The 56,781-nt window shown below is 63.4% G+C and carries 51 protein-coding genes (1 of these 51 only partly in view); 12 read left to right on the top strand and 39 right to left on the bottom strand.

The annotated features are described in order from the left end of the window. The 3 genes from ABE528_RS19170 to ABE528_RS19160 form a co-directional block, all read left to right on the top strand. Positions 1–270 carry the final stretch of an ABC transporter permease gene (locus ABE528_RS19170; protein ID WP_152958616.1) on the top strand. The gene continues 750 nt to the left of window position 1, outside the view, so only the last 270 of its 1,020 coding nucleotides appear in the window; its start codon lies beyond the left edge, outside the window; its stop codon occupies positions 268–270. A gap of 1 nt (position 271) precedes the next feature. Then, positions 272–1,873, top strand: a complete 1,602-nt coding sequence (locus tag ABE528_RS19165) for an ABC transporter ATP-binding protein (protein WP_346653787.1) — start codon at positions 272–274, stop codon at positions 1,871–1,873. 634 nt (positions 1,874–2,507) lie between these two features. Then, entirely contained in the window at positions 2,508–5,438 is a 2,931-nt protein-coding gene (locus tag ABE528_RS19160) for an aminotransferase (protein ID WP_346653786.1), read from the top strand. A gap of 3 nt (positions 5,439–5,441) precedes the next feature. On the opposite strand, the gene ABE528_RS19155 is transcribed toward ABE528_RS19160, so the two are convergent. Further along, complete coding sequence (locus tag ABE528_RS19155; RefSeq protein WP_346653785.1) at positions 5,442–6,701, bottom strand: FAD-dependent oxidoreductase; 1,260 nt, start codon at positions 6,699–6,701, stop codon at positions 5,442–5,444. Positions 6,702–6,754: 53 nt separating this feature from the next. Here ABE528_RS19155 and ABE528_RS19150 point away from each other — a divergent pair, with 53 nt between their 5' ends. Beyond that, a complete protein-coding gene (locus ABE528_RS19150) occupies positions 6,755–7,660 on the top strand; it encodes a LysR family transcriptional regulator (protein WP_152957220.1) in 906 nt (301 codons plus the stop codon). Positions 7,661–7,663: 3 nt separating this feature from the next. Here the strand turns inward: ABE528_RS19150 and ABE528_RS19145 are convergent, their stop codons facing one another. The 14 genes from ABE528_RS19145 to ABE528_RS19080 all read right to left on the bottom strand — a co-directional run bounded on the left by ABE528_RS19145 (position 7,664) and on the right by ABE528_RS19080 (position 21,689). Further along, entirely contained in the window at positions 7,664–8,359 is a 696-nt protein-coding gene (locus ABE528_RS19145) for a response regulator (RefSeq protein ID WP_152957219.1), read from the bottom strand. Continuing rightward, positions 8,356–11,010 carry a sensor histidine kinase KdpD gene (locus ABE528_RS19140; protein WP_346653784.1) on the bottom strand — a complete coding sequence of 885 codons (2,655 nt, stop codon included), beginning with the start codon at positions 11,008–11,010 and terminating at the stop codon, positions 8,356–8,358. Before ABE528_RS19140 ends, ABE528_RS19145 begins: the two co-directional genes overlap by 4 nt. Before the next feature lie 59 nt (positions 11,011–11,069). Further along, positions 11,070–11,615 (bottom strand): potassium-transporting ATPase subunit KdpC, encoded by a 546-nt coding sequence (gene kdpC / locus ABE528_RS19135; RefSeq protein ID WP_346653783.1) that lies wholly within the window; start codon positions 11,613–11,615, stop codon positions 11,070–11,072. A gap of 10 nt (positions 11,616–11,625) precedes the next feature. Then, positions 11,626–13,680 (bottom strand): potassium-transporting ATPase subunit KdpB, encoded by a 2,055-nt coding sequence (kdpB, locus tag ABE528_RS19130; protein ID WP_152957216.1) that lies wholly within the window; start codon positions 13,678–13,680, stop codon positions 11,626–11,628. 10 nt (positions 13,681–13,690) lie between these two features. Beyond that, positions 13,691–15,385, bottom strand: coding sequence for a potassium-transporting ATPase subunit KdpA (gene kdpA, locus ABE528_RS19125; RefSeq protein WP_346653782.1), 1,695 nt, complete (start codon positions 15,383–15,385; stop codon positions 13,691–13,693). A 9-nt stretch (positions 15,386–15,394) separates the two neighbouring features. Further along, positions 15,395–15,484 carry a K(+)-transporting ATPase subunit F gene (kdpF, locus tag ABE528_RS19120; RefSeq protein ID WP_033696222.1) on the bottom strand — a complete coding sequence of 30 codons (90 nt, stop codon included), beginning with the start codon at positions 15,482–15,484 and terminating at the stop codon, positions 15,395–15,397. Positions 15,485–15,658: 174 nt separating this feature from the next. Next, positions 15,659–16,711, bottom strand: coding sequence for an AI-2E family transporter (locus ABE528_RS19115; protein ID WP_346653781.1), 1,053 nt, complete (start codon positions 16,709–16,711; stop codon positions 15,659–15,661). Between the two features lie 12 nt (positions 16,712–16,723). After that, the gene (locus ABE528_RS19110) at positions 16,724–17,518 is read right to left on the bottom strand and encodes a DUF4892 domain-containing protein (protein WP_346653780.1); all 795 of its coding nucleotides are present in this window, start codon (positions 17,516–17,518) and stop codon (positions 16,724–16,726) included. 109 nt (positions 17,519–17,627) lie between these two features. After that, a complete protein-coding gene (locus tag ABE528_RS19105) occupies positions 17,628–18,482 on the bottom strand; it encodes an alpha/beta hydrolase (protein ID WP_152957212.1) in 855 nt (284 codons plus the stop codon). Beyond that, positions 18,479–19,267, bottom strand: a complete 789-nt coding sequence (locus ABE528_RS19100; RefSeq protein ID WP_346653779.1) for an alpha/beta hydrolase — start codon at positions 19,265–19,267, stop codon at positions 18,479–18,481. Before ABE528_RS19100 ends, ABE528_RS19105 begins: the two co-directional genes overlap by 4 nt. A 93-nt stretch (positions 19,268–19,360) precedes the next feature. Then, positions 19,361–19,735 carry a hypothetical protein gene (locus ABE528_RS19095; protein ID WP_152957210.1) on the bottom strand — a complete coding sequence of 125 codons (375 nt, stop codon included), beginning with the start codon at positions 19,733–19,735 and terminating at the stop codon, positions 19,361–19,363. A gap of 110 nt (positions 19,736–19,845) precedes the next feature. After that, positions 19,846–20,304, bottom strand: a complete 459-nt coding sequence (gene sixA, locus ABE528_RS19090) for a phosphohistidine phosphatase SixA (protein WP_346653778.1) — start codon at positions 20,302–20,304, stop codon at positions 19,846–19,848. Then, complete coding sequence (locus ABE528_RS19085; protein ID WP_152957209.1) at positions 20,301–20,648, bottom strand: DUF4389 domain-containing protein; 348 nt, start codon at positions 20,646–20,648, stop codon at positions 20,301–20,303. Before ABE528_RS19085 ends, sixA begins: the two co-directional genes overlap by 4 nt. Positions 20,649–20,663: 15 nt before the next feature. Beyond that, a complete protein-coding gene (locus ABE528_RS19080) occupies positions 20,664–21,689 on the bottom strand; it encodes an NAD(P)H-dependent glycerol-3-phosphate dehydrogenase (RefSeq protein WP_079228990.1) in 1,026 nt (341 codons plus the stop codon). A gap of 131 nt (positions 21,690–21,820) precedes the next feature. On the opposite strand from ABE528_RS19080, the gene ABE528_RS19075 reads away from it, so the two are divergent. The 5 genes from ABE528_RS19075 to fabB all read left to right on the top strand — a co-directional run bounded on the left by ABE528_RS19075 (position 21,821) and on the right by fabB (position 28,746). Continuing rightward, positions 21,821–23,968 carry a TonB-dependent receptor gene (locus ABE528_RS19075; protein WP_346653777.1) on the top strand — a complete coding sequence of 716 codons (2,148 nt, stop codon included), beginning with the start codon at positions 21,821–21,823 and terminating at the stop codon, positions 23,966–23,968. Further along, positions 23,968–24,858: an ABC transporter substrate-binding protein gene (locus tag ABE528_RS19070; RefSeq protein WP_152957207.1), complete on the top strand. Its 891-nt coding sequence runs from the start codon at positions 23,968–23,970 to the stop codon at positions 24,856–24,858. Before ABE528_RS19075 ends, ABE528_RS19070 begins: the two co-directional genes overlap by 1 nt. Then, complete coding sequence (locus ABE528_RS19065; protein WP_346653776.1) at positions 24,855–26,798, top strand: ATP-binding protein; 1,944 nt, start codon at positions 24,855–24,857, stop codon at positions 26,796–26,798. The genes ABE528_RS19070 and ABE528_RS19065 overlap by 4 nt, the downstream gene beginning before the upstream one ends. Positions 26,799–27,001: 203 nt before the next feature. After that, a complete protein-coding gene (gene fabA, locus ABE528_RS19060) occupies positions 27,002–27,517 on the top strand; it encodes a 3-hydroxyacyl-[acyl-carrier-protein] dehydratase FabA (protein WP_012315334.1) in 516 nt (171 codons plus the stop codon). An 11-nt stretch (positions 27,518–27,528) separates the two neighbouring features. Then, positions 27,529–28,746: a beta-ketoacyl-ACP synthase I gene (gene fabB / locus ABE528_RS19055; protein WP_152957205.1), complete on the top strand. Its 1,218-nt coding sequence runs from the start codon at positions 27,529–27,531 to the stop codon at positions 28,744–28,746. Positions 28,747–28,817: 71 nt separating this feature from the next. Here fabB and ABE528_RS19050 read toward each other — a convergent pair whose 3' ends face one another. Further along, positions 28,818–29,825 (bottom strand): amidohydrolase family protein, encoded by a 1,008-nt coding sequence (locus ABE528_RS19050; protein WP_152957204.1) that lies wholly within the window; start codon positions 29,823–29,825, stop codon positions 28,818–28,820. A gap of 115 nt (positions 29,826–29,940) precedes the next feature. Between ABE528_RS19050 and ABE528_RS19045 the strand changes: the two genes are divergently transcribed. Then, positions 29,941–30,804, top strand: coding sequence for a pirin family protein (locus tag ABE528_RS19045; protein WP_346653775.1), 864 nt, complete (start codon positions 29,941–29,943; stop codon positions 30,802–30,804). 69 nt (positions 30,805–30,873) lie between these two features. Here ABE528_RS19045 and ABE528_RS19040 read toward each other — a convergent pair whose 3' ends face one another. The 4 genes from ABE528_RS19040 to ABE528_RS19025 all read right to left on the bottom strand — a co-directional run bounded on the left by ABE528_RS19040 (position 30,874) and on the right by ABE528_RS19025 (position 34,595). Next, entirely contained in the window at positions 30,874–31,599 is a 726-nt protein-coding gene (locus tag ABE528_RS19040; protein ID WP_346653774.1) for a dienelactone hydrolase family protein, read from the bottom strand. A gap of 63 nt (positions 31,600–31,662) precedes the next feature. Then, a complete protein-coding gene (htpG, locus tag ABE528_RS19035; RefSeq protein WP_346653773.1) occupies positions 31,663–33,570 on the bottom strand; it encodes a molecular chaperone HtpG in 1,908 nt (635 codons plus the stop codon). A 69-nt stretch (positions 33,571–33,639) separates the two neighbouring features. Next, positions 33,640–34,122 (bottom strand): PaaI family thioesterase, encoded by a 483-nt coding sequence (locus tag ABE528_RS19030; protein ID WP_152957200.1) that lies wholly within the window; start codon positions 34,120–34,122, stop codon positions 33,640–33,642. Further along, a complete protein-coding gene (locus ABE528_RS19025; RefSeq protein ID WP_346653772.1) occupies positions 34,119–34,595 on the bottom strand; it encodes a PaaI family thioesterase in 477 nt (158 codons plus the stop codon). The genes ABE528_RS19030 and ABE528_RS19025 overlap by 4 nt, the downstream gene beginning before the upstream one ends. 154 nt (positions 34,596–34,749) lie before the next feature. On the opposite strand from ABE528_RS19025, the gene ABE528_RS19020 reads away from it, so the two are divergent. Next, on the top strand, positions 34,750–35,034 hold the full coding sequence (locus tag ABE528_RS19020; protein ID WP_152957198.1) for a hypothetical protein: 285 nt from the start codon (positions 34,750–34,752) through the stop codon (positions 35,032–35,034). A 67-nt stretch (positions 35,035–35,101) separates the two neighbouring features. Here the strand turns inward: ABE528_RS19020 and ABE528_RS19015 are convergent, their stop codons facing one another. The 11 genes from ABE528_RS19015 to sdhC form a co-directional block, all read right to left on the bottom strand. Then, positions 35,102–35,851 carry a DUF599 family protein gene (locus ABE528_RS19015; RefSeq protein WP_152957197.1) on the bottom strand — a complete coding sequence of 250 codons (750 nt, stop codon included), beginning with the start codon at positions 35,849–35,851 and terminating at the stop codon, positions 35,102–35,104. A gap of 187 nt (positions 35,852–36,038) precedes the next feature. Further along, positions 36,039–37,352, bottom strand: a complete 1,314-nt coding sequence (gene brnQ, locus ABE528_RS19010) for a branched-chain amino acid transport system II carrier protein (protein ID WP_346653771.1) — start codon at positions 37,350–37,352, stop codon at positions 36,039–36,041. A 373-nt stretch (positions 37,353–37,725) separates the two neighbouring features. Beyond that, positions 37,726–38,610: a succinate--CoA ligase subunit alpha gene (gene sucD / locus ABE528_RS19005; protein ID WP_016393102.1), complete on the bottom strand. Its 885-nt coding sequence runs from the start codon at positions 38,608–38,610 to the stop codon at positions 37,726–37,728. After that, positions 38,610–39,776 (bottom strand): ADP-forming succinate--CoA ligase subunit beta, encoded by a 1,167-nt coding sequence (gene sucC / locus ABE528_RS19000; RefSeq protein WP_028632226.1) that lies wholly within the window; start codon positions 39,774–39,776, stop codon positions 38,610–38,612. Before sucC ends, sucD begins: the two co-directional genes overlap by 1 nt. A gap of 172 nt (positions 39,777–39,948) precedes the next feature. Further along, positions 39,949–41,385 carry a dihydrolipoyl dehydrogenase gene (lpdA, locus tag ABE528_RS18995; RefSeq protein ID WP_152957195.1) on the bottom strand — a complete coding sequence of 479 codons (1,437 nt, stop codon included), beginning with the start codon at positions 41,383–41,385 and terminating at the stop codon, positions 39,949–39,951. A 96-nt stretch (positions 41,386–41,481) separates the two neighbouring features. After that, positions 41,482–42,699, bottom strand: a complete 1,218-nt coding sequence (gene odhB, locus ABE528_RS18990) for a 2-oxoglutarate dehydrogenase complex dihydrolipoyllysine-residue succinyltransferase (RefSeq protein ID WP_152957194.1) — start codon at positions 42,697–42,699, stop codon at positions 41,482–41,484. A gap of 42 nt (positions 42,700–42,741) precedes the next feature. Continuing rightward, the gene (locus ABE528_RS18985; protein WP_346653770.1) at positions 42,742–45,573 is read right to left on the bottom strand and encodes a 2-oxoglutarate dehydrogenase E1 component; all 2,832 of its coding nucleotides are present in this window, start codon (positions 45,571–45,573) and stop codon (positions 42,742–42,744) included. A gap of 246 nt (positions 45,574–45,819) precedes the next feature. Beyond that, complete coding sequence (locus ABE528_RS18980) at positions 45,820–46,524, bottom strand: succinate dehydrogenase iron-sulfur subunit (protein ID WP_152957192.1); 705 nt, start codon at positions 46,522–46,524, stop codon at positions 45,820–45,822. Between the two features lie 11 nt (positions 46,525–46,535). After that, positions 46,536–48,308, bottom strand: a complete 1,773-nt coding sequence (gene sdhA, locus ABE528_RS18975) for a succinate dehydrogenase flavoprotein subunit (protein WP_060512814.1) — start codon at positions 48,306–48,308, stop codon at positions 46,536–46,538. 3 nt (positions 48,309–48,311) lie between these two features. Continuing rightward, positions 48,312–48,680 (bottom strand): succinate dehydrogenase, hydrophobic membrane anchor protein, encoded by a 369-nt coding sequence (gene sdhD, locus ABE528_RS18970; protein ID WP_027921320.1) that lies wholly within the window; start codon positions 48,678–48,680, stop codon positions 48,312–48,314. Further along, complete coding sequence (gene sdhC, locus ABE528_RS18965; RefSeq protein WP_012315350.1) at positions 48,674–49,060, bottom strand: succinate dehydrogenase, cytochrome b556 subunit; 387 nt, start codon at positions 49,058–49,060, stop codon at positions 48,674–48,676. Before sdhC ends, sdhD begins: the two co-directional genes overlap by 7 nt. Positions 49,061–49,411: 351 nt before the next feature. On the opposite strand from sdhC, the gene gltA reads away from it, so the two are divergent. After that, on the top strand, positions 49,412–50,701 hold the full coding sequence (gltA, locus tag ABE528_RS18960) for a citrate synthase (RefSeq protein WP_054884059.1): 1,290 nt from the start codon (positions 49,412–49,414) through the stop codon (positions 50,699–50,701). Positions 50,702–50,766: 65 nt separating this feature from the next. Here gltA and ABE528_RS18955 read toward each other — a convergent pair whose 3' ends face one another. From ABE528_RS18955 to ABE528_RS18920, 8 genes are all read right to left on the bottom strand, one after another. After that, entirely contained in the window at positions 50,767–51,372 is a 606-nt protein-coding gene (locus ABE528_RS18955; protein WP_346653769.1) for an START domain-containing protein, read from the bottom strand. 33 nt (positions 51,373–51,405) lie between these two features. Then, positions 51,406–51,660: a YkgJ family cysteine cluster protein gene (locus tag ABE528_RS18950; protein ID WP_152957191.1), complete on the bottom strand. Its 255-nt coding sequence runs from the start codon at positions 51,658–51,660 to the stop codon at positions 51,406–51,408. 124 nt (positions 51,661–51,784) lie between these two features. Then, a complete protein-coding gene (locus ABE528_RS18945) occupies positions 51,785–52,261 on the bottom strand; it encodes a hypothetical protein (RefSeq protein ID WP_346653768.1) in 477 nt (158 codons plus the stop codon). A gap of 68 nt (positions 52,262–52,329) precedes the next feature. After that, on the bottom strand, positions 52,330–53,772 hold the full coding sequence (locus ABE528_RS18940) for a PLP-dependent aminotransferase family protein (RefSeq protein WP_152957189.1): 1,443 nt from the start codon (positions 53,770–53,772) through the stop codon (positions 52,330–52,332). Positions 53,773–53,965: 193 nt separating this feature from the next. Beyond that, positions 53,966–54,778 (bottom strand): OmpA family protein, encoded by an 813-nt coding sequence (locus tag ABE528_RS18935; protein ID WP_346653767.1) that lies wholly within the window; start codon positions 54,776–54,778, stop codon positions 53,966–53,968. After that, positions 54,775–55,128: a DUF4398 domain-containing protein gene (locus tag ABE528_RS18930; protein WP_085673058.1), complete on the bottom strand. Its 354-nt coding sequence runs from the start codon at positions 55,126–55,128 to the stop codon at positions 54,775–54,777. The genes ABE528_RS18935 and ABE528_RS18930 overlap by 4 nt, the downstream gene beginning before the upstream one ends. Before the next feature lie 9 nt (positions 55,129–55,137). Continuing rightward, positions 55,138–55,959, bottom strand: coding sequence for a transporter substrate-binding domain-containing protein (locus ABE528_RS18925; RefSeq protein ID WP_152957187.1), 822 nt, complete (start codon positions 55,957–55,959; stop codon positions 55,138–55,140). An 80-nt stretch (positions 55,960–56,039) separates the two neighbouring features. Further along, positions 56,040–56,781, bottom strand: a 742-nt coding sequence (locus tag ABE528_RS18920; RefSeq protein WP_346653766.1) for an FAD-binding protein, incomplete at its 5' end; no start/stop codon positions are given.

Raw genomic sequence — 56,781 nt, 5'->3', positions numbered from 1 at the left:
CGGCACATCCTGCCCAACGCCATGATCTCGACCATGACCTTCATGCCGTTCATCCTCACCGGTGCCATCGGCACCCTGACCGCGCTGGACTTCCTTGGCTTCGGCCTGCCCCCCGGCGCGCCGTCGCTGGGCGAACTGGTGGCGCAAGGCAAGTCCAACCTGCAAGCCCCGTGGCTGGGCATCAGCGCCTTCGCCGTGCTGGCGATCATGTTGAGCCTGCTGGTGTTCATCGGCGAATCCGCCCGCGATGCCTTCGACCCGAGGAAGTGAAATGAGCGAACAGAACCTGATCGAAGTGCGCGACCTGGCCGTGGAGTTTGTCACCGGCGAGCAGGTCAACCGGGTGGTCGATGGCATCAGCTTCGATATCCGCAAGGGCGAGACGTTGGCCCTGGTCGGCGAAAGCGGCTCGGGCAAGTCCGTCACCGCGCACTCGATTCTGCGCCTGCTGCCCTACCCGCTGGCCCGCCACCCCAGCGGCAGCATCCGCTATGAGGGCCAGGACCTGCTGCAGCAGAGCGAAAAGACCCTGCAGCGCATCCGCGGCAACCGCATCGCGATGATCTTCCAGGAGCCGATGACCTCGCTGAACCCGCTGCACTGCATCGAGAAGCAAATCAACGAAATCCTCCTGCTGCACAAGGGCCTGACCGGCAAGGAAGCGACAGCGCGTACGCTGGAACTGCTGGAAATGGTCGGCATCCCGGACCCGCACAAGCGCCTCAAGGCCCTGCCTCACGAACTGTCGGGCGGTCAGCGCCAGCGGGTGATGATCGCCATGGCCCTGGCCAACGAGCCCGAGCTGTTGATTGCGGATGAACCGACCACGGCGCTGGATGTGACCGTGCAGTTGAAGATTCTCGACCTGCTGAAAAAGCTGCAGGCGAAGTTAGGCATGGCCCTGCTGCTGATCAGCCACGACCTCAACCTGGTGCGCCGCATCGCCCATCGTGTGTGCGTGATGCAACGTGGGCGGATCGTCGAACAGGCCGAGTGCGCCACGTTGTTCAGTGCACCGCAGCATCACTACACGCAGATGCTGATCAATGCCGAGCCCAGTGGGTTGCCCGCCCATAACCCGGTAGGGGCGCCGTTGCTGGAGGTGAATGACCTGAAGGTGTGGTTCCCGATCAAGAAGGGGCTATTGCGCAAGACGGTTGACCATGTAAAGGCGGTGGACGGGATCAACTTCAGCCTGCCCCAGGGGCAGACGCTGGGGATCGTCGGCGAGTCCGGGTCGGGCAAGTCGACATTGGGCCTGGCGATTCTGCGGTTGATCTCCAGCCAGGGCGGGATCCGCTTTCATGGCCAGCAGCTCGAAGGGATGAACCAGAAGCAAGTGCGGCCACTGCGGCGGGAGATGCAGGTGGTGTTTCAGGACCCCTTCGGCAGCCTGAGCCCGCGCATGTGTGTGGAGGATATCGTTGGCGAGGGGCTGCGGATCCACAAGATAGGTACGCCGCAGGAGCAGGAGGCGGCGATCGTTGCGGCGCTGGAGGAAGTGGGGCTGGACCCGCGCACCCGCCATCGCTATCCGCATGAATTCTCCGGGGGCCAGCGCCAGCGTATTGCCATTGCCCGGGCGTTGGTGTTGAAGCCGGCGCTGATTCTGCTGGATGAGCCGACCTCGGCGCTGGACCGCACGGTGCAGCGGCAGGTGGTGGAGTTGCTGAGGAACCTGCAGGCCAAGTACAACCTGACGTACCTGTTTATCAGCCATGACCTGGCGGTGGTCAAGGCGCTGAGCCACCAGTTGATGGTGATCAAGCATGGGCATGTGGTGGAGCAAGGGGATGCGCGGGAGATCTTCCATGCGCCGCAACATGTTTATACGAAACAATTGTTGGAAGCGGCGTTTTTAGCGGATGTCTGAAGCATTCAGAATCAGATTTAACCGCTAGCTTGTAGTCCATTTCCCAAAGATACTCTGGGCGCTCTTTTTCCGTTCTGAGCGCGATGGCCAAGGCGTTGATGGGCGATGCCGAACTCGGCATGAGGCATTGATCGGCCGGGGCTGGTAACGCATCACGGCCACCAGGCGTTCGCCGATAGATGTGCAGCGCCTATCAGATCGAGCGCCGCCCGCGCGGCGCATCGCGGATAAATCCGCTCCCACATCTGTTTCGGGCCAGTCACTCCTGTGAAGCCAACAGGGACCGCCTTGTTGCCATGGCGATGCATCTCGGTGGGCGCTGATGCCGCTCCACCTGTCTCCAGTCATGCACCAAGGCTGATCCTGTTGGCGGCACAGGACGGACTGGCCCGAAACAGATGTGGGAGCGGATTTATCCGCGATGCGCCGCGCGGGCGGCGCTCGATCTCACAGGCGCTGGAAATCCCAAGGCATGAACCTGTCAGCCCTGCTGCGATTCCACGACAGGCCCGTTCACCTGACCTAAGCCCAAGCACACCAATCATCAGAAATTCTGATCACGATCGTCTTTCATCATCAGCCAGACAGGGAATAGATTCTCCTCAGTCAACTCCAGCAACAACGGTAGAGCCCCATGCCCAGCCAACAACAAAAACCCGCCTCCCCTGCCCTCGAAACGCTGATCCAGCGCTCCGCCCTGCCCAGCCCTGCGCTCAGCGAAGCCCAGGCGCATGCGCTGCTGCAGACGCACTACGGCCTGGATGGCGACTTGACGGCGCTGGGCAGCCAGCAGGACCTGAACTTCCGTGTGGACGCGGCGCAAGGGCGCTTCGTGCTCAAGGCCTGCCACGGCAGCTACGCCCAGATCGAACTGCAGGCGCAACATGCCGCCCTGGCCTTCTTGCGCGAGCAGGGCCTGCCAGTACCTGCCGTGCAAGCTGCGCAAAGTGGCGAAACCTTGCTGGCGGTGAACATCGACGGGCAACCCCTGCGGGTGCGCCTGCTCGACTACATCGACGGCCAGCCCGTGACCCGCCTCAAACACATGCCGCCACGCCTGATGACTGAACTGGGCAGGCTGTGCGCACGGCTCGACAAGGCCTTGGCCGACTTCGACCACCCAGGCCTTGTACGCACCCTGCAATGGGACCCGCAACATGCCCAGGCACTGATCGAGCACCTGCTGCAGGTGCTGCAGGACGCCGGGCAACGCACCCGCATCGAGCAGGCCACGCGCCTGGCCAGCGAGCGCCTGGCCCCCTTGGCCGAGCGGCTGCCGACTCAGGCCGTGCACCTGGACATCACCGACGACAACACCGTGTGGGCCCGCGACGACCAGCGCCAATGGCAACTGCAAGGTGTGATCGACTTCGGCGACCTGTCGCGCACCTGGCGCATCGCCGACCTTTCGGTGACCTGTGCCGCGCTGCTGCACCATGCCGAAGGTGACCCACTGCGCATCCTGCCAGCGGTCAGCGCCTACCAGGCCCTCAACCCGCTGACCGAGGCCGAGCTGCGTGCCTTGTGGCCGTTGGTACTCAACCGTGCAGCGGTGCTGGTGCTAAGCAGCGCGCAGCAATTGGCCGTGGACCCGGACAACCAGTACACCCGCGACAACGTCGCCCATGAATGGGAAATCTTCGATACCGCCACGGCCGTACCGTCCGCCTTGATGGAGGCGGCCATTGTCCAGGCGGCCGGCCTGCCAACCGATGCAGCCGACCTGTCTGGCTGTGCGCCGCTGCTCCCCGAGTTGGCCGGGCAGCCGGTCAAGCGCGTCGACCTGGGCGTGCTCAGTGCGCACTGCGAAGCCGGCAACTGGGAACAGCCGGGCTTCGACCAGCACCTGCTGAGCGCGCAATCTGCGCCAGCCTGCAGCTTGCACGGCCAGTATCGCCTGTCACAAACCCATATCGATCGCCCCGAAGAACCGGCGACCTGCGCGCTGGGCGTAGAGCTGCATGTGCCCAATGGCAGCCCGCTTCAGGCGCCCGAAGCGGGCATCTGGCAACGTCACGGCGACGGCCGCGGCTGCCTGCGCACGCTACGCTGGGCCTTGTGGTTGCAGGGTCTGGAAGATGCCCCGGCGGATGGCCAGGCGGTGGCGAAAGGGCAATCCCTGGGCAGCAGCTGCGGCTTCCTCAGCGTCCAGCTGTGCCTGGACACCCGCACTCAGCCGCCATTTTTCGCCAAACCGTCCCAGGCTGCCGCCTGGCTGGCCCTGTGCCCGTCGCCCGCCGCGCTGCTGGGCTTCGATTGCGATGCCGAACCGTTGCCCGACCCGCAGGCCCTGCTGGCCCGTCGCGACGCCAGCTTCGCTCGCTCGCAGAAGCACTACTACGCGCAACCGCCGCAGATCGAGCGCGGCTGGCGCAACTACCTGATCGACCTGCAAGGCCGTTCGTACCTGGACATGCTCAACAACGTCGCCGTGCTCGGCCACGGCCACCCGCGCATGGCTGCCGAATCGGCACGCCAGTGGTCGCTGCTCAACACCAACTCACGCTTCCATTACGCCGCCATCACCGAGTTCTCCGAGCGCCTGCTCGACCTCGCGCCCGAGGGTTTCGACCGGGTATTCATGGTCAACAGCGGCACCGAAGCCAACGACCTGGCCATCCGCCTGGCCTGGGCCTACAGCGGTGGCCGCGACCTGCTCAGCGTGCTGGAGGCCTACCACGGCTGGTCGGTGGCCACCGATGCCATTTCCACCTCCATCGCCGACAACCCGCAGGCCCTGGAAACCCGCCCTGACTGGGTGCACCCGGTGGAGGCGCCGAACACCTTCCGCGGCCGCTTCCGGGGGGCCGACACGGCCGCCGACTACCTGCGCGACGTCGACGCCAAGCTGGCCGACCTCGATGCCCGTGGCCGCCAGCTGGCCGGCATCATCTGCGAGCCGGTGTACGGCAATGCCGGGGGCATCTCACTGCCGGCCGGTTACCTGCGCCAAGCCTATGCCAAGGTCCGCGCCCGCGGTGGCGTGTGCATCGCCGACGAGGTGCAGGTCGGTTATGGCCGCCTGGGCGAATACTTCTGGGGCTTCGAGGAACAGGGCGTGGTGCCCGACATCATCACCATGGCCAAGGGCATGGGCAACGGCCAGCCGTTGGGTGTGGTGATCACTCGGCGTGAGATCGCCGAGGCCCTGGAAGCCGAGGGCTACTTCTTCTCCTCGGCCGGCGGCAGCCCGGTCAGCTGCCGTATCGGCATGGCGGTGCTGGACGTGATGCAGGAGGAAGGGCTGTGGGACAACGCCCGCGACACCGGGCGCTATTTCAAGGCGCGCCTGCAGGCGCTGGTCGACAAGCACCCGCTGGCTGGGGCGGCGCATGGTTCGGGCTTCTACCTGGGGCTGGAGCTGGTGCGCAACCGTGACACCCTGGAGCCGGCCAGCGAAGAAACCATGCTGCTGTGCGACCGCCTGCGCGAACTGGGCATTTTCATGCAACCGACCGGCGACTACCTGAACATCCTCAAGATCAAGCCGCCGATGTGCACCACCCGGGCCAGCGTCGACTACTTTGTCGACAGCATCGACCGGGTGCTTGGCGAAGGGCTGTAACTCTCAAGGTGTGGGCCCCAGCGCTGCGGCCCACGCCTGTAACGCCTCGCAGGCAGCCATGGCGATCTGCTCGTCGGTGCGCCCGGTGAACTGCCGCTCGATTGCATCGGCGGCAATCAACCCGGCAATGGTGGGCTTGCCCACCGCGTCGGTCAGGTCCAGCCACTCCCCCCAACTGGCAGGCTCGTCGTACCAGCGCAGGTAACCCGAGGGTGAGCGCGGCCACCAGCGCTCATCGAATTGCAGAATCACCTTTTCCAGCTTGCCCATGGCCAGATGTGCCAGCGCTTGTTGCTGTGTGTCGGGTAGCGCAGGGTTGAAACGCAGCGTTTTCAACACGCCCACGGGGACTGTGCAAATGCAGAAATCACACAGCTGGTCATTGACCACAACCTTCGCGCCTGACCAGTCGATGGACGTTACCGGACTGTTCAGGCGGATATCCAGCCCCTGCGCCAGGCAATCTACAAGTTCGCTGTAGCCACCGGGCAGCATGCGATCTCCATGCCCGACACCCTCTTCGTCCAGAGCGCAGACCGACAACTGCGCCACGGGCAGGCACGCTTCCAGTACCAGGTTGCCGTCGATGGCGAATTGCGTCGCGCGTACGTGCGCGGGATCGAGGCTGGCCATGTAGCGGTCGATGGCATCAGACAAGGAGAACCGCCGATCGATAGTTTCAGTCAGGGCCAACCAAGCGCCGTCGATGTCAGGCAGCACCCCGCCGCGTGCAGCAGCGAGCGGGTTGGCGAAGTCAGTTTCGACGCAAGCCAGCCCCTGTTGCAGGGCAAGGGCGGCCAATGGGTTGTCGGCGAAATGCTGGAGCCATGCGGCACCTTCATCTGCCCTCACGCCACCCAGTTCGACGGTGTGCGTGCGCCCACCCGTTCGCCCCCTGGCTTCCAGAACGACGCATTCGATACCTTGCTCATGCAAGGACCGCGCAGCCGCCAGCCCCGCGCAACCAGCACCGATCACGATCACCTTGCTAGCGCCGGCATGCAAAGCCGCCTCGGCAGCACGCAGGCCATCGTCCCATGCTCCATGGGTCATCGCCGGAGCAGTGGCGCTACAGGCCTCCCCGGCGATGACCAGCCGCTTCTCCAGCACCTGGCCGAGGATTGCCCGGTGCTGCCCGGTACCCCCTGGCAGCAACGCACTGTAGGCACCAAGGCTGAACGGGTCTGCACTCCAGTGGGTGACATGCCAGGCGGTGGGTTTATGCACGTTGTTGTCCTTTGTGGGATTGTCCGGTCCGTGCATTAATGTTCATAATTTCCAACCACAAAAGACAATTATCATCAGGTTCACTGACAATGGCGTTTACCAGCGACTCCCTGGCAATTTTCCTTGCTGTCATGGATGCCGGGTCGTTCTCAGCAGCGGCTCGCAAGCTGGGGCGTGTACCGTCAGCCGTGAGCATGGCGATCGCGCAACTGGAGGCCGAGCTGGACCTGGCCCTGTTCGACCGGGCAACACGCAAAGCCGTGCCCACCAGCGCCGCCCTGGCCCTGGAACCGCAGGCGCGGCAGGTAATCTGCCAGCTCAACCTGCTCGACGCCCAGGCCCTGCAACTGCACCAGGGGCTGGAAAAGCGCCTGACCATCGCCATGGCCCCGGAGCTGCAGACCGGCCGCTGGAGCCAGCCGCTGGAAACCCTGGCGAAGGAATTTCCCAGCCTGGAGATCGAAGTACGCTCGGCGACCCAGACCGAGGCGGTGCGCTTGCTGCATGAAGGCAGCGTGCAACTGGCGCTGGTGTTCGAGCGCCCTGGGATCGATGAGCGCGAGTCCTTTCTCGAAGCCGGCAGCCAGCTGTTGGTGGCCGTCGCTTCACCGCGCCACCCCGCCAGCAGCAACAGTGGCACGCCGCTGCCTGAGGAAGCGTTTGCCGAACAACGGCAGATCATCGTGGCCTCGGGCAAGGCCACTGGGTCGGACCCGCGCATGGTGCTTTCGCGGCGGATATGGTTGACCGACAGCTACCTGGCGACGCTCGATCTGGTGCAGTCCGGCCTGGGCTGGGCCTACTTGCCGCAGCCGCTGGTGGAGCCGTTGATTGCCTCGGGTGCGCTGGCCGAGGTGCGCTTTGACAACATGGCCAGCCGCTTGCGGCTGTGGGTCGACATCATCTGGCTGAAGCCACGGCCGTTGGGGCTGGGCGCCAGGCGCTATCTGGAAGTGATGCGCCAGCTGTTCGACAAAGAACCGCCCAGGGCTTGAGTTCTAGTGCCCCGGCGCCACCAACCGATACCCCACCCCGGCCTCGGTGATGATAAACCGCGGCGCTGTCGGGTCATCGCCAAGCTTCTGCCGTAAATGCCCCACCACGATCCGCAGGTAATGGGTGTCGTCGACATGGGTCGGCCCCCAGATGTCCTTGAGCAATTGCTGCTGGGTAATCACCCGCCCTGGATGCCCCGCCAACTGCGCCAGCAGTGCGTACTCCTTGCGCGTCAGCGCGATCTCCACACCCTCCAGGGTCACTTTGCGGAAGGCAAAATCCACCACCAGCGGCCCGAAGCTCGCCGTCACTTCGCTACCACCCGACTGCGGCACCTGGCGCAACAGCGCGCGCACCCGAGCAAGGAACTCCTGGATGCCGAAAGGCTTGGTCACATAGTCATTGGCGCCGCCATCCAGCGCGTCGACCTTCTGCACCTCGCTAGCCCGCACCGACAGCACCAGCACCGGCACCGCGCTCCACTCGCGCAACTCGCGCAGTACCTGCTGGCCATCCATGTCGGGCAGGCCGAGGTCGAGCACCACCAGGTCAGGCTTGGCCAGCGCGGCCTGGGCCAGGCCTTCGCTGCCGGTGGCGGCCTCGATCACCTTGTAGCCCTGAGAAGCAAGGCTGATGCGCAGGAACTTGCGGATCTGTGGTTCGTCGTCAATGACCAACAGGGTGGCGGACTGGCTCATGGAGTTTCGCTTTCGGCTTCAGGTTGCTGGGGCAGCGGCAAGCATAGAGTGATGCAGGTGCCGTGGCCATCGATGCCTTCGCCGACCAGGATCTGCCCGCCATGGGCACCGATCATGCCCTGGCAGATCGCCAGGCCCAGGCCGGTGCCCTGCCCGCCCCGGTCACCGCGGGCGGCGGTGTAGAACATGTCGAAGATCTTCTCGCGCTCGGCCACCGGGATGCCGGGGCCCTGGTCACTGACAGCGAAGTGCAACTGCTCGCCATGCACCGCTACCTGCAACGCCAGGCGGCCTTGCCCGGGGGAAAAGCGTGCGGCGTTTTCCAGTACGTTGATCAGCGCCTGCTCGATCAGTGCGGCGTGCACGAACAGCAGCGGCAGGTCAGCGGGCACATCAGTGTGCACACGCAACGGCGCCAGTACCGCGCGCAATCGGTTGAGGGCACTGCCGACAATGTCGGCCGGGGCCACCCAGTCGCGGGCAAGCTTGAGGCCGCCGTGGCCGAGGCGGGTCATGTCGAGCAGGTTCTGGATGTAACGGTCCAGGCGCTCGGCTTCGTTGCGGGTGCCTTCAAGCAGCTCGCGGCGGTCTTCGACGGGGATCGCTTCGCCCAGCGCCAGCAGGCTGTCGATGCTGCCGCGCATGGCCGTCAGCGGGGTGCGCAGGTCGTGGGACACCGAGGCCAGCAAGGCGCTGCGCAATTGCTCGGTTTCGCCGTGCAGGCGGGCGGCCTCGAGTTGCTCGGCCAGCCGGGCACGGGCCAGGGCCTGGGCCAGGGGTTGGCCGAGGGCCATCAGCAGGCGCCGGCGCTGGGCGCTCAGTGGCTCGCCGGAACGCGGGCGCACGCCGAGCAGGGCCAGGGGCTGGTCATCAACCGCCAACGGCCACCACCACCAGCGGCCATTGGGCAAGGTATCGCTGCCGTGGCCAGCAGCCTGGCCATGCTGCCAGGCCCATTCGGCGGCGGCCCGTTCGTTGTCGCTCAAGGCCTGGGCTTCGCCGCTCGCCAGCTCCAGCAGCCCTTCGCTGTTGCGCTCGAGCAGGCATACCTGCACATCCTTCCAGCCATTGAGGTGCCGCCCGGCGGCGTTGAACACAGCCTGGCGGTCGGCGGCCACGGTCAGCCGGCGCGACAGGTCGAGCAATTGGTTGGTCTGCGCCTGGGTTTCGCGCAGGGCCTGCAGCTGGCTGCGCTGGCGGGCCGCGAGGTTACCGGTGAGAGCCGCCATGAGCAGGAAGAACACCAGCGTCAGCACGTCTTCCTCGCGCTGGATGCTGAACGAGAAGTTCGGCGGGATGAACAGGAAGTCGTAGGTCAGGAACGACAGCGCCGCACAGGCCAGCGCCGGGCCCAGGCTGCTGCGCACGGCCACCAGCAGCACGGCGGCAAGGAACACCAGCGAGATGTTGGGCAGCGCCAGCACGCTCGACACGCCCCAGGCCAGGCCGGCGGCCAGCACCGTGGCCACCAGCGCCAGCAGGTAATGGCGCCAGACCCACACCCGGCTGACTGCCGCACGTGCCGGGCGTGCCTGGCTGTCGCGGTCGAGCACGTTGATCTCCAGGCCATGGCTTTCGCGCAGCAGCCGGGCGGCGACGCCGGCACCGAACAGGTGCCGGCGCAGCCGGTCACGGGATTGCCCGACCAGCACCAGGCTGGCACGACGCTCGCTGGCGTGCTGGATCAAGGTTCGCGCCACCTCGCCGGCGCGAAGCACCACCACCTCGCCCCCCAGCCGCTCGGCCAGTTGCTGGGCCGCCTGCAGGCGCTGGCGGGCGGCTTCGTCACGCAACCGGCCGTTGTCGACATGCACCAGGCTCCACGGCAGGTGGCGACGCTGGGCAACGCGGCTGGCGTGGCGCACCAGGCGCTCGGCCTGCTCATCGCCATCCACGCCCACCAGCAGGCGCCCGCGCAAAGCCGGCGCCGCTTCGCCACGCAGGCGGTAACCGTGGGCCAGGTCGGCATCGACCTGGGCGGCGGCGGTCTGCATGGCCAGCTCGCGCAGGGCGGTGAGGTTGGTCTGCGAGAAGTACGCGTCGATGGCGGCCCGCGCCTGCTCCGGCACATACACCTTGCCTTCGCGCAGGCGTTCGAGCAGCTCGCGCGGCGGCAGGTCGATCAGCACCAGCTCGAAGGCTTCCTGCAGCACCCAGTCCGGCAGGGTTTCACGCACCTGTACGCCGGTAATGCCGCGGACCTTGTCGTTGAGGCTTTCCAGGTGCTGGACGTTGACCGTGGTGTACACGTCGATGCCAGCGGCAAGCAGCTCCTGCACGTCCTGCCAGCGTTTGGCGTGGCGGCTGCCAGGGGCGTTGGTGTGGGCCAGTTCGTCGACCAGGGCCAGGGTCGGGGCCGCCTTGAGCAGGCCGTCGAGGTCCATTTCCTCAAGGGTGACACCACGATACTCGCTGCGCAGCAGGGGCTGCTGGAGCAGGCCGCCGAGCAGTGCTTCGGTCTCGCTGCGGCCGTGGGTTTCGACCACTGCGGCCAACACTTGCACGCCCTGGCGCTGCTGGGCGTGGGCGGCCTGGAGCATGGCGAAGGTCTTGCCCACGCCTGGGGCGGCGCCGAGGAAGACCTTGAGCCGGCCGCGACCGCTGCGTGGGAGGGTGGCCAACAGCGCGTCTGCGCGGGTGGAGTCACTCATGTTTCATCCTTCAGAAATTGCAGTGTTCCCTGAATCCTGGGCCGCCTTGCGGCCCCTTCTCAGAGGTGCTCAAGCGCCTGGTTCAAGGCCAGCACATTGACCACTGGTGGCCCGAACAATGGGTGGAGGGTGGCCTCTTCCAGCAAGGCTTGCAAGCGCTCCACCGGCACCTGCCGCGCCGCCGCTACCCGAGGAATCTGGTAGGCCACGGCTTGCGGTGGCAAGTGCGGGTCCAGGCCGCTGCCCGACGTGGTCAGCAGCGCCTGGGGCACCGGCCCCAGCTGCGCCTGGTACAGCGCCGCAGCATCGCCCTTGACCCGCTCGGCCAGCGCCGGGTTGCTCGGTGCCAGGTTGCTCGCGCTGCTGGCCACAGTGGCAAAAGCACCCGCCGAAGGCCGTGAATGGAACCAGCCATCGCCCTGGAAATCCTGGGCGATCAAGGCCGAACCCCGCACCTGCCCGCGCTCATCGCGCACCAGGCTGCCATTGGCCTGCTCGGGGAACGCCAGCTGGGCAACCCCAGTCACCGCCAGCGGGTAAAGCGCGCCAGTGACCGCGGTCATCAGCAGGATCAGGCTCAACGCCGGGCGTACGTAACGGTTCATGATGGCCTCCTCAGACCAGGTGCAGGGCATTGAGCAGCAGGTCGATCAGCTTGATCCCGGCAAACGGCACGACGATGCCGCCCAGCCCGTAGATCAGCAGGTTGCGCCGCAACAGGTGCGCCGCGCTCGCCGCCTGCACGCGCACTCCGCGCAGTGCCAGCGGGATCAGCACGATGATGATCAGCGCGTTGAACACGATCGCCGAGAGGATCGCGCTCTGCGGGCTGGCCAGGTGCATCAGGTTGAGCACGCCGAGCTGCGGGTAGATGGCGGCGAACAGCGCCGGCAGGATGGCGAAGTACTTGGCCACGTCGTTGGCGATGGAGAAGGTGGTCAGCGCGCCGCGGGTCACCAGCAGCTCCTTGCCCACCTGCACCACGTCCAGCAGCTTGGTCGGGTCGCTGTCCAGGTCGACCATGTTGGCCGCCTCGCGCGCCGCCTGGGTGCCATCGTTCATGGCCATGCCGACGTCCGCCTGGGCCAGCGCCGGGGCGTCGTTGGCGCCGTCGCCGCACATCGCCACCAGGCGCCCGTCATTCTGTTCCTGGCGGATGCGTGCCAGCTTCTTCTCCGGCGTGGCTTCGGCGAGCACATCATCGACGCCGGCCTCGGCTGCGATGGCTGCGGCGGTCAGCGGGTTGTCACCGGTCACCATCACGGTGCGGATGCCCAGCTTGCGCAGCTCGGCGAAACGCTCACGGATCCCCGGCTTGACCACGTCCTTGAGGTGGATCACACCGAGCAGGCGCTTGTCCAGGCACACCAGCAGCGGGGTGCCACCGCTCTGGGCGATGCGCTCCACCTCACGGGCCAACGCGGCGGGCAGGTCCAGGCGCTGCATGCCGACAAAGGCCAGCACCGCATCGACGGCACCCTTGCGGTAGCGGTGCTGCTGGAAGTCGATACCCGACAGGCGTGTCTCGGCGCTGAAGGCAATCGCCTGGTACTGCTCAGGTGACGGTTCGATGAAGTCGTGCAATTGGCGCAGGTACTCGACGATCGACTTGCCCTCGGCGGTGTCGTCGGCCAGCGAGGCGAGCAAGGCGCCCTCCCCCAGCTCCTTGGCGGTCACACCCTGGGCCGCGTGCAGGGCACTGCAGCGGCGGTTGCCGAAGGTGATGGTGCCGGTCTTGTCGAGCATCAAGGTATGGACGTCGCCGGCCGCCTCCACCGCGCGGCCGGAGCGGGCGATCACATTCAGGCGTACCAGGCGGTCCATGCCGGCAATGCCGATGGCCGAGAGCAGGCCGCCGATGGTGGTGGGAATCAGCGTCACCAGCAGCGCGGCGAGGAAGATCAGCGGCAGGCTGCCACCCGCAAAATGGGCGAACGGTTGCAGGGTCACCACCACGATCAGGAAGATCAGGGTCAGGCCGATCAGCAGGATGTCGAGGGCGATTTCGTTGGGGGTCTTCTGCCGCTTGGCGCCCTCGACCAGGGCGATCATGCGGTCCAGGGTCGACTCGCCGGGGTTGCTGGTGATGCGGATCAGCAACCAGTCGGACACCAGCCGGGTGTTGCCAGTGACGGCCGAGCGGTCGCCACCGGATTCGCGGATGACCGGTGCGGACTCGCCGGTGATGGCCGCTTCGTTGACCGCCGCGATGCCTTCGAGCACCTCACCGTCACCGGGGATCATCTCGCCAGCCACCACGCGCACCACATCATCCTTGCGCAGTGCCGTGGCCGCGACGCTTTCGAAACTGCCATCGCGTTTGCGGCGCTGCGCCGTCAGCCCTTGGCTACCGGCCTTGAGGCTGTCGGCACGGGCCTTGCCACGGCCTTCGGCAAGGGCCTCGGCGAAGTTGGCGAACAGCACCGTGAACCACAACCACAGGGCAATCTGCGCGGCGACGCCAGTGCTGACGCCGTTGCCAGGCGCGAAACACAGCGCGGTGGTGAGGACCGCCGTCAGGGCGACCACCAGCATCACCGGCGCCCGTTTGAGCTGGCGCGGGTCGAGCTTGACGAAGGCCTGCACCAGCGCCGGGCGCCACAGGGCCGCGAAGCGGGTCTGGTCCTTGGCGCTGTGTGAGGCTTTCACTTCAGGAATGGGCATGTTCATGGATGATTCCTCAGAAACCCAGGCTCAGTTGTTCGGCGATCGGCCCGAGGGCCAGGGTCGGCAGGAAGGTCAGGCCACCGACCAGCAGGATGGTCACCAGCAACAGGCAGGCGAACAACGGGCCGTGGGTGGGGAAGCTGTCGGTGCCCTGGGGCGCGCTCTTCTTCGCCGCCAGGCTGCCGGCCAATGCCAGGATCGGCAGGATGTAGCCGAAGCGGCCGATCAACATGGCCAGGCCGATCATCAGGTTGTGGAACACCGTGTTGGCGCCAAAGCCGGCAAACGCCGAGCCGTTGTTGGCGGTGCCTGAGGTGTAGGCGTACAACAGCTGGCTGAAGCCGTGGGCGCCCGGGTTGCTCACCGCACCTGCCGGGCCTGGCAGGCTGGCAGCGATGGCACCCAGCACCAGCACGCCGACCGGCATCACCAGCAGGGTCGCCACCAGCAGTTGCACTTCCCGCGCTTGCAGCTTCTTGCCCAGGTATTCCGGCGTGCGGCCGATCATCAACCCGGCCAGGAACACGGCAATCAGCACGAACAGCAACATGCCGTAGAGCCCGGCACCGACACCGCCGAAGATCACTTCACCGACCATCATGTTGACCATCGCGACCATGCCGGTCAGCGGGTTGAGGCTGTCGTGCATGGCGTTGACCGAGCCATTGGAGGCTGACGTGGTGGTCACGGTCCACAGCACTGAACCGGTGGTGCCGAAGCGGCTCTCCTTGCCCTCCATGGGCGCGCTCTGCTGCACCTGGGCGCTTTCCAACGCCGGGTTCGGCTGGTACTCCGACCACAGCGCCGTCGCGCCACCCAGCAGGAACAGGCCAAGCATGCAGGCGATGATGGCGCGGCTCTGGCGCAGGTCCTTGACGTAGTGACCAAACGTGAACACCAGCGCCACCGGGATCAGGATGATCGAAGCCACCTCGAACAGGTTGCTCCAGGCGGTAGGGTTTTCGAATGGGTGCGCCGAGTTGACACCGAAGAAGCCGCCACCGTTGGTGCCCAGTTGCTTGATGGCGATCTGGCTGGCGGCCGGGCCCAGCGGGATGGTCTGGTCGGCGCCTTGCAGGGTCACGGCGTGGGCGTAGTCGGCGAAGGTCTGCGGCACGCCCTGCCATACCAGCAGCAGCGCCAGCAGCAGGCACAGCGGCAGCAGGCCGTAGAGAGTGGCGCGGGTCATATCGACCCAGAAGTTGCCCAGGCTGGTGGTGGAACGGCGAGCGATGCCGCGGCACAGCGCAACCAGCACGGCCAGGCCAGTGGCGGCGCTGACAAAGTTCTGCACGGTCAGGCCGAGCATCTGGCTCAGGTAGCTGACCGAAGCCTCACCGCTGTAGGCCTGCCAGTTGGTGTTGGTGACGAAACTCACCGCCGTATTGAATGCCAGCGACCACTCCTGGCCGGGCAGGTGCTGCGGGTTGAGTGGCAGGTAGCCTTGCAACAGAAGCACGCTGAACAGCAGCAGGAAGCCGGCCAGGTTGAAGGCCAGCAGAGCCAGGCTGTACTGCTTCCAGTTCTGCTCCTGGTTGGCGCGTACGCCGGCCAGGCGGTAACAGCCACGCTCCACCGGCCCAAGCACGGGGGTCAGCCAGGTACGCTGGCCTTCCATGACCTTGTAGTAGAAGCGTCCGAGCCAGGGCGCCGGCAACAGCACGATGGCGAAGAAGGCCAGCAGCAAAAGGTAATCGTAACTGTGCATGGCCGCTCCCTAGCTGCGATCGGCGCGCAGCAGCGCTACCAGCAGGTAAACCGCCAAGGCCACTGCCAGCAGCAGTGACAACCCATCGAGCATGTACATGAGTGAAACTCCCCTTTTTGCGGCTTGTACCGCTTTGGGGGAATTGTCCGAGGGGTAGGCGTAAAGGGGCGAGATCGGCGGGCAAGCGTGGAAATAAAGAATGCGTAAAAATCAAAGCAGCGGCGTTGCAGTGCCGGCCTCTTCGCGGCATTGCGGCGAAGAGGCCAGAACAGGTTATTGCTGAGGAGTCTGTTGTCCGGCGTTACGGCTCCAGTCGAGCAACAGGCTGTAACCGACCGCCAGCAAGGTCGGCCCGATGAACAGGCCGATGAAGCCAAAGGCTAGCAAGCCACCGAACACACCCAGCAGCACGATCACCAGCGGCAGGTTACCGCCGCGGCTGATCAGGTAGGGCTTGAGCACGTTGTCCACGCCGCTGATGACGAACGTGCCCCAGATCCCCAGGAACACGGCCATGCCGTACTCGCCCTTCCACACCAGCCAGCCGGTCGCCGGGATCCACGCCAACGGTGGCCCCATCGGGATCAGGCTGAGCATGAAGGTCACCAGCCCCAGCACGATCGCCCCGGGCACCCCGGCGATCAGGAAGCCGATCAGCGCCAGCAGGCCCTGGGCGGCCGCCGTGCCGATCACGCCGTTGACCACCCGCTGCACGGTGCCTGCCACCAGCTCCAGGTAGTACTCGGCCCGCTCGCCCACCAGCCGGTTCAGCAGCCGCAGCACGAAGGCCGACAGGCGCGGCCCGTCACGGTAGAAGAAGAACACGAATACCAGGCTCAGGGTCAGCTCCAGCACACCGCTGCCGATCTGCGCACTGCGCGCCAGCAACCAGTTGCCGACCTGGCCGAGGTAAGGCTTGAGCGACGCCAGCAGGGCCGCGCCTTGCTGATCGAGGGATTGCCACCAACTGACCAGGCGCTCGCCCACGAAGGGAATGCCGCGCAGCCAGTCAGGTGCATCAGGCAGGCCATCGACCTGTACATCGCGCACAAAGGCAGTGGCGTCGCGGATGTGGTCGGCCAGGTTGAAGCCCAGCCACACCAGCGGCAAGGCCACGATCAGGATCCAGGCCGTGGTCAGCAGGCTGGCGGCGAGGGTTTCACGCCCACCCAGCACACGCGTCAGCAGGCGCATCAGCGGCCAGCTGGCGAACGCCAGGATGGCCCCCCACAACAACGCGGAAATGAAGGGTGCCATGACCCACAGGGCGGCACCCAGCAACGCCAGCAGCAGAATCTGGATCAGCAGGCGGTCATTGTTGGCCATGGTGACGCTCACTCAACGGATCAGTTCCAGGTGCAGGCCATCGGTGGGTGCGTTGCCGACTTCGAGCCGGCCATCACGCACGCCAGCCTTGACCAGTTGCTCGCGCCAGGCCTCGGCCTGGGCGCCACTGAGGCTTGCGCGCAAGGTGCTGTCGAGGTTCAGGCTGCGCGCCAGCAAGGCCACCCAGCTTTCCTGTGGCGCAGCCAGGTCAGGGTAGTCGAGCTTGCCGGTATCGCGCATTTCCCGCAGCACCGTGGCGGCGGTGGGGAGTATTTCGCCCAGCGGGCTGCTGGCGACGAATTCTTCCACATGCAGGTAGGCGCGGCGGTTGCCACGGGTGACGCTGTACAGCGCGACCAGGGTGTCGGCCTCTTCGGCCGAGCGGCGCAGGAGGATGAACGCCTGCTGCTCGTCGCCGCCGTTCAACCGGGCATTGGCAAACACGTCGTTGGCCCACAGGCTGCCTTCGCCGCAATCGCGGCCCTGGCACCAGAACAACGGATAGCCGCCGTCATGCTGCAGCGCCTCGCGGGCGCTGGTGAAGGCTTCGCGGGCACTGCGCTCGACCGGCAGCTCGTAGGTGACCGAGCTGACCTGGCCGCGGCTCTCGATCTGGGCCTCGACGCGCAGGCGGCCACTGATCTTGCGCAGCGGGCCCATGGGGTAGACCCGTTCCTGCTCCACGGCCGGGCGCTGGTCGACCACCTTGGCGTCCGCCGGCACGGGCAAGCTGCCGGCCCACAGCACGGGGCTGGCCAGCACGAGGCAGGCGGCGAAAGCGGTACGGATGGAAACGGGCGCGCTCATCCGCGACCCATGCGGCGCAGTGCGCCGGGTTCAAGCTCCAGGATGTCTGGCAGTTGCATGGTTGTCTCCCTGTTCAACCCGCCAAGCCTCGACACTTGTCCGGTGCAAGTCAAGCAAAGCCAAAGAAGCGATTGAAACAGTCTGCGACAAGGGCCGCGCCCTGTTCGTCGTTAAGGTGCAGGTGATGCCCGCCGGGCAGCACCGTCTGCTCAAAGGGTAGCTGCTCCAGCAGCTCGGTGTGACGCACCAGCATGCCGTCGGCCGCCACCACCAGGCTGGCCGGGCAACTCACCCGGCGCACGTAGGCCATGGCCTGGGCCTGGCTCAGGCGCACTGGCGATGGCAGGGTCAGGCGGCTGTCGCTGCGCCAGCTGTAACCACCGGGCACCGGCATCAGGCCACGCTGGGCCAGCCGCTCGGCGGCTTCGCGGCTGACCGCGACCATGCCCTTCATGCGCGCCTGCACGCCCTGCGCCAGGGTCGGGTAAACCGATTTGCGCTTGCCATCGAGGCGCAGCTGGGCCTGCAGGGCCATGCCCAGGCGCTCGGCGGCATCCTGCTCGGCGCCGGTCGGGGGAATGACACCGTCGATCAAGGCCAGATGGCTGACCCGGTCAGGCAAGGCACCGGCCAGCTGCACCGAAATGATCGCGCCCAACGAATGCCCAAGCAGGGCAAAACGCTGCCAGCCCAGCTGTTCGGCAACCCGCAGCACATCGTGGGCGTAATCGGCCAAGGCATAACCCGCGCCCAAGGGGCGGTGCTCGGAATAACCGTGCCCGGCCAGATCGAGGGCGACGATGCGCAGGCCCTTCAACAGCGGGGCCAGGCGCGAGAAGCTGTTGGCGTTGTCCAGCCAGCCGTGCAGGGCGATCACCGGCAGGCCATCCGCGGGGCCGAACAGGTGCGCGGCGAGCTCGATATGGCCCAGGCTCAGGCGCACTTCCTCGACCTGCGCGCTCATGCCTGGCTCCAGCGGTCGAACAGGCCCTTGATCAGGCTGGCCGTGTCGGTTGGCCGTTCCAGCGGGAACATGTGCCCGCCCGGCACACTGTGGTATTCGCCCCGAGCCATGCCGCGCACCGCCAGCGCATGGTGACGGCGGATGACATTGCTGCGCTCGCCACGCACCATTGCCAAGGGCACCTGCAACTGGCGCGCGGGCGCCGGGCTGGCGTGCGGGATGCTGCGGTAGATGCTGATCTCGGTGGCCGGGTCGAAGCGCAGGCGCAAGCCCTGCTCGGCCGCCTGCAGGCCATGCTCGAGGTAGGCTTCCAGGCAATCCGGGTCGAAGTGGCGGAACAGCGATTTGCTGGCGAAGTAGTCACGTGCGCTGTCACGGTCGGCAAACGCTTCACGCCGCCCGAGGGTACGGCCAGCCGGGGTGATGCGGTCGATGAAGCCGAATCGCTTGGCAGTGCGCAGCAGCCATTGGTCAGCTCGGGTCAATACCGGCGAGTCGAGCATCACCACGCCGCGGTACAGCTCGGGCCGGCGCAACGCGGCATGCAGGTGCAACACGCCACCCAGCGAATGGCCAACCCCCCACACCGGCGCCGGCTGCTGCGCCAGGTGATGCAGCAGTTCGTCGACCAGGTTCTGCCAGTTGTCGTTCACCGGAAAGCGCGGGTCATGGGCATGCTGGGCCAAGTGACTGACCTGATAATCCGGCGCCAGGGCGGCGAACAGCTTGCCGTAGGTGGCCGAGGGAAAACCGTTGGCGTGGGCGAAGAAGATCTGCTGCGACATGGCGCCTGGTCCGGACGGGGAATGATGGCCCATTGTCGGCATCGCGCCGGCACTCGGCAACGTCTGTAAATGTCATCGCCAAGGGCAATCAGGTCACGCCGAGTCGTCGAAACTCGCCAGCGAGCGGCGCAGGCAGGCTTGCATGTAGGCGATCTGGCTCTCCAGCGCCTCACGGGCCAGGCGTTGCTCCTGAACATCGAGTTGCAGCCGGCGCAAGGCCAGGCAGCTGGTTTGCAGCAGGTGAGACATGCGCGCGCAGGACTGCTGCAGTTCGTGCAGGTCCTGCTCGACCAGCAGGTTGTCCATGGGGTGCTGCTCGAGCTTGTGACGCACGTTGCCCATCAGGTGATAGAGCTTGGCGTCGGCGGCCTCGCGCAGCAGGGCGTACTGGGCAAAATCGAGACGGTTGTCACGCTGTACGGCTTCAATCGTGGGCTGCAGATCCAGAGAGCGTAACAGCTCGTGCATCCCCCCGCTCATTCAACGCTCCCTGCCCTGTCATCTGCTGAACCACCTGGCGCCAAGCATCCGTTGGATGCAAATGGCTGGCAACTGGCAAAAATGCCAGTTGCTCTCGCTCACTCAGGCGAACTAAGCGCGCGCAACGTCATCAGCCCTGCCAGCGGCCAGTCGCCTTCCAGCTCCGCCAGGCTGGCGGTGCTCATGGGTGCCGGCTGCTGCACATGGCCGTGCTCGAGCATGCCGACCAGCGACCCTACCAGTGGCTGGTGGCTGACCAGCAACACGTGTTCCAGGCCCAGGCGCTCGATCTCGCCGATCACCTGCCGCACATCGCTGTCAGGTGTCAGCCACGGCACGGTGCGCACGGGCTCGGCGAAGCCCAGGGTGTCATGCACCAGGGCCGCCGTCTGTTGTGCGCGTACATACGGGCTGGCAATGATCGCCTGCAACGGCTGGCCAAGCAGCCGGGCTGCACTGTGCAGCACCTGCTCACGGCCATGGCCGGTCAGGCACCGCTCAGCGTCGGTATTGGCGCGCGGCTGCGCCTCGCCGTGGCGCAGCACCCACAGCCTCACAGCTTGGGCTCCTCGTCGCGCACCGGGTGCGGCGCCGCAGCCACGGCGTGGGGCGCCTCACCTTCCGGGGCACGCGCTGCCGGCCAGTCGGCGAACGGCCAAGGCTTCTGGTCGGTGTGGAAGGTACCGAAACGGCCGATCTGCGCCAGGTACTGGCTCAGGCTGTCACCGAAGTTCATCAGGCTGGCGCTCGGGGCACCATAGACCAGGCGGTAGATCAGTTGCACCAGCACCAGGCCGCCGAGCAGCAGCTCGGCCAGTTGCCAGACCACCAGGAACACCAGCATCCACAGCACCCGCAGGATGATCGACTCGCGCTGGGCGCGCTCGGGTGTATCGTTCATGTGCTGCTCCTTCGCTTAGTTGAAACCACTGATGGAAATGAAATCGACGTCGGTCTTTGGCTCGGCGCGCATCAGGTGCTCGATCACCTGGTTCAGCGTGCGGCCTTCGAACAGAATGGCGTGCAGGCCGGCCACCAGCGGCATGTACACCTGCACTTCCTGGGCCTTGGCCTTGAGCACCTTGAGCGTATTGACCCCTTCGGCCACTTCGCCCAGGCGGCTGACGGCCTGCTCCAGGCTCAGGCCCTGGCCCAGGGCGTGACCGACCTGGTAGTTGCGGCTCTTGGGCGAGGAGCAGGTGACGATCAGGTCACCGACACCGGCCAGGCCAAGGAACGTCATGGGGTTGGCCCCCTGGCTGACGGCAAAGCGGGTCATCTCGGCCAGCGCACGGGTGATCAGCATGCTCTTGGTGTTCTCGCCCATGCCCAGGGCTACGGCCATGCCGGCGATGATGGCGTAGACGTTCTTCAGCGCGCCGCCCAGTTCGACGCCGAAGCGGTCGCTGCTGGCGTATACCCGGAAGGTGCGCCCGTGCAGCACCGCCTGCACCCGCTGGCACAGTTGTTCGTCTTCGCTGGCAACCACGGTGGCGGTCAGCGCATGCTCGGCAATTTCGCGGGCCAGGTTGGGGCCGGAGAGCACACCAATGCGGGCCTCGGGGGCGATTTCTTCGAGGATCTGGCTCATCAGCTTGAAGCTTTGCGCCTCGATGCCCTTGGTCAGGCTGACCAGGTATTTGCCGCGCAGCAGCTCGGCATGGGGTGCCAGCACGCTGCGCAGGGCGCTCGACGGCAGCGCGACGAAGATCAGGTCGCTGGCTTGCAAGGTGGCCAGCAGGTCGTTGACCGGCTCGACACCGTCCTGCAGGCGGATGCCCTTGAGGTAGCGCGGGTTCTCGCGGTTGACCCGCATCGCCTCGGCCTGCTCGGGGTCGCGCATCCATTGACGCACCGGCACGCCATTTTCGGCCAGCAGGTTCGCCACGGCGGTGCCGAAGCTGCCGCCTCCCAGAACTGCAACAGGTTGCTGTTCAGTCATAATCAATCCGTTAAAGCCATTAAGTTAAGTGGCGACCCGCTCATTATACGGCGCGCCTGCGACAGAACCAGTGTCAGAACCCACCAGAATCGGGCCTCAGGTGACTGGCAAAACCTTCTGGGTCAGTTACCATGCCTGTTTCAATCCTGAGACAAGGCTGTCCTGTGTTCTACGGCCCGCCCCCCTACCCTCGACTGCTGCTGCTGACTGCCCTGCTCGGCAGCTCGGCCATGGCCGACGATTTGTTCATCGACAACTCCGACCTGCCGCAGGTTCTGACCGCCACGCGCCTGAAACAATCCCCGGCGGCAGTGCCGGGCAGCATGACCGTGCTCGACAACGAGCTGATCCGCGCCAGCGGTGCCCGCGACATCCCCGAACTGCTGCGCCTGGTACCGGGCATGATGATCGGCTACGGCGCCGGCAACCAGCCCACCGTCAACTACCACGGCAGCAACGTCAACGATGCAAGGCGCATGCAGGTGCTGATCGACGGCCGCTCGGTGTACCGCGCCGGCCTGGCCACGGTGGACTGGAGCGACATCCCGGTCGCCATCGAGGACATCGAGCGCATCGAGGTGTTCCGCGGCCCCAACACCGTCAGTTACGGCGCTAATGCACTGATGGCGGTGGTCAATATCCTCACCCGCAACCCGGCCGACAGCCACGGCACGCGGATGAAACTGACCCGCGGCCAGGATGGCATCAACGACTATTACCTCAGCCACGGCTTCGGCTGGGACGGTGGCGACATGCGCCTGTCGGTGTCTGGCCAGCAGGACGATGGCTTCGACGAGAACCAGTTCGGCCAGGACTACCGCGACAGCCGCCGCCTGAACCGCTTCAACCTCAGTGTCAGCCACGTTCTGGCGCCCGACCAGACCCTGGAATGGCAACTGGCGGCCAAGGAAGGCAGCAACCAGCGGCCGTATACCTACCAGCCAGTGTTTGGTAGCTACCAGGCAGGTAACGATGCAGACGTCAACGCCAAGGATTACGCTGGCTCTATGCGTTGGACCAAAGACTTCAGCGCGGAGCACAGCCTTTACATACAGGGTTCAGCACAACAATTTGATCGCCAGCAAGTCTGGCGCGCCTGTGACGCCCTCGAGTCTTTTAGTCCCGAGTTGACACGACTTTGGCAGATCAACCCTGATTACGCGGAAAAGGTCGCCCGTGGAATTGCGCTGGGTCAAACCCCGTCCACCAACGACCCTGTCCTCAAAGAGCTCACCCGACAGGTGGAGGCTCAATGGAACGCTGGTGGCAAGGACCCGGTATGCGGCGACGTAGACCAAAGCACCCGCGAGACCCGATACGATCTGGAGATCCAGGACACCCTGAGCCTGACCGACAGCCTGCGCCTGCTCAGCGGCATGAACTACCGCTATGATCGCGCCGATTCGCAGACTTACTTCAACGGCAGCATCGACGACCAGACTTGGCGCCTGTTCGGCCAGCTGGAATGGCGCGCCGACGAGCACTGGATTGTCCAGGGCGGCGCGATGTTCGAGGACTCGCGCCTGTCCGGCAGCTCACTGACCCCACGCATGGCGGTCAACTACCTGATCACACCGCGCCACGGCCTGCGCGCGGTGTACTCCGAGGCCGTGCGCTCGCCGGACATGTTCGAGAACAACGTCAACTGGAGCTACACGGTCAAGAACCTGACGCCTAATAAATTTGGGTTGCAAGATGGCGAATACTTCGTCAAGACCCGCGGCCCTGGCGACCTCGAACAGGAGCGCATGCGCTCGCGTGAGCTGGGCTATAACGGCTACTTCAGCGACTTCGACCTGAACATGGATGTGAAGCTGTTCTACGACGAGATCACCGGAATGATCAGCGAACCCCTGAAGAACAACCAGTACATCGCCAGCAACGCCAACAAGGCCCGTTTCAGCGGTAGCGAGGCGCAATTCGACTGGCGCCTGGCACCCCGCGACCGCCTGCGCCTGACCTATGCCTACGTCGATGCCTGGGCCAGCAACCCTGCCGACCGTCGCCTCAGCGCACGCAACAGCGGCTCGGCCGGGTGGATGCGCGAATGGGGTGAGGGTTGGTCGAGCGCGCTGTTCTATTACGGCGACGACGCACTCAACACGTACCGCTATGAACGCGTCGACCTGCGCCTGGCCAAGCGTTTCCGTATCCAGGGCAGCACCCTGGAACTGGCCGCGCTGTGGCAGCAACGCCTGGACGACCAACCCACCACCGTGGAGCAAAACCGTTATGACAGCCGCCACCGCCTGAGCGTCAGCGCGGAGCTGGAGTTCTGATGGCCCGGCTGCTGCGCCTGCTGCTGTTCTGCCTGTGGCCACTGGGTACGCTGTCCGCCAGCGAAATCCTGCTGGTCGGCGGCGACGAACAGCCCGGCTTTCGCAGCTTCGTCGAAGCCCTGCAAGGCCGCCGCAGCCATGACCAGGTGCGCTTCCAAAGCACCGCCACGTTGCCCCGCCCCGCTCAGCTCAAGGCTGACGTGCGCCTGATACTGCTCGACAACAGCGCGCTGGAGTGGCGCCTGAGCGACAACAGCGGGCCACCTGCACTGGCCATGCGCATCAGCCGGGTACAGGCTGAACAACGCCTGGGAAAGTCGCGCCCTGCTTACCTGACCCTGCTGTGGAGCGACCCGCCGCTGGCGCGGCAGCTGCGCCTGAGCCGCTACCTGTTGCCACAGGCCCAACGCATCGGTGTGCTGTATGGTGAGCACAGTCACTTCCTGCTCGACGAGCTGCGCCAGGCGGCACGCCCGCTGGGCCTGGAGATCGTCGCTCAGGACTGGCCGGACCAACGCGACAGCCGCCCGCTGCAGCACCTGCTGGCCAACAGCGACGTGCTGTTGGGCCTCGATGACCCCGACCTGTACAACTCCAAGACGGCGAAGAACCTGTTGCTCAGCAGCTACGGCCGGCAGATGGCATTGATCGGGCCGAACGCGGGCTTCGTCCGCGCGGGCGCCCTGGCCAGCACCTACAGCGACCAGGACGACTGGCTGGCAGTGCTCGACCAGTTGCTCAATCAGCCGCCGGCGCACTGGCCACGCAGCCTGTATCCGGCGCGCTATGGCGTCAGCGGCAACCAGCAGGTGGCCCGCGCCCTGGGCCTTGAGCCGATCGATCCGAACGCCTCTGCCAAGGCCCTGGCCGAAGGAGAACCCACCCCATGAGCAAACGCCTGAGTTGGGACATCCACACCCGCACGCAGATCATCAGCCTGGGCCCGGCTTTGTTGCTGACCTTGCTGTTGATCAGCTTTTTCACCTTCGTGCGCATCCAGGATTTGCGTCAGGAGCTCAACCATACCGGGCAGTTGATTGCCAACCAGCTGGCACCGGCTTCGGAGTACGGCGTCATCTCCGGTAACAATGAAGTTCTCGAAGGCCTGATGCGCGCCACCCTGAGCATCCCGCACGTGCGCTTCCTCGAGGTGCAGGACAGCCGCAACCACATCCTGGTGTACGTCGAGCAGCAGGACGAGAGCAACAACCGGGCGCAACAGGTGGAGGTGTTCCAGGCGCCGATCCGCCTGCAGCAGATCCGCCTGGACAGCGACTTCCTGCAACAAGGCAAGGCGCCAGCACCGGCCATCGGTGACGACTACCTGGGCCGGGTGATCGTCGGCATGTCGGACGACGCCTTCAGCCAGCGCCAGCAGGAAATCGTGATCAAGGCCGGCATCCTCGCGCTGTTCGCCCTGCTGTTCACCTTCCTCCTGGCGCGCCGCCTGGCCATGAGCCTGGCCAAGCCGATCAGCGACATGGGCCATGCGGTCAAGGCCATCCAGCAGGGTGAATACAACGCGCCTCTGCCGGTGGTCGACGACAGCGAACTGGGCCACCTGGCGCGCCACATCAACAACCTCGCCAACGCCCTGGAGCAGGCCAGCGCCGAGCAGAAACAGGCCATCGCCCAGCTGATCCAGGCGCGCGAGGAAGCCGAGCAGGCCAACGGCGCCAAGTCGGAATTCCTGGCGATGATGAGCCACGAACTGCGCACGCCCATGAACGGCGTGCTGGGCATGCTGCAACTGCTGGAGACCACCCAGCTGACCAGTGAGCAGGCCGATTACGCGGCCGTGGCCAGCGAGTCCACCGGGCACTTGCTGAAGGTCATCAATGACATCCTCGACTTCTCGCGCATCGAACGCACTGCGCTGGCGCTGGAGCACATCGACTTCAACCTGGGTGAGCTGATCACCAGCAGCGTACAGTCGTTCCAGCACAGCGCTCAGCAGCGCGGCCTGGAACTGCACCTGCAATTGCCGGCAGACGGCGCACAGCCACAGGTGATCGGCGACCCGACGCGCATCCGCCAGATCCTCCTCAACCTGATCGGCAACGCCCTGAAATTCACCGAGCGCGGCCAGGTTCAGGTCGAAGCGCGCTGGCAGCTGCTGGATCGGCAATTGCTGTGGTTCACTTGCAGCGTGCGCGACACCGGCATCGGCATCGACAGCGAACGCCTGGAAATGATGTTCGTCGCCTTCCAGCAGGCCGACAGCTCGATTTCGCGGCGCTATGGCGGCACCGGCCTGGGCCTGTCGATCGCCCGCACCCTGGCCGAACGCATGGGTGGCAAGCTGCGCGGTGAAAGCCGCGAGGGGCTGGGCTCGACCTTTACCCTGGAAATGCCGCTGCCGCTGGCCAGTACCGCGCCAGCAACACTGCCCGGCAGCGCGGGGGCCAGCGCGCCCCTTGAGGTTGGCAAGCGCATCCTGCTGGTGGAGGACAACCCGGTCAATCAGAGCGTCATCGAAGCCATGTTGCGCAGCCTGGGGATGGAAGTCAGCGTGGCCCACGACGGGCTTCAGGCGGTGGAACAGGCCAGCCAGCAGGCGTTCGCCGCCGTGTTGATGGATTGCCGCCTGCCGCAGATGGATGGCTACGAAGCGACCCGGCGCATCCGCCTGTTGCCGGCCTGCGGCCATTTGCCGATCATCGCCCTGACCGCCAATGCCCTGCAGGGCGACCGCGAGCGTTGCATGGCCGCCGGCATGAATGATTACCTGAGCAAACCGTTCCGCCGCACCGAGTTGCAGCGGGTTTTGCAGCGCTGGTTGCCGGGGCGGACAGCAGCGACTGGCGATGCGACTGGCGATAAATGCTAAAGTGCGGCAGTCTTAAGTACTGGACAGGACCTTGCTCGGACCTGAAAATAGACGTTTCAGTGCACACCTGTACTTCTTTCGCCGGGTGCACTGTGACTTTCACCACAACGCAATAGTCTACCTGTAGGCTGCCGTCCCAGAAGCTAAGAAGGGTCGGCCGGGAAGATTCATCCCCTGCCACAGGGGGTTATTGAGGAGCTCGCATGACCAAACAACACGCCTTTACTCGGGAAGACCTGCTGCGCTGCAGTCGCGGTGAGCTGTTCGGCCCAGGTAATGCGCAACTGCCCGCGCCGAACATGCTGATGGTCGATCGCATCACCCATATCAGCGAAGAAGGCGGCAAGTACGGCAAAGGTGAATTGGTCGCCGAGCTGGATATCACCCCGGACCTGTGGTTCTTCGCCTGCCACTTCGAAGGCGACCCGGTGATGCCGGGCTGCCTGGGCCTCGACGCCATGTGGCAGTTGGTCGGCTTCTTCCTCGGCTGGCAGGGCCTGCCGGGCCGTGGCCGTGCGCTGGGTTCGGGCGAAGTGAAATTCTTCGGCCAGGTACTGCCTACCGCCAAGAAAGTCACCTACAACATTCACATCAAGCGCGTCCTGAAGGGTAAGCTGAACATGGCCATCGCCGATGGCTCGGTCAGCGTCGACGGTCGCGAGATCTACACCGCCGAAGCCCTGCGGGTCGGCGTGTTCACCTCCACTGACAATTTCTAAGGGTTATTCGCATGCGCCGCGTCGTTATCACTGGTCTGGGCATCGTATCGTGCCTGGGCAATGACAAAGCTACCGTCACCGAAAACCTGCGCAACAGCCGTCCGGGTATCCGTTACAACCCGGAATACAAGGAAATGGGGCTGCGTAGCCAGGTTTCCGGGTCCATCGACCTCAACCTCGAAGAACTGATCGACCGCAAGGTCTACCGCTTCGTCGGCCACGCCGCTGCCTACGCCTACCTGGCGATGCAGGACGCGATCAAGGACTCCGGCCTGACCGAAGAGCAGATCTCCAACCCGCGTACTGGCCTGGTAGCCGGCTCGGGCGGTGCCTCGACCCTGAACCAGATGGAAGCGCTGGATACCCTGCGCGAAAAAGGCGTCAAGCGCGTCGGCCCGTACCGCGTCACCCGCACCATGGGCAGCACCGTTTCGGCGTGCCTGGCCACCCCGTTCAAGATCAAGGGCATCAACTACTCGATCTCGTCGGCCTGCGCCACTTCGGCACACTGCATCGGTACCGCTCTGGAGCAGATCCAGTGGGGCAAGCAGGACATCGTCTTTGCCGGTGGCGGCGAAGAAGAGCACTGGAGCCAGTCGTTCCTGTTCGATGCCATGGGCGCCCTGTCGACCAAGCGCAACGACACCCCGGAACTGGCTTCGCGCGCCTACGACGCCGACCGTGACGGCTTCGTCATCGCTGGCGGCGGCGGCATGGTGGTGGTCGAGGAGCTGGAGCACGCGCTGGCTCGCGGCGCGAAGATCTACGCCGAAATCGTCGGCTACGGTGCCACTTCCGATGGCTACGACATGGTCGCACCAAGCGGCGAAGGCGCTATCCGCTGCATGCAGCAGGCGCTGTCCACCGTCGACACCCCGATCGACTACCTGAACACCCACGGCACCTCGACCCCGGTCGGTGACGTTGCGGAAATGAAAGGTGTGCGTGAAGTGTTCGGCGACAAGGCACCGAAGATCAGCTCGACCAAAAGCCTGTCGGGCCACTCGCTGGGCGCCGCTGGCGTGCACGAGGCGATCTACTGCCTGCTGATGATGGAAAACAACTTCATTGCCGGCTCCGCCAACATCGATGAGCTGGACCCGGAAGTTGCGGACCTGCCAATCGTGCGCAAGACCGAAGACGCCAAGCTCACCACCGTGATGAGCAACAGCTTCGGCTTCGGCGGCACCAACGCCACCCTGGTGCTCAAGCGCTGGGAAGGCAAGTAAGACGCTGCTGCGGTAAGTGAAACGCCCCGACTGGTTCGGGGCGTTTTCATTTGTGTTGCCTGTACGGGCAACTACTTCTTCCCCTTGGGCAACACCGCCAGGAAGTTATCCCGAGCCACCTTGTTGGCCACGTCTTCAGGCAGCGCATCCAGGAACGGCCTGAAGCCGTGCATCTGCTCGCCAAGGCTGCCAAACCGCCCCACCACATCCGACCCCAGCATGAACCGGTCCGGATACCGCTCGACCAGCGCCACCCATTCCTGGCGCGGTACGCCCTGCTCGTCCAGCAGATAGGGCTCCAGCACACTCCACGACAAATCCACATACAAATTTGGATAGTCCACCAGCAAGCGCGTCAACACGGGCAACAGAAAGTCCATCTGGGTCTGGTGCCGATGGATCTCCGCGCTGCTCCCCGCATGTGCCCAGATGAACCGGGTATGCGGATGATTGCGTAATGGCTCTTCGATCTCAGCGAGGTACAGCGGATTGCGCTCACGCTTGGAAGTGATGTTCGAATGCAGCAACACCGGCATATCGCGCTCGGCCGCCAGGTGATAGATGCGGGTCATCGCTTCGTTGTTGGCCCGCGGCGTATCGCCGCTGGTCAGCGCGGTCAGGTCGTCATGCCGGGTGAACACCTCACCAATGCCCTGCCAGAGCCCCGGGTTCAGTTCGAGCATGCGCTCGATATGGCTGACGGCATTCTTGTCCACCGGATTGAAACCGCTCAGAAACGGATGGAAACGCTTTCGCTGCTCGGCCGGTAGTTTTTCCAACGCGGCAGCTACGTAGGTATCGGTCGCGCTGTACCAATAGGCATCGGCATCGTCGCCAGCGTAGTAGCGTGGGCGCTTGGGTTCGTCTTCATGCCATTTCTTGGCCACCGGAATGCCGGAAATCATCGAATGCTCGACACCAGCATCATCCATGGCCTTGATCAGCGCCGGCATGCCTTCGGTTTCCTGAAAGAAATCCACGTAGTGCAGATGAGCATCGCTGAAGCGATAGTCACGGGCCTGGGCCGCCAGGCATAGCCAGCCAGACAACAGCATGCAGGCCAGCGTTCTGGCAATCATGGGCAACCTCCTTTTACGGGCATCAGCAGGGTAGACCGGGCCGCCAGCGCAACGGTTCAGCATTGCGCGGCAAACCGCTATGCTTGGGGCATTTCCACCTCGCCTGGAGCCCGCCATGAGCAGCCCCCTGATCATCCGCCCCCGCGCCGAATCGGTCGAGGGCCAGCCGATCCTGCGCCCGCTGCCCTCGGCCCAATGCCGCAGCGTCGGCCCGTTCGTGTTCTTCGACCATATGCTTGAGACCGACTATGCACCGGGCCATGGCATGGATATCCGCCAGCATCCGCATATCGGCCTCTCCACCCTCACCTACCTGTTCGAAGGCGCGATCCTGCACAAGGACAGCCTGGGCTCGGAGCAGCGCGTGCTGCCTGGAGACGTGAGCTGGATGACCGCTGGCAAAGGTGTGGCGCATGTCGAGCGCGCGCCGGCGGACGCCTGGGTCCATGGCTCACGCCTGCATGGGCTGCAGGTATGGCTGGCTTCACCCCAGGCGCTCGAACAGGGCGAACCGAGCTACAGCCACCATCCGGCGGCGAGCCTGCCGGTCAGTGACAACCTGGGCGTGCGCATCTGCATGATTGCCGGCAGCGGGTTCTGCCTGGAATCACCGGTGCCGGTACTCTCCCCTACCCTCTATGCGCATGTGCAGATGCAGCCGGCCACCACGCTGGTGGTGCCTGTCGAACATGTGCAGCGGGCGTTGTATCTGCTCGATGGTGAGTTGTTCATGGATGGCGAACAGGTTGAGGCCTGCAGCCTGATCGTGCTGCCGGAGGGCGAAGAGGTCACGCTGTATGCCGAGGAAGAATGCCAGCTGGTGCTGATTGGCGGCGAGCCGCTGGATGGGCCGCGGCGGATGAACTGGAATTTTGTGGCCAGTGATGTGGATTTGATTGAGCGGGCCAGGTCCAAGTGGGCTGCAGGGGATTGGCCGACGGTGCCTGGGGAAACTTCGAGGATCGAGTTGCCGCGATAATTTGGGGCTGCTTTGCAGCCCATCGCCGGCAAGCGCGGCTCCCACAGGAGTCCGCGCCCCCCTGCGATGTCAGCGCTGGAACACTTCGGTGAGCAGGTTGTGCATCGAGCGGAACGCCCGCTCCGAGGTGCGACGGTCGTACTGCATCTTGCCCGGCACATTGGCATTCGGGTCGGTGAACGAGTGCACCGCGCCACCGTAGCTCAGCAGCTGCCAGTCCACCTTGGCAGCGTTCATCTCATCTTCGAATGCTGGCAACTGCTCCTTCGGCACCAGCGGGTCGGAAGCACCGTGCAGCACCAGTACCGAGCCCTTGATGCGCTTGGCATCTTCCGGGTTCGGGGTGTCCAGCGTGCCGTGGAACGACACCGCCGCCCGCAAGTCGGCACCGGTACGGGCCAGCTCCAGGGCACAGCAGCCACCGAAGCAGAAACCGAAGGTAGCCACCTTGCCTGGCTCCAGCAGCGCCTTGGACTGCCCAAGCAACTGGTCCAGCGCTTCCTTCATGCGCTTGCGCAGTTCACCGCGGTCGTCCTTCAGCGGCATCATTGCCGCCCCTGCCTCCTCGGCATTGGAGGGACGCACCGACTGCCCATACAGGTCGGCAATCAGCACCACGTAGCCCTTCTCGGCCACTTCCTTGGCGATACGCTCGGCACCTTCGCCGATGCCCATCCAGTTCGGCGCCATCACCAGACCCGGGCGGCCCAGAACACCTGGCTCGTAGACCAGGCGGCTTTCATAGGCCTTGCCGGACAGGTGATAGACCAGCGATTCGACGATTACCTTGCTCATCAAGCACTCCTTTGGCACTCACTAAAAAAAAGCCCGCCGAAGCGGGCTTTCCTGTGCATCAACTCAAGCAGACAGCTCGACCAGTAGCTTGTTCAGGCGACGAACGTACGCTGCCGGATCCTTCAGGCTGTCACCCGCCGCCAGCGCGGCCTGATCGAAGAGAATGTGCGACAGTTCGGCGAAGCGGTCTTCGCTCTGCTCGTTGTCGAGCTTCTCGATCAGCGGGTGAGTCGGGTTGAACTCGAAGATCGGCTTCGAATCCGGCACCTTCTGGCCGCTGGCTTCGAGGATCTGGCGCATCTGCAGGCCAAGGTCCTGTTCGCCGATGGCGAGGATCGCCGGCGAATCGGTCAGGCGATGCGAGACACGCACCTCGGCGACGCTGTCACCCAGCGCCCCTTTCAGGCGCTCGACCAGGCCTTCCTTGCCCTTGGCCACTTCTTCCTGGGCCTTCTTGTCCTCTTCCGAGTCCAGCTTGCCCAAGTCCAGGTCGCCACGGGCGACGTCGACGAATGCCTTGCCATCGAACTCGCTGAGGTAGCTCATCAGCCACTCGTCGATACGGTCGGTCAGCAGCAGGACCTCGATGCCTTTCTTGCGGAAGACTTCCAGGTGCGGGCTGTTCTTGACCTGCGCGTAGGACTCGCCGGTGAGGTAGTAGATCTTGTCCTGGCCGTCCTTGGCGCGCGCCAGGTAATCGGCCAGGGCAACGCTCTGCTCGCCGCTGTCGTCCTGGGTGGAAGCGAAGCGCAGCAGGCCGGCGATCTTTTCCTTGTTGGCGAAGTCTTCAGCCGGGCCTTCCTTCAGCACCTGGCCGAAGTTTTTCCAGAAGCCCTTGTACTGCTCAGGCTCGTTCTTCGCCAGCTTCTCCAGCATGTCCAGCACGCGCTTGGTCAGCGCGGTCTTCATCGAGTCGATGATCGGGTCTTTCTGCAAGATCTCGCGGGACACGTTCAGCGACAGGTCGTTGGAGTCCACCACGCCTTTGATGAAGCGCAGGTACAGCGGCAGGAACGACTCGGCCTGGTCCATGATGAACACGCGCTGCACGTACAGTTTCAGGCCGCGTGGCGCTTCGCGCTGGTACAGGTCGAACGGTGCGCGGGCCGGCACGTACAGCAGCGAGTTGTATTCGAGCTTGCCTTCGACCTTGTTGTGGCTCCAGGCCAGCGGGTTCTCGAAGTCATGGCCGATGTGCTTGTAGAACTCCTGGTACTCCTCGTCCTTCACCTCGGAGCGCGAACGGGTCCACAGGGCGCTGGCGCGGTTGACGGTTTCCCACTCCTGCGCCGGCTTTTCTTCGCCTTCGGCGGCTTCGGCCTGCTCCTTGGGCAGTTCGATCGGCAGGGCGATGTGGTCGGAGTATTTCTTGACCACGTTGCGCAGGCGCCAACCATCGGCGAACTCCTGCTCGCCCTTCTTCAGGTGCAGGACAATGCGGGTGCCGCGCTGCGGCTTGTCGATGGTCGCAACTTCGAACTCACCTTCGCCCTTCGACGACCAGTGCACGCCTTCGCTGGCCGGCTGGCCGGCACGGCGGCTGTACACATCGACCTTGTCGGCAACGATGAAGGCCGAGTAGAAGCCCACGCCGAACTGACCGATCAGGTGCGAGTCCTTCTTCTGGTCACCGGTGAGGTTCTTCATGAAGTCGGCGGTGCCGGACTTGGCGATGGTGCCCAGGTGGGCGATCACATCTTCGCGGCTCATGCCGATGCCGTTGTCCTCAAGGGTCACGGTACCGGCGTCCTTGTCGAAGCTCAGGCGAATCTTCAGGTCGGCGTCGCCCTCGAGCAGCTCTGGCTTGGCCAGGGCCTCGAAGCGCAGCTTGTCGGCAGCGTCGGAGGCGTTGGAGATCAGTTCACGCAGGAAGATTTCCTTGTTCGAGTACAAGGAGTGAATCATGAGGTGCAGCAGCTGCTTTACCTCGGTCTGGAAGCCTAGTGTTTCCTTTTGAGCCTCAACACTCATGGTCTTCAAAACTCCGATCTGATGGCAGTGACGCCGTGCGGCCGATGTGGCCTGCTTTAACGGCGGATGTCATGCAGATGGGGGCTGCCCGGACGATTTCAAGGGCTTTTCCGGTTCGATCTTGAAATGCGCGCGGGCGGTGGCGATCGGCGACTGCCGGTCAGCCTGCCAGGCGGTGATTGCCACGTTGGTCACGCGCCGCCCCTGACGCCAGAGCTGGCACTGGGCGTAAGTGTCGCGAAAATGCCCGGCGCGCAGGTAGTCGATGGAGAAATCGATGATCTTCGGGATGCTCGCGCTCTCGCTGTAGATCAGCAGGTACAGGGCCGCGGAAAGCTCCATGAAGCCGGCGATGACGCCACCATGGATGGCCGGCAGCAACGGGTTGCCGATGTTGTCCTGGCTGGCCGGCAGGCGGAACAACAGGTCGTCGCCCTCGCGCTGGCACTCGATGCCGATCAGGCCGGCGTAAGGAATCAAGGCCAGCAAGGGGCCGTAGTCGCCAACCGCGTGTGCCGCATTCAACTGCTGGCGAACCTGTTCAGGGATCATGCCCCGCCCTCCTTGAGGCTGTTGCCGAAACGGATGCCACCCTTGATCTCCTGGCCCAGGCGCATGAAGGTCCCCACCACATGGCAGATTGGCTGGTCAGGGTCGTCCTGATAGGCCGTGCCACGGGTGAAGATCACATCGCGGGTCACCCGATAGCACTGGGCATGGCCGTAGATCGGTTTACCCGGAGCAGCGGTGTGCATGTAGTCGATACGCAGATCCAGCGTCGGGCACACCTCGAAACGTGGCAGCACGCACAAGGTGGCCATGCCACAAGTGGTATCCATCAACGTGGTCAACGCCCCACCATGTACCGCGCCGGTCTGTGGGTTACCGACAATCGCCGGCGACCAGGGCATGACCAGGGTCATGCCGGCGTTGTCGGCAAAGGCAACGCGCATCTGCAACCGCTGGCAATGTTTCAATGCCGAGAGAAAACGTTCGGCCATGGCCAACAAGCTTTGATCGTTCATAGGCGAGCTCCGTAAGCACTGCCACCGCTGCATAAAATCAATAAAAAGTCTATATAGAACGGGGCGTTATATATCTGTAACCTTTGCGGAACTTCTTCCGCGTGATTGAACTCGAAGGAACAAGTCAATTATTCCACCAAGGAGAAACACCCCCATGCGTAAACCTTTTGCTTTTGCTCTGATGCTGGCTGCTGCCATGGGCCTGGCTGCTTGCGATAAAGCGAGCGAAGACAAAGCCCAAGACGCACAGCAACACGCCGAGCAAGCCCAGGAAAAGATGGGCGAAGCTCAGGATAAAATGAACGAAGCCGCCAAGGAAAACGCCGAAGCCGCCAAAGATCAGGCCGAAGCCGAGCAGAAGGCTGCCGAAGAGGCCGCCCCGGCTACTCCGGCGCCGGAAACCGCGCCTGCCACTCCGGCCGAACCTGCCAAGCAGTAATCGACCGAAACAAAAAAACCCGACAATGTCGGGTTTTTTTGTGCCTGCCTTTACTGGATTAAACGTTTCAGTTAATGCTACTGGAACTTTCCTTGAGTACTTCTGTCGGCGCACTTTCAGTGGGCGTGAACACCATGACGTCCAATACATCGGAATGGAACTCACGGCGATACAGAACCAACACCACGCCGACACTCACGACCATGAACAGCCAGGGGCTTATGAACCAGGTCAGCATGGCCATGCCGAAGTAATAAGAGCGCAGGCCAAAGTTGAACTGGTTGGCCGCCAGCGACAGCACCCGTGCAGCACGCGAAGCAAAAGCCTTGCGCTCCAGTTCGTTGACCTGGCGCTCACCAATCATCGGCGCGGAGCCCACCAGCACCGCGGCAAAGTTGTACTGACGCATGCACCAGCTGAAGGTGAAGAAGGCGTAGACGAAGACCATCGCCAGGCACAACAGCTTGATCTCCGACATGCCCTGGGACGCCTGCTGCACCAGCGGCAGGTCCGCAAGCAGCGACAGGGCACGATCCGAAGCACCCAGTACGGTGAGAATGCCGGCGAGGATGATCAGGGTACTGGAGGCGAAAAACGAGGCGTTGCGCTCCAGGTTGCCGATCACGCTGGCATCGGCGATGCGGTTGTCACGCAGCAACATGCGGCGCATCCAGTCTTCCCGGTACAGGTGCAGCACGCTGGCCAGGCATGCGGTGTCGCGGCCTTTCCAGATGGCATAGCGGGTGTAGCCGCCCCAGCAGAGGGCGAACCAGCAGACGGCCAGAAGGTTGTGGAGGTTGCTTTGGATAAAGTTCATGCAGGGTTCCCGAGGGCCAGGTGCACAAAGGATAGTGACCGGGTTTCGACGCCTGCAAGTGGCAAAAGGCACACCCTGAAACGAAAAAGCCCCGCATCCTTGCGGATACGGGGCTTTCGAGTCTCCACCCTTGGCGAGCACCCTACGGCTTGTGGCCGGTGCCGCCCTCAGGCTTCAACCTGTGCCTTCAGGCCAACGCTTCGCGCGGCTTGCCGAGCATGCGGTCACAGGCCACGGCACCCATCAGCGTCACCACCGAAGGCACCAGCCAGGCCAGGCCTTGATCGCTCAACGGCAGGTGCGCCAGCACGTCTGGCAGCACATGGGCAATGTCGCTGCCCTTGATCGCATCGACGATACCGAACACCAGCGACACCAGCATCACCGGCGCCAGGATACGGGTCGGCGAATTCCACAGGTCCTTCACGAAGCTCAGGCCCACCACCACGATGCACGGCGGATAGATGGCGGTCAGCACCGGGATCGAGAACATGATCAGCTTGGTCAGGCCCAGGTTGGAGATCAGCAGCGAGAAGCCTGCCAGGATCACCACCAGGGCACGGTACGACAGTGGCAGGACCTGGCTGAAGTACTCGGCACAGGCGCAGGTCAGGCCCACCGCAGTCACCAGGCACGCCAGGGCGATCAGCACGGCGAGGAAGCCACTGCCCAGCGAGCCGAAGGTGTGCTGCACATAGGCGTGCAGAACGGCTGCACCGTTGGTGGCATCGGCGGCAATGTCGTGGCTGGTGGCGCCCAGGCGGAACAGGCTGATGTACACCAGGGCCAGACCGACACCGGCGATCAGGCCGGCGATGATGGCATAGCGAGTGATCAGCTTCGGCGACTCGACACCGCGCGAGCGGATGGCGTTGACGATGACGATACCGAATACCAGGGCACCGAGGGTGTCCATGGTCAGGTAGCCATCGGAGAAGCCTTTGGAGAAGGCGGCGGCGGCATAGGCCGGCTGCGCTTCACCAATGGTCCCGGCCGGCAGCGCAAAGGCAGCGATGCCCAGCGCCGCCAGCGCGATGATCTTCAGCGGCGCAAGGAAGCGGCCGACAGTGTCGAGCAGCTTGCCCGGATACATGGACACGGCCAGTACCACGGCGAAGTACACCAGGCTGTAGATGAACAACGCAGTCGGGCTTTCACCGGTCAGCGGTGCCACGCCCACTTCGAACGACACGGTCGCCGTACGCGGCGTCGCGAACAGCGGGCCGACCGACAGGTAGCACACGGCCGCCAGCAGGCCACCGAAGAACTTGCCGATCGGGCTGCTCAGGGCGTCCATGCCGCCACCGACCTTGGCCAGGGAGACCACGGTGATGACCGGCAGGCCTACCGCAGTGACCAGGAAGCCCAGGGCCGCCATCCATACGTGCGGGCCAGACTGCAGACCGACGATAGGCGGGAAGATGATGTTGCCAGCGCCTACGAAAAGCGCAAACGTCATAAAGCCAAGCGCCAGGATATCCTGGCCTTTGAGAACTTTCATTTAAGGTAGTACCACACTGCTGAAATCGGGATTCGAGAGGGGATTTCCCTTTTGGATGAGGGAAATGCTGCCCGGCTTGGTAGGCCAGACCCGTTTAGCGTGTCGTTCCCTTTTGGGGTACGGGCACAGAGTGAGCGCGTAGATTAACCGTTTTACCCGGCAAACGCACTGGCACAGTGCTGCTTGTCCGATGTGCGTACATGTTTGTCGTCTATGTGACCGGGGACAGTAGGAATTATCCTCTGATTGAAACATTCGTCTGCGCGAAAATTCCTATCAAATCTATCGAAAAACCTAACTGCCTGTTCGAACTGCAAAAACGACAAAGGCCACCCGAAGGTGGCCTCTGTGCGCGTGGGGGGTGTAGCAGGTATTACTTCTTGGCTTCCCAGCCAGTCAGCTCGGCCAGGGCCTTGCCGATGTCAGCCAGGGAACGCACGGTCTTCACACCAGCGTCCTGCAGCGCAGCGAATTTCTCGTCCGCAGTGCCCTTGCCGCCGGAGATGATGGCGCCAGCGTGGCCCATGCGCTTGCCCGCAGGTGCGGTAACACCGGCGATGTAGGAAACGACTGGCTTGGTGACGTTGGCCTTGATGTAGGCCGCAGCTTCTTCTTCAGCCGAACCGCCGATCTCACCGATCATGACGATCGCTTCGGTCTTCGGGTCTTCCTGGAACAGCTTCAGGATGTCGATGAAGTTGGAGCCTGGGATCGGGTCGCCACCGATACCCACGCAGGTCGACTGGCCGAAGCCGGCGTCGGTGGTCTGCTTGACCGCTTCGTAGGTCAGGGTGCCGGAACGCGAAACGATACCGACCTTGCCTGGCAGGTGGATGTGGCCTGGCATGATGCCGATCTTGCACTCGCCCGGAGTGATCACGCCTGGGCAGTTAGGGCCGATCAGGGTCACGCCCAGCTCGTCGCACTTGACCTTGGCATCCAGCATGTCCAGGGTAGGAATGCCTTCGGTGATGCAGACGATCAGCTTGATGCCGCCGAAGGCTGCTTCCAGGATCGAGTCCTTGCAGAAAGGAGCCGGAACGTAGATGACCGAAGCGTCAGCGCCGGTGGCTTCTACGGCTTCTTTCACAGTGTTGAACACTGGCAGGCCCAGGTGGGTGGTGCCACCCTTGCCTGGCGTAACGCCGCCGACCATCTTGGTGCCGTAGGCGATGGCTTGTTCGGAGTGGAAAGTACCCTGCGAGCCGGTGAAGCCCTGGCAGATGACTTTGGTATCTTTATTGATCAGGACGCTCATTACTTGCCCTCCGCAGCTTTGACAACTTGTTGAGCAGCGTCGGTCAGGCTGGTGGCCGCAATGATGTTCAAACCGCTTTCTGCCAGTACTTTAGCGCCCAGTTCGGCGTTGTTGCCTTCAAGGCGAACCACAACCGGAACTTTCACGCCGACTTCTTTCACTGCACCGATGATGCCTTCGGCAATCATGTCGCAGCGAACGATGCCGCCGAAGATGTTGACCAGAACGGCCGCGACATTGCTGTCGGACAGAATGATCTTGAACGCTTCGGTAACGCGCTCTTTGGTAGCGCCGCCGCCCACATCGAGGAAGTTGGCTGGCTTGCCGCCGTGCAGGTTGACGATGTCCATGGTACCCATGGCCAGGCCGGCACCGTTGACCATGCAGCCGATGTTGCCTTCGAGGGCAACGTAGTTCAGTTCGAACTTGGCAGCGTGGGCTTCACGGGCGTCGTCCTGCGACGGGTCGTGGAAAGTCTTCAGCTTAGGCTGACGGTACATGGCGTTGGCGTCGATGTTGATCTTGGCATCGAGGCAGTGCAGGTCGCCGTCGGCCTTGATCACCAGCGGGTTCACTTCCAGCAGGGCCAGATCGTGATCCTTGAACAGCTTGGCCAGGCCAACGAAGATCTTGGCGAACTGTTGAACTTGCTTGCCTTCCAGGCCCAGCTGGAACGCCAGCTCACGACCCTGGAACGGCTGAGCGCCAACCAGTGGGTCGATGGTAGCCTTGAGGATCTTCTCAGGAGTGTCGTGCGCGACTTTCTCGATGTCCACGCCACCTTCGGTGGAAGCCATGAACACGATACGGCGGCTCGAACGATCCACTACAGCGCCCAGGTACAGCTCTTTGGCGATGTCAGTGCAGGATTCGACCAGAATCTTGGAGACGGGTTGACCGTTGGCATCGGTCTGGTAGGTAACCAGATTCTTGCCCAACCACTGTGCAGCGAACGCCTTGGCGTCTTCCTTGCTGCGAACCAGCTTGACGCCGCCCGCTTTGCCGCGACCACCTGCGTGAACCTGGGCTTTTACGACCCACTCGTTCCCGCCGATCTTGTCGCAGGCTTCTGCTGCAGCTTCAGGGGTGTCGACTGCGAAACCCTTGGAAACTGGCAGGCCGTATTCAGCGAACAGCTGCTTACCCTGATACTCGTGAAGATTCATGCTTTTTACCGTCTTCGTTAGGTACTGCGCTTCGGCGCTGCGCCATTGCTGGCGCCGCACCACCTGTGACCATTGACCCCGGGTTTTCCCGTGTAGTCCGGTCCGGCGGACGTTCCGCGGTGAGTCATGCACGCAAGACTCACGACGGGCAGCCCGCCGTGGTTTCTTATAATTAACGCTTCTTACGGTTGGCCACGTGAATGGCGCCGCCATTCACTGCCAGCGCTGCTTCATGCAACGCTTCGGACAGGGTTGGATGGCTGAAGACCATCATGCCCAGATCCTCGGCACTGGTGCCGAATTCCATTGCGATTGCGCCCTGCTGTACCAGTTCGGCAGCCGATGGGCCAATCACGTGAACACCCAGGACACGGTCGGTCTTGGCGTCGGCGATGACCTTGACGAAACCACCGGTATCGTTGGCTGCCATCGCACGGCCGCTGGCCGCGAACGGGAAGGTGCCTACGTTAACCTCAACACCCTCGGCCTTCAAGGCTTGTTCGGTCTTGCCGACCCACGCGATTTCCGGGTGGGTGTAGATGACCGACGGAATCAGGTCGTAGTTCATCTGGGCCTTGTGGCCCTTGATGCGCTCGACGACCATGATGCCCTCTTCCGAGGCCTTGTGCGCCAGCATCATGCCGCGTACCACGTCACCGATGGCGAACACGCCCGGTACGCTGGTAGCGCAGTAGTCGTCGACGAAGATGTAGCCACGCTCGTCGATGGTCACGCCGCTGTCGGCAGCCAGCAGATCAGTGGTCACCGGACGACGGCCGACCGCAACGATCAGCTTGTCGAAGGTGATCTTCTGCTCGCCTTCGGCGTTGGTGTAGGTCACTTCGACTTCGTTGCCGTTGACTTTCGAGCCGGTGACGCGGGCGCCCAGCTTGATGTCCAGGCCTTGCTTGGTCAGGGTCTTCTGGGCTTCTTTCGACACGGCGGTGTCGGCAGCCATCAGGAAGGTGTCCAGGGCTTCCAGGACGGTGACTTCAGCACCCAGGCGAGCCCATACCGAGCCCAGCTCCAGGCCGATCACGCCAGCACCGATCACGCCCAGGCGCTTAGGTACCGACTGGAATTCCAGGGCGCCGGTGGAGTCGACGATGACGTTCTGGTCGACCGGAGCCGGCGGAATGTCGATCGGACGCGAGCCGGAAGCGAGGATCACGTTCTCGGCTTCGATGACTTCGGTGGTGCCGTCAGCCTTGGTGACTTCGACCTTCTTGCCAGCCAGCAGTTTGCCGTGGCCCTGGATCGAGGTAACGCCGTTGGCCTTGAACAGGGTGGCAACGCCACCGGTCAGGTTCTTGACGATGCCAGCCTTGCGGCCAACCATCGCGGCGACGTCCATCTTCACTTCGCCAGTGGAGATACCGTGGACGTTGAAGCTCTCTTTGGCTTCCTTGTACTTCCAGGAGCTGTCCAGCAGCGCCTTGGACGGAATGCAGCCTACGTTCAGGCAGGTGCCGCCCAGGGCCAGCTTGCCCTCGGCGTCGGTGTACTTCTCGATACAGGCAGTCTTCAGACCAAGTTGTGCGGCCTTGATGGCAGCAACATAGCCGCCAGGACCTGCACCGATTACCACTACGTCGAATTTCTGGGTCATAAAAGATTCCTTTTTAGCTTGAAGCGGCAAGCTGCAAGCCGCAAGACAGACACGCTTCGACTTGAAGCTTGCCGCTTGCAGCTTACAGCCGCGCGATTAGATGTCCAGCAGCAGGCGAGACGGATCTTCCAGCAGGTTCTTGATGGTGACCAGGAAGGTTACCGCTTCCTTGCCATCGATCAGGCGGTGATCGTAGGACAGTGCCAGGTACATCATCGGGCGGATAACCACTTGGCCATTGATGGCCATCGGACGCTGGATGATGTTGTGCATGCCGAGGATAGCGGCCTGCGGCGGGTTGACGATCGGGGTCGACATCATCGAACCGAAAGTACCGCCGTTGGTGATGGTGAAGGTACCACCGGTCATCTCTTCGATCGACAGCTTGCCGTCACGGGCCTTCTTGCCGAAGGTGGCGATGCCGTTCTCGATTTCAGCCAGGCTCATCGACTCGGCGTTACGCAGGACCGGAACCACCAGACCACGGTCGCTGGACACGGCGACGCCGACGTCGGCGAAGCCGTGGTAGACGATGTCGTTGCCGTCGATCGAGGCGTTGACAGCCGGGAAGCGCTTCAGGGCTTCGGTGGCAGCCTTGACGAAGAACGACATGAAGCCCAGGCGTACGCCATTGTGGGTCTTCTCGAACAGGTCCTTGTACTTCGAACGCAGGGCCATGACTTCGGTCATGTCGACTTCGTTGAAGGTGGTCAGCATGGCCATGTTCGACTGGGCTTCGACCAGACGCTCGGCGATCTTGGCGCGCAGACGGGTCATCGGCACGCGCTTCTCGGTGCGGTCGCCAGCGGCAACGACAACCGGGGCAGCAGCGGCAGCAGCAGGCTTGGCAGCAGGCGCTGGAGCCGACTTCTTGTTGGCGACGGCGGCAACGACGTCTTCCTTGGTGATGCGACCACCTTTGCCAGTGCCGGCAACGGTAGCCAGGTCGATACCGCTTTCTTCGGCCAGCTTGCGAGCGGCAGGCGCAGCGATCGGGTCGTCTTCACCAGCGTCGGCGGCGGCGGCAGCCGGAGCAGCAGCGGCCGGGGCAGCAGCTGGAGCAGCAGCGGCAGCACCACCTTCAACGATCGAACCCAGCACTTCGTCGGACAGGACGGTGTCGCCCTCGCCCTTGACGATCGCGCCCAGCACGCCGTCGGCGGTGGCCAGCACTTCCAGGACGACCTTGTCGGTCTCGATGTCGACGATCAGCTCGTCACGCTTGACGGCGTCGCCCGGCTGCTTGTGCCAGGTGGCAACGGTGCCATCGGCAACCGATTCCGGGAAGGTTGGGGCTTTGATCTCGATAGCCATTATCTGTGTTTCCTTAAATTCGGTTTCAGGTGCGCGAAGGCATTAAACAGTGAAGGCGTCTTGCAGCAGTTTTTCCTGCTGTTCGGCGTGCTTCGATGCGTAACCACAGGCTGGCGCGGCGGAAGCGTCGCGGCCGGCGTATTCCAGGACCAGTGCCTTGTTGTGGCGGCCCAGGATACGGCGCATGTGGTGCTGACTGCTGTACCAGGCGCCCTGGTTCATCGGTTCTTCCTGGCACCAGACCGCATGCTTGAGGTTGGTGTATTGCGCCAGGATTTCGACCAGGTCGTCCTCAGGGAACGGATACAGCTGCTCCAGACGCAGGATCGCGATGTCTTCGCGGCCTTCGGCACGGCGTTTTTCCAGCAGGTCGTAGTACACCTTGCCGCCGCACAGGATCAGGCGTTCGACCTTGGCCGGATCGAGGGTGTCGATCTCCGGGATCACGGTCTGGAACGAGCCTTCGGCCAGGTCTTCCAGGGTCGAGACGGCCAGCTTGTGGCGCAGCAGCGACTTCGGCGTCAGCACGATCAGCGGCTTGCGCAGCGGACGGATGACCTGACGACGCAGCAGGTGGTAGATCTGCGCCGGAGTGGTCGGTACGCAGACCTGGATGTTGTGCTCGGCGCACAGCTGCAGGTAACGCTCCAGACGCGCGGAGGAGTGCTCCGGCCCCTGCCCTTCATAACCGTGCGGCAGCAGCATGGTCAGACCACACAGGCGGCCCCACTTGTGCTCGCCGCTGGTGATGAACTGGTCGATCACTACCTGGGCACCGTTGGCGAAGTCACCGAACTGGGCTTCCCAGATCACCAGCGCGTTCGGCGTGGTGGTCGAGTAACCGTATTCGAATGCCAGTACGGCCTCTTCCGACAGGAAGGAGTCGTACAGGTCGAAACGCGGCTGGCCCGGGAACAGGTTCTTCAGCGGTACGTAGGTGCTGGCGTCCTTCTGGTTGTGCAGCACCGCGTGACGGTGCGAGAAGGTGCCACGGCCGATGTCCTGGCCGGTCATGCGGATCGGGTGACCTTCGAACTGCAGGGTGGCGTACGCCATGGTCTCTGCATAACCCCAGTTGATCGGCAAGCCACCGGCCTGCATCTTCTGACGGTCTTCGTAGATCTTCGCGACCTGACGCTGGACGACGAAGCCTTCCGGCAGTTCCAGCAGCTTGGCCGACAGGTCCTGCAGGGTCTTGAGGTCGAAGCGGGTGTCGTGACGCGCGGTCCAGGCATGGCCCAGGTACGGACGCCAGTCGACGAACAGCTCGCGGTTCGGCTCCTTGACCAGGCTCTTCACCACGTGCAGGCCATTGTCCAGGGCGTTGCGGTACTCGTCGATCTTGGCCTGAGCACGCTCGGCGTCGATGCGACCGGCCTGGATCAGCGAATCGGCATACAGTTCACGGGTGGTGCGCTGCTTGGTGATCTGCTGGTACATCAAAGGCTGGGTGCCGTTCGGCTCGTCAGCCTCGTTGTGGCCGCGACGACGGTAGCAGACCAGGTCGATGACCACGTCACGCTTGAACTGCATGCGGTAATCGATGGCCAGCTGAGTCACGAACAGCACCGCTTCCGGATCGTCACCGTTGACGTGCAGGATCGGCGCCTGAATCATCTTGGCGACGTCGGTGGCGTACTCGGTGGAACGTGCGTCCAGCGGGTTGCTGATGGTAAAACCAACCTGGTTGTTGATCACGATGTGCACGGTACCGCCGGTCTTGAAACCGCGGGTCTGCGACATCTGGAAGGTTTCCATGACCACGCCCTGGCCGGCGAACGCAGCGTCGCCGTGGATCGAGATCGGCAGAACCTTGTCACCCACGGTGTCGTTGCGACGGTCCTGACGGGCGCGCACCGAACCTTCCACCACTGGCGAGACGATTTCCAGGTGGGACGGGTTGAACGCCATGGCCAGGTGAACTTCGCCACCCGGGGTCATCACGTTGGAGGAGAAGCCCTGGTGATACTTCACGTCACCGGAGCCCAGCTCGTTCATCTTCTTGCCTTCGAACTCGTCGAACAGCTCGCGCGGGTTCTTGCCGAAGGTGTTGACCAGCACGTTCAGACGGCCGCGGTGGGCCATGCCGATCACGACTTCCTTGGTGCCATAGGAGCCGGAGCGCTGAATCATCTCGTCCAGCATCGGGATCAGGCTTTCGCCACCCTCGAGGCCGAAACGCTTGGTGCCTGGGTACTTGGTGCCCAGATACTTCTCGAGGCCTTCACCGGCGGTCACGCGCTCAAGCAGGTGCGTCTGCACGTCGACCGAGAATTCCGGACGGCCGCGCACGCTTTCCAGGCGCTGCTGGAACCAGCTGCGCTGCTCGGAATCGACGATATGGGTGAACTCGGCGCCAATGGTGCGACAATATGTCTTCTGGAGCGCCTCGAAGATCTCGCGTAGGCTCGCTTCCTCCTTGCCAATGAACAGGTCGCCGGCACGGAAGGTCGTATCAAGATCGGCATTGGTCAAGCCGTAGTGATTGATCGACAGGTCTACAGGCGCAGGTCGCTGCCACAACCCCAACGGGTCAAGCTTGGCAGCCTGATGGCCGCGCATACGATAGGCCTGGATCAGTCGCAGAACTTCAACCTGCTTCTTCTCGTGTTCTGTGCTCACGCTCCCGGCGGAAACCGGTTGGGCGCGGCGCTGGTTCTTTGCCAGCAGTACGAAATGGTCGCGGATCGTCGAGTGCGATACATCGGTAGCGGTGCTGCCGTCGGCTGGCAACTTCTGGAAGTAAGTGCGCCACTCTTCTGGCACAGCGTTAGGGTCGTGCAGGTAGAGCTCGTAGAGCTCTTCCACATATGCAGCGTTACCACCTGAAAGGTGGGCGCTATCCCACATGCGCTGCATCACGCTTTCTTGCATGCTTGGTCACCCTCGGTTAGGGGACTGATCGGCGAGAGCCACAGCAAACCTGGAAAAGTCCGAATAAAGCGACTGAACCACGCCACTTGGATCCTGCTGATTTTCCGGGTACCAGCCCGGAAAGCCCCTGCTGGTCTCATATCTTCATAGGTATCGAGCGCGGGCTTTGTGGGCCCTTGCTCAGGTTTTACCTCAGTGCGGGCTCACCACCCGCACCTCGGCTTACTGCAGTTACAACGCTTTGTATCAGGTGCCGCTTTGCAGCAGCATGTTACGTACGTGACCGATTGCCTTGGTCGGGTTCAGACCCTTCGGGCAAACGTTGACGCAGTTCATGATCCCGCGGCAGCGGAATACGCTGAACGGGTCATCCAGGGACGCCAGGCGCTCCTGGGTCTTGGTATCACGGCTGTCGGCCAGGAAGCGGTAGGCCTGCAGCAGAGCAGCGGGGCCCAGGAACTTGTCCGGGTTCCACCAGAACGACGGGCAGGAGGTCGAGCAGCAAGCGCACAGGATGCACTCGTACAGGCCGTCCAGCTTGTCACGCTCTTCTGGCGACTGCAGACGCTCGATGGCCGGAGCCGGCGTGTCGTTCTGCAGGAATGGCTTCACCTTCTCGTACTGCTTGTAGAAGATGCTCATGTCGACCACCAGGTCACGAATGACCGGCAGGCCAGGCAGCGGGCGCAGAACCAGCTTGTTGCCCTTGACCACAGCCGACAGCGGAGTGATGCAGGCCAGGCCGTTCTTGCCGTTCATGTTCATGCCATCGGAACCGCAAACGCCTTCACGGCACGAGCGACGGTACGAGAAGCCCTCGTCCTTTTCCTTGATCAGCGCCAGCACGTCCAGAACCATCAGGTCCTTGCCGCCGGTATCGACGTCGAACGACTCCATCTTGGGGGCCGAGTCGGTGTCGGGGTTGTAGCGATAAACTTCGACTTTCAACATAGCAGCCACCCTTAGTAAGTCCGGATTTTTGGCTCGAAGGCCGGAACGGTCTTCGGCGCAAAGTTGACGCCACGCTTGGCAACGCGCTTCTCACCCGGGTAGTACAGGGTGTGGCACAGCCAGTTTTCGTCGTCACGGTCTTCGAAGTCTTCACGGGCGTGAGCGCCGCGGGACTCTTTACGGGCTTCGGCCGCAATGGCGGTAGCTTCGGCGACTTCCAGCAGGTTCTGCAGCTCCAGCGCTTCGATACGCGCGGTGTTGAAGGCCTGGGACTTGTCGTTGATCTTGACGTTGGCGATGCGCTCACGCAGGCCGGCCAGCTGCTCGATACCCTTCTGCATGTATTCGCCGGTACGGAATACACCGAAGTAGTTCTGCATGCAGCTCTGCAGCTCGCGCTTCAGGCTGGCAACGTCTTCACCGGAAGTACGCTCGTTGAGCTTGTTCAGGCGGTTCAGGGCAACATCGATGTCGGTGTCGCTGGCGTCGAGGTGCTCGATGCCGTCGCTCAGCGCCTTCTCCAGGTGCAGGCCGGCAGCACGGCCGAACACCACCAGGTCGAGCAGCGAGTTACCGCCCAGGCGGTTGGCGCCGTGGACCGATACGCACGCCACTTCACCTACGGCGAACAGGCCAGGAATGATGTGATCCTTGCCTTCTTCATCCATGGTGATGGCCTGGCCATGAATGTTGGTGGCTACGCCGCCCATCATGTAGTGGCAGGTTGGAACGACCGGCACCGGCGCGACCACTGGGTCGACGTGGGCGAAGGTCTTGGACAGTTCGCAGATACCTGGCAGGCGGCTGTGCAGCACTTCCTCGCCCAGGTGGTCCAGCTTCAGCAGTACGTGGTCCTTGTTCGGGCCCACGCCATTGCCGGCGATGATTTCCTTGACCATGGAACGGGCAACCACGTCGCGGCCAGCCAGGTCTTTGGCGTTTGGCGCGTAACGCTCCATGAAGCGCTCGCCATGGGCGTTGATCAGGTAACCACCTTCACCGCGGCAACCTTCGGTGACCAGTACACCGGCGCCGGCGATGCCGGTCGGGTGGAACTGCCACATCTCGATGTCCTGTACCGGTACGCCTGCACGCAGGGCCATGCCGATACCGTCACCGGTGTTGATCAGGGCGTTGGTGGTGGAGGCGTAGATACGGCCCGCACCGCCAGTGGCCAGAACGGTGGCCTTGGACTTGATGTACATGGTTTCGCCGGTTTCGATGCAGATCGCGATCACACCGACGAAGGCGCCTTCCTGGTTCTTCACCAGGTCAACGGCGTAGTACTCGTTGAGGAAGGTGGTACCGGCTTTCAGGTTGCCCTGGTACAGGGTGTGCAGCAGCGCGTGACCGGTACGGTCGGAAGCGGCACAGGTACGGGCGGCCTGGCCACCTTTACCGAAGTCCTTGGACTGGCCACCGAACGGACGCTGGTAGATACGACCGGTTTCGGTACGCGAGAACGGCAGGCCCATGTGGTCCAGCTCGAAGACCGCAGCCGGGCCTTCCTGACACATGTATTCGATAGCGTCCTGGTCACCGATGTAGTCGGAACCCTTGACGGTATCGTACATGTGCCAGCGCCAGTCGTCGTTCGGGTCGGCCGAAGCGATGGCGCAGGTGATGCCGCCCTGGGCGGACACCGTGTGCGAACGGGTCGGGAATACCTTGGTGACTACGGCAGTCTTGTGACCGCCCTGGGCCAGCTGCAGCGCTGCGCGCATGCCGGCGCCGCCGCCACCGATGATGATGGCGTCGAAGGAAATGGTTGGAATGCTAGCCATGGATCAGATACCCCAGAGAATCTGCACACCCCAGACGAAGTAAGCGAACATCGCAACGCCGCATACCGCCTGGAACAGGAAACGAATCGCAGTCGCCGACTTGCCGAACGACATCGGCGTCAGGTAGTCGGTAGCGATGGTCCACATGCCGACCCAGGCGTGAGCGCCCAGGGCAACGAGGGCCAGCAGACTGAAGATCCGCATCGCGTTGTTGGAGAACAGACCATGCCACTGGGTGTAGTCGATGCCTGGGTGGCAGACCACGTAGCCGATCAGGAAAATGAAGTAAGCCGCGAGAACGACCGCCGATACGCGCTGCGCCATCCAGTCATAGAGGCCCGAACGCGACAGGTTCGTGACATTGGTTACCATACCCAAACTCCCACCAGAACGATCAGCACCACGGAGATGACGATCACGATTTTCGAGCCCAGCTTGCCGCCTTCCAGCGTCTCACCGATGCCCATGTCCATGATCAGGTGGCGTACACCTGCCACGAGGTGATAAAGCAGGGCGGACAACAGGCCCCAGGTCACGAACTTGGCCAGCGGGCTGGTCAGACACGCCTTCACCTCACCGAAGCCTTCCTCGGAACCCAGCGACTTGCCCAGTGCATAAAGCATGATGGCAAGACCGAGGAACAGGATGACGCCGGAGATACGGTGGAGAATGGACGTGTACGCAGTGACAGGGAGCTTGATGGTCCTTAGGTCTAGGTTTACAGGTCGTTGGCTTTTCACGGCTTTTTTCACACTGAAGAGCCCCTAGCGAATCAGGGCAAAGTTGTTGGTAAGTGTACTGGTCAGGTACCCACCACCCAGGGAACGGCGACCCCCAGCAGTTCGGGCTTGCAAGCCCCTGGGAGTCGGGTGCCGAGTATAGACAGTTAGGCTGCTTATGACAACGTGACGGGGTAGCCCAAATAGCGGATTGCCTTTAGCGAGCAAAAGGCGTAAATGGGCGAGAAATTCGTGAAAAATCAGCCCTTGAAGGCCGTTTCAACCAGCCTTTAGGCAAATTGACATTCGAATTTACTTCTCTATAGTGGTGCGGGCCCTGCGTGGGGGGCTGTCTGATGATTTCAAGCATTAATAGGAGGCCACATGGCTGACAAAAAAGCGCAGTTGGTCATCGAGGGCGCTGCCCCCGTCGAGCTGCCCATTTTAACCGGCACCGTTGGTCCTGATGTAATCGACGTCCGCGGGTTGGGGGCCACTGGTCACTTCACCTTCGACCCTGGTTTCATGGCGACCGCCTCGTGCGAGTCGAAGATCACCTACATCGACGGCGACAAGGGCGTGCTGCTGCACCGCGGCTACCCGATCGAACAGCTCGCCGAGCAATCGGATTACCTGGAAACCTGCTACCTGCTGCTCAACGGCGAACTGCCGAATGCCGAGCAGAAGGCCCAGTTCGTCAGCACCGTCAAGAACCACACCATGGTTCACGAGCAGCTGAAGTCCTTCTTCAACGGTTTCCGCCGCGACGCTCACCCGATGGCGGTGATGTGCGGTGTGGTTGGCGCCCTGTCGGCGTTCTACCACGACTCCCTGGACATCAATAACCCGCAACACCGCGAAATCTCCGCGGTGCGCCTGGTCGCCAAGATGCCGACCCTGGCCGCGATGGTTTACAAGTACTCCATGGGCCAGCCGATGATGTATCCGCGCAACGACCTGTCGTACGCGGAAAACTTCCTGCACATGATGTTCAACACCCCGTGCGAGATCAAACCGATCAGCCCGGTGCTGGCCAAGGCAATGGACCGGATCTTCATCCTCCACGCCGACCACGAGCAGAACGCCTCCACTTCCACCGTGCGCCTGGCAGGTTCTTCGGGTGCCAACCCGTTCGCCTGTATCGCTGCCGGTATCGCCGCACTGTGGGGCCCGGCCCACGGCGGTGCGAACGAAGCGGTGCTGACCATGCTCGATGAAATTGGCGATGTTTCGAACATCGACAAGTACATCGCCAAGGCCAAGGACAAGAACGACCCGTTCAAGCTGATGGGCTTCGGTCACCGTGTCTACAAGAACCGTGACCCGCGCGCCACCGTGATGAAGAAGACCTGCGACGAAGTGCTGGGCGAGCTGGGCATCAAGAACGATCCACAGCTGGAACTGGCCATGCGCCTGGAAGAGATCGCCCTGACCGATCCGTACTTCATCGAGCGCTCGCTGTACCCGAACGTCGACTTCTACTCGGGCATCATCCTGAAGGCGATCGGCATTCCGACCAGCATGTTCACCGTGATCTTCGCCCTGGCACGCACTGTCGGCTGGATCTCGCACTGGAAAGAAATGCTCTCCAGCCCGTACAAGATTGGCCGCCCTCGCCAGCTTTACACCGGCGAACTGCAGCGTGACATCGTCGAGCTGAAGGACCGCAAGTAAGCTTTACCGGCCGAACGCAAAAAGGCTGCCATCTGGCAGCCTTTTTTATTGCCGGTGAGCCGAACTCAGTTGTTCTCGGCCCGCTCGCGCAACGCCTTGAGGGTATTGAACGGCGAATCGACCACGAACTTGTTGGCGATCATCGAGGGCACGCTGCCACCAGGCTCGGTGTGTACCTGATAGGTCACTTCGGTACTGTCACCCTTGGGCACCAGCTTCCAGAAACCCTCCACCTTCGCTACCCGGACAAAGCCCTTCTCTTCCGGGATATACGTTGGCAGTTCTTTGAGGTTTCGCGTCAGGCTGCCATCCGCGCCTTTGACCGTGGTCACGAGCAGCACCGAGTCCCGAGGCGTCACCGGCCACGGCGTATTGAACTGGGCGTAGGTCCAGCTCTGGTCGCCTTCCTGCTTGAGCAGTTTCTGCAACTTGCACTCGTGAATCCACTTGCAAGCCCCGACCGCGTCTTCCTGCAGCGCCTGGACCTTGGCCAGCGGCGCCTTGATCAGGGTCACGCCCTGGTAGGCCTTGTACTTGGAGCCCGGCACCTCACTGAGCGAGACCTTGATCCCCTCCTCGTCCTTGGCCACCTGCCAGTTTTCGGCCCAGGCAGCCGGCGCCAGCAGGACACCCATGCCACACAGCAGTGCAATACGCTTGAACGATCTCATCATGTTTATCCTTGTTGTCGAAGATCCAGCCTCTCACGCCGCCGTTATCTGCTCCCACCAGCCAAGAATCCTGATCGCTTCGTCGCGGTCATTGCCGCACACCTCGATATCCGCCTTGAAACCGCCACACACCGCCGGCCGCTCGGGCTTGCCGAAGAGGTCGCAGAGGTTTTGTGCAGTCAGGTGCAGACAGCGCTCGCCCGCCGGCTTGCCCTGAGGCATGCGCGGCATCGCCGAGCTGATGGACGGGGCAATGCAGCAGGCACCACACCCCTCACGACAATTCATGGCCAAATCAGGACCCCCTGGAACAAAACGGGACGATCGTCCCTGGATAGTAACCGCTCAAACATACGTTTGAAATTGCTGGCCCGATGAAATCTGCCGTGACCCAGCAGTCAGTTGAGCCTGCTCAATTGCGGAACTCGAACTCGATGGCCGCGCCTTCCACCTCACGGCGGCTTTCGTTGCGCAGCTGCAGCTGCATCTCGTTGCTGATCAAACGGCCGTTGAGTTGAAACGGACTGTCGCTGGTTTCCGGTTTTTCCGTGAACATGGCGGGCAGCAAAGGTTTGCGGCGAGTCGCAGGATCGCCCACTTCAGGCTCAAGACCCTTGACCATGTCGGCCGGCAGGCTCAGGTCGAGCTTGGCCTTGGGCAACGGCTGCGAGACCACCTTGCTGGCCGGCTTGGCTTTGGGCTTCGGCTTGGCTTTGGCCTTGCTGGCAGCCGGCTTGGCCTTTGCTGCCGGCGTTGCTGGCACCTTGCCTGCTGCCTTGTCATGCCCCGCCTGCACCTGGGTAGCAGGCTGCCCAGCGTGAGCCACACCACCAGGCAGGCAGAACGGGGCAATACAGATAATAAGGGCAGCAGTTCGCAACAGGTTCATGAACATCGACAGGCAGGCGGGGGCTGGAAAAGTGCGTATGCTCCCCGTTCCGCCCGCCGCTGGCAAGCCTACATAAGCGAGGGCTGCGATTCTCGGCATAATTGCTGGGCCAACAGGCCGAGCGTGATGACCGCCCGCTCTGCCTCCTTGTTCCAGGGAATGCCGCAGTTGAGCCGGATGCAGTGGTTGAACTGTTCGGTATTACTGAAGATCAGCCCGGGCGCGATACTGATGCCCTGCTCCAGTGCACGCACATGCAACTCCTGGGTATTGACCCGCCCCGGCAGGCTGACCCAAAGGATGAAACCGCCGGTCGGCCGGGTCATCTGGGTCCCTTCCGGGAAGTGCTGCTGTACCGCCAGTTGGTAGGCACTGAGGTTCTTGCGATACTCCTGGCGGATATAGCGCAGATGCCGGTCGTAGCCACCGTTCTCCAGGTACGCAGCCACGCCCATCTGCGTCACGCTGCACGCCGAGTGGGTGGTGAAGGTCTGCAGGCGCTGGATTTCATCCTGATAACGCCCCGCCACCATCCAGCCGACCCGCACGCCGGGTGAAAGGGTCTTGGAAAAGCTGGAACAATAGATAACCCGGTCCAGCCGGTCGAAGGCCTTGAGCGCCTTGGTCTTGCCCTGCTCGAACATCAACTCGCCGTAGATGTCGTCCTCGACGATCTGGATATCGAAGTCCGACGCCAGGCGCAACAGTTGCTTCTGACGCTCTTCAGGCACGGTGCCGCCCAGTGGATTGCTAAGGCGTGTGGTCAGCACCAAGGCCTTGATCGACCACTGGTTGGCGGCCAGCTGCAAAGCTTCAAGGCTGATGCCGGTAGACGGGTCACTGGGGATCTCGATCACCTTCAACCCCAGCAGGTCCGCCAACTGCAGGAGCCCGTAATAGGTCGGCGACTCGGCCGCGATCAGGTCACCCGGGCGGGTCAGCACCCGCAGCGACATCTGCAGGGCATCGACACAGCCATGGGTGACGATCACCTCACGCGGGTCGACCAGCACACCAGCGTCACGCATGCGGATCGCGATCTGCCGGCGCAGTGGCTCGAAACCAGGGCTGAACATGTAGCTGAAGGCACGCGGGCTGTGAAAGCGAGTGACCTTGGCGATCTGCTGGTGCAGGGCACGCACTGGCAGATAGTCGACGTGCGGCACAGCGGCGCCGAACGGGAACACGCCATCGCGACGCGCCTCGGTCAACACCTGCTGGATGATGCTGGCACGGGTGACCAGACCGGGGCGCTCGACCCGGGCGATATCCGGCGTCTGCGCGGTCAGGGCGGGCGTCTGATGCACGTAGTAGCCCGACTGTGGCCGGGCACGGATCAGCCCCTGATCCTCGAGATTGGCGTAGGCCTGCAACACCGTGGCATGGCTGACGTTGAGCTGGGCGCTCATCTTGCGCACAGACGGTACGCGCTCGCCTGGCTGGTAGACACCGCGACGGATGTCATCGGCCAGTTGCTGGGCGATACGCTGGTACAACAGCAGGTTGGTCATGGCGAAATCTCGACACGCGGCACGTTATTCTTGTACGACTCGTTGACGGTAGAGCATACCGTAACAGTTGCAAAGTGTACTGGGACAGATTGCAGGCCAATCAACAATACAGCTACGTGACACCGGTCGAAACGATTAATCCGTGCAGACCGACGAAAAGCGGGGCTGCTTCACAGCCCCTTCTTCAATGACTTCAGCGCGCAGGTGCGAGTCGCCCCTTGTCGTCGGAGAACACGATTTCCACGCGGCGATTCTGCGCCCTGCCCCGCTCTGAAGCATTGGCCTCGATCGGATACTGGTCGCCATAGCCTTCGACCTGCAGGCGCTTTTCATCGATGCCCAGGTCAACCAGCATGTCAGCCACCGACTGGGCACGATCGCGTGACAGCGTGAGATTGTCCTCAGGCGTACCCGTGCTGTCGGTATAGCCTTCGATCCGCACCACGCGACGCGGATTAAGCTGGAGGAACTGCACCAGCTTGAGCACGGTGCGGCTGGCCGAGTTCTTCAGGTCGGCACTGCCGGTGTCGAACAGCACATCGCTCAGGGTCATCACCAGGCCTCGATCGGTCTGCTCCGAGGCCAGCGCGGCAATCTGGCTCTCTACCCATTTGCCCTGCTGCTGCACACTGGCCAGCTTGGCCTCACGCAGGGCCAGTTGCAGACGCTGGCGTTCGAGGTCGAGCTTGGCCCGACGCTCCTCGCTCAGCGCCAGCTTGGCATGCTCGCTGGCAATCTCGCTGTAGCGCTGGCTCAGGTAGGCATAATGGCGCACGTCGCTGCCGGTACCGATGTAGCCAGAAAGGCGCTCGGCACGGGACAGCGACTCACCGGCACGGATCACGTCACGCGGGGCGCTGCGCAGCACGTCGGCATCGTCCTTGACCTTCTGGAAGGCCGCGGTCGCGTCATCCAGCGCCGCCGAACTGCGCTGACTGGCACAACCCTGCAAGCCAGCCGTCAGCACCAACAGCGCCAGCGCGGCTTTCGCATTGAGGCGCATCATGGCTGCACCTCCAGTTGCTTGCGCAGGCGCTTGACCCGTGTCTGCAGCAACTGAAGCTGCTCTTCGCTCTTCTGGTTCAGCACCTGCGCCTCGGCCAGGCGGGCATCCAGCTCGGCCTGTTCGGCACGCATGCGGGCGTCGCGGTAGTCTTCGGTCAGCATGTTGGTCTTGGCCCGGGCGAACTTGTCTTCGGCCAGCTTCAGCGCCTCGACCTGGTCGGTGGCACCGACTGCCTTGGCCTGCTCCAGCGCCTGCTCGGAAATTCGCATCTGCTCATTGGGCGCCGGGTCGTTGGCGCAGCCAGCCAGGCCGAGCATGGCCACGGCCAGGATAAGGGATTGGGTTCTCACGCACTCTTCCTAATGTTTTGGGGCGTCCGCCTGCACTTGCATCTGCGCTTTCCAACGCTCGACATTACGTTGCAGCACGGCTTCGGACGCACCGGAGATCGGCAATTCTGTCAGCTTTTTCGACAATTGCCCACGCAACCAGGCGTCATTGCAGGCCGAATTGTGCGACACGGCCAGGTACAGGCCTGGGCGGTCAACCGGCAAGCCGCGGGCGATGAGGTTGTTGCTCATGCCCAGGCCTTGGGTCATGGCCATGCCCGAGTAACGCCCGGCCAATACATAATCGACCTGGCCCAGCACCAGTTTCTGGAAGGCCTGGGTGAGGTTCTGCGCTGGCACCAGCTTCAGCTGGGCCTTGGCGAAGGCAGTGAATGCCGGGGTCAGGCGCGCACGCTCGGACAGGCTGCCCTGGTACTTGGCCAGGTCGGCCGGGCCGTCGAACTCCAGCGTCGCGTCATGGCGCGTCCAGACCAGGTACTCATTGAGCTGCAAGGCTGGGTGGATGTAATCCAGCGCCGTCAGTTGCTCCACCTGCATGGGGGTGTCGAGCAGCACGTCCATGCGCCCACTGCGCACCTCCTCCAGCGCCTGATCGCGCCGACCGGCACTGAGCACCTCGACTTTCACGCCCAATTCGCCGAGGACCTGGCGCAACAGGTCGACATTGGCGCCGATCAGGTGTTTCGGGTCTTTCGGGTCCTGCCAGGAGTACGGCGGTGCGTCCGGGCTGCCAGTTGCCACCAGCCGCTCGCACTTGCCTGCCGCCATCACCACCGGCGAGAGCAACGCCACCATGCATGCCAGCACCCTGCCCGCTTCGCGCAACACCATCCTTCACTCCTTGCCCGGCAACAAAAAAAGCCCGGCCCTCAGTGCGAGGGCCGGGCTTCTTTATAAGTGAAGCAGGCGGATCAGACCAGCTTTTCCAGCTCTGGAACGGCCTCGAAGAGGTCGGCAACCAGGCCGTAGTCCGCTACCTGGAAGATCGGCGCTTCTTCGTCCTTGTTGATCGCCACGATCACTTTGGAATCCTTCATGCCGGCCAGGTGCTGGATCGCGCCGGAGATACCGACGGCGATGTACAGCTGTGGCGCAACGATCTTGCCGGTCTGGCCGACCTGCATGTCGTTCGGCACGAAGCCTGCGTCCACCGCAGCGCGCGAGGCACCGACGGCAGCGCCAAGCTTGTCGGCCAGGCTGTACAGGTGCTTGAAGTTGTCACCGTTGCCCATGCCGCGGCCGCCGGAAACGACGATCTTGGCAGCGGTCAGCTCTGGGCGGTCGGACTTGGCCAGTTCTTCGCCAACGAAGGCCGAGATGCCAGCGTTGTGCGCAGCAGCTACCGCTTCGACAGCGGCCGAACCACCTTCGGCGGCCACGGCATCGAAGCCAGTGGTGCGCACGGTGATGACCTTGACCGCAGCGCTCGATTGCACGGTGGCAATGGCGTTACCGGCGTAGATCGGGCGCTTGAAGGTATCGGCGGACTCGACCGAGATGATCTCGGAGATCTGGTCCACGTCCAGCAGCGCGGCAACGCGCGGCAGGATGTTCTTGCCGTTGGTGGTGGCCGGGGCCAGCACATGGCTGTAGCCGGCTGCCAGCTCTTTGATCAGTGGCGCGACGTTTTCCGGCAGGGCGTGGGCGTAGGCA

The sequence above is a fragment of the Pseudomonas sp. TWI628 genome (assembly GCF_039673865.1).
Lineage (GTDB): Bacteria > Pseudomonadota > Gammaproteobacteria > Pseudomonadales > Pseudomonadaceae > Aquipseudomonas.
This window is presented reverse-complemented; position numbering and strand designations above follow the sequence as displayed.

What these genes read in the sequence shown, in the direction of transcription:
- ABE528_RS19165 (WP_346653787.1), top strand. Translation starts at nt 272, where the DNA reads ATGAGCGAACAGAACCTGATCGAAGTGCGCGACCTGGCCGTGGAGTTT.
- ABE528_RS19160 (WP_346653786.1), top strand. Translation starts at nt 2,508, where the DNA reads ATGCCCAGCCAACAACAAAAACCCGCCTCCCCTGCCCTCGAAACGCTG.
- ABE528_RS19155 (WP_346653785.1), bottom strand. Translation starts at nt 6,701, where the DNA reads ATGCACGGACCGGACAATCCCACAAAGGACAACAACGTGCATAAACCC.
- ABE528_RS19150 (WP_152957220.1), top strand. Translation starts at nt 6,755, where the DNA reads ATGGCGTTTACCAGCGACTCCCTGGCAATTTTCCTTGCTGTCATGGAT.
- ABE528_RS19145 (WP_152957219.1), bottom strand. Translation starts at nt 8,359, where the DNA reads ATGAGCCAGTCCGCCACCCTGTTGGTCATTGACGACGAACCACAGATC.
- ABE528_RS19140 (WP_346653784.1), bottom strand. Translation starts at nt 11,010, where the DNA reads ATGAGTGACTCCACCCGCGCAGACGCGCTGTTGGCCACCCTCCCACGC.
- kdpC (WP_346653783.1), bottom strand. Translation starts at nt 11,615, where the DNA reads ATGAACCGTTACGTACGCCCGGCGTTGAGCCTGATCCTGCTGATGACC.
- kdpB (WP_152957216.1), bottom strand. Translation starts at nt 13,680, where the DNA reads ATGAACATGCCCATTCCTGAAGTGAAAGCCTCACACAGCGCCAAGGAC.
- kdpA (WP_346653782.1), bottom strand. Translation starts at nt 15,385, where the DNA reads ATGCACAGTTACGATTACCTTTTGCTGCTGGCCTTCTTCGCCATCGTG.
- kdpF (WP_033696222.1), bottom strand. Translation starts at nt 15,484, where the DNA reads ATGTACATGCTCGATGGGTTGTCACTGCTGCTGGCAGTGGCCTTGGCG.
- ABE528_RS19115 (WP_346653781.1), bottom strand. Translation starts at nt 16,711, where the DNA reads ATGGCCAACAATGACCGCCTGCTGATCCAGATTCTGCTGCTGGCGTTG.
- ABE528_RS19110 (WP_346653780.1), bottom strand. Translation starts at nt 17,518, where the DNA reads ATGAGCGCGCCCGTTTCCATCCGTACCGCTTTCGCCGCCTGCCTCGTG.
- ABE528_RS19105 (WP_152957212.1), bottom strand. Translation starts at nt 18,482, where the DNA reads ATGAGCGCGCAGGTCGAGGAAGTGCGCCTGAGCCTGGGCCATATCGAG.
- ABE528_RS19100 (WP_346653779.1), bottom strand. Translation starts at nt 19,267, where the DNA reads ATGTCGCAGCAGATCTTCTTCGCCCACGCCAACGGTTTTCCCTCGGCC.
- ABE528_RS19095 (WP_152957210.1), bottom strand. Translation starts at nt 19,735, where the DNA reads ATGCACGAGCTGTTACGCTCTCTGGATCTGCAGCCCACGATTGAAGCC.
- ABE528_RS19085 (WP_152957209.1), bottom strand. Translation starts at nt 20,648, where the DNA reads ATGAACGATACACCCGAGCGCGCCCAGCGCGAGTCGATCATCCTGCGG.
- ABE528_RS19080 (WP_079228990.1), bottom strand. Translation starts at nt 21,689, where the DNA reads ATGACTGAACAGCAACCTGTTGCAGTTCTGGGAGGCGGCAGCTTCGGC.
- ABE528_RS19075 (WP_346653777.1), top strand. Translation starts at nt 21,821, where the DNA reads ATGCCTGTTTCAATCCTGAGACAAGGCTGTCCTGTGTTCTACGGCCCG.
- ABE528_RS19070 (WP_152957207.1), top strand. Translation starts at nt 23,968, where the DNA reads ATGGCCCGGCTGCTGCGCCTGCTGCTGTTCTGCCTGTGGCCACTGGGT.
- ABE528_RS19065 (WP_346653776.1), top strand. Translation starts at nt 24,855, where the DNA reads ATGAGCAAACGCCTGAGTTGGGACATCCACACCCGCACGCAGATCATC.
- fabA (WP_012315334.1), top strand. Translation starts at nt 27,002, where the DNA reads ATGACCAAACAACACGCCTTTACTCGGGAAGACCTGCTGCGCTGCAGT.
- fabB (WP_152957205.1), top strand. Translation starts at nt 27,529, where the DNA reads ATGCGCCGCGTCGTTATCACTGGTCTGGGCATCGTATCGTGCCTGGGC.
- ABE528_RS19050 (WP_152957204.1), bottom strand. Translation starts at nt 29,825, where the DNA reads ATGATTGCCAGAACGCTGGCCTGCATGCTGTTGTCTGGCTGGCTATGC.
- ABE528_RS19045 (WP_346653775.1), top strand. Translation starts at nt 29,941, where the DNA reads ATGAGCAGCCCCCTGATCATCCGCCCCCGCGCCGAATCGGTCGAGGGC.
- ABE528_RS19040 (WP_346653774.1), bottom strand. Translation starts at nt 31,599, where the DNA reads ATGAGCAAGGTAATCGTCGAATCGCTGGTCTATCACCTGTCCGGCAAG.
- htpG (WP_346653773.1), bottom strand. Translation starts at nt 33,570, where the DNA reads ATGAGTGTTGAGGCTCAAAAGGAAACACTAGGCTTCCAGACCGAGGTA.
- ABE528_RS19030 (WP_152957200.1), bottom strand. Translation starts at nt 34,122, where the DNA reads ATGATCCCTGAACAGGTTCGCCAGCAGTTGAATGCGGCACACGCGGTT.
- ABE528_RS19025 (WP_346653772.1), bottom strand. Translation starts at nt 34,595, where the DNA reads ATGAACGATCAAAGCTTGTTGGCCATGGCCGAACGTTTTCTCTCGGCA.
- ABE528_RS19020 (WP_152957198.1), top strand. Translation starts at nt 34,750, where the DNA reads ATGCGTAAACCTTTTGCTTTTGCTCTGATGCTGGCTGCTGCCATGGGC.
- ABE528_RS19015 (WP_152957197.1), bottom strand. Translation starts at nt 35,851, where the DNA reads ATGAACTTTATCCAAAGCAACCTCCACAACCTTCTGGCCGTCTGCTGG.
- brnQ (WP_346653771.1), bottom strand. Translation starts at nt 37,352, where the DNA reads ATGAAAGTTCTCAAAGGCCAGGATATCCTGGCGCTTGGCTTTATGACG.
- sucD (WP_016393102.1), bottom strand. Translation starts at nt 38,610, where the DNA reads ATGAGCGTCCTGATCAATAAAGATACCAAAGTCATCTGCCAGGGCTTC.
- sucC (WP_028632226.1), bottom strand. Translation starts at nt 39,776, where the DNA reads ATGAATCTTCACGAGTATCAGGGTAAGCAGCTGTTCGCTGAATACGGC.
- lpdA (WP_152957195.1), bottom strand. Translation starts at nt 41,385, where the DNA reads ATGACCCAGAAATTCGACGTAGTGGTAATCGGTGCAGGTCCTGGCGGC.
- odhB (WP_152957194.1), bottom strand. Translation starts at nt 42,699, where the DNA reads ATGGCTATCGAGATCAAAGCCCCAACCTTCCCGGAATCGGTTGCCGAT.
- ABE528_RS18985 (WP_346653770.1), bottom strand. Translation starts at nt 45,573, where the DNA reads ATGCAAGAAAGCGTGATGCAGCGCATGTGGGATAGCGCCCACCTTTCA.
- ABE528_RS18980 (WP_152957192.1), bottom strand. Translation starts at nt 46,524, where the DNA reads ATGTTGAAAGTCGAAGTTTATCGCTACAACCCCGACACCGACTCGGCC.
- sdhA (WP_060512814.1), bottom strand. Translation starts at nt 48,308, where the DNA reads ATGGCTAGCATTCCAACCATTTCCTTCGACGCCATCATCATCGGTGGC.
- sdhD (WP_027921320.1), bottom strand. Translation starts at nt 48,680, where the DNA reads ATGGTAACCAATGTCACGAACCTGTCGCGTTCGGGCCTCTATGACTGG.
- gltA (WP_054884059.1), top strand. Translation starts at nt 49,412, where the DNA reads ATGGCTGACAAAAAAGCGCAGTTGGTCATCGAGGGCGCTGCCCCCGTC.
- ABE528_RS18955 (WP_346653769.1), bottom strand. Translation starts at nt 51,372, where the DNA reads ATGAGATCGTTCAAGCGTATTGCACTGCTGTGTGGCATGGGTGTCCTG.
- ABE528_RS18950 (WP_152957191.1), bottom strand. Translation starts at nt 51,660, where the DNA reads ATGAATTGTCGTGAGGGGTGTGGTGCCTGCTGCATTGCCCCGTCCATC.
- ABE528_RS18945 (WP_346653768.1), bottom strand. Translation starts at nt 52,261, where the DNA reads ATGAACCTGTTGCGAACTGCTGCCCTTATTATCTGTATTGCCCCGTTC.
- ABE528_RS18940 (WP_152957189.1), bottom strand. Translation starts at nt 53,772, where the DNA reads ATGACCAACCTGCTGTTGTACCAGCGTATCGCCCAGCAACTGGCCGAT.
- ABE528_RS18935 (WP_346653767.1), bottom strand. Translation starts at nt 54,778, where the DNA reads ATGATGCGCCTCAATGCGAAAGCCGCGCTGGCGCTGTTGGTGCTGACG.
- ABE528_RS18925 (WP_152957187.1), bottom strand. Translation starts at nt 55,959, where the DNA reads ATGGTGTTGCGCGAAGCGGGCAGGGTGCTGGCATGCATGGTGGCGTTG.